The organism is Scytonema sp. HK-05, assembly GCF_963872035.1.
In the GTDB taxonomy this organism is placed as follows: Bacteria; Cyanobacteriota; Cyanobacteriia; order Cyanobacteriales; family Nostocaceae; genus Kalymmatonema.
Map to the genome: position 1 here is coordinate 115343 of NZ_CAWMYC010000002.1, position 57409 is coordinate 172751.

Below are 57409 nucleotides of genomic sequence, written 5' to 3' on the forward strand. Positions count from 1 at the left end.
CAAATCGCGGTCAATAACAAAACCACAATGTCCGCACTCGAACACTCTTTGAGATAGTAAGAGTGCTTGCTTTTTGGTTCCACAATTAGAGCAAGTCTTGGAACTGGGGAACCATCGGTCAACCACAACTAGTTTGGAGCCATACAGTTGGCACTTGTAGGTTAACTGTCTACGGAACTCGAAAAACGACATATCAGTGATTGCTTTGGCTAGCTTATGGTTTGCCATCATTCCGGACACATTGAGGTCTTCAATCACTACTGTGCCGTGGTTCTTAGCAAGCAATGTGGTGAGCTTGTGCAATGTGTCTTTGCGAATGTTGGCAATTTTCCTGTGCAGACGAGCTACAGCCATCTGCGCTTTTTTCCAGTTGTTTGAACCAATAATTTTATTGCGGTTCAACCACTGCATTCTGCTTAACTTGGCTTGATATTTTTTGTAGGATTTAGCACCTAAAACTACCTCCCCAGTAGAGAGTGTGGCAAGATTCTTGACACCGAGGTCAACGCCTACAACGTCTGTATTGTTTGATTCCTGTTGTTCTACATCAAATCGAAAGCTGATAAACCATCTATCAGCTTGACGACTAATTGTTGCAGACTTGGTTAATACTTGAGGTAGTCGTTCATAGGTTCTTAGGACGCCAATCACAGGCACTTGAATTTTGTTGTCCCTCGTGATTTTGACTGTGCCTTCCAATGTGAAAGAGTCACGCTTTCCTTTTTTCTTGAACAATGGTGTACCCGCTGTTTTGTTAAAACAACGTTTCCAAGCTTCTCTCAATGCCATTAACGCTTGCTGTGGTGTGGATTTACTGCACTCGTAGTACCATTGCTGATCTGATTTCACCAATGCTACCAACCACTTATGCAAGTCAATGGCAGTAGGAAATTTGATTTTGGAGTCGGGGTTGACTTTGTTGTGATCCAATATTTGTTTTGTTAAAGCGAGTCCCCAATTCCAAGCATGACGAGCCACACCGCAATGCTTCATCAATGCTGTGCGCTGTTGGTTATTAAGTTTTAATTCTGTTTTGAAACCCAATAACACGGTACTGACTCAATGGTTTATATTATCTAGTATACTAGATATTTACCTCAAATGGGATGCCGACAATAAAGTTTAAACCAGATAATCAAGTGCCATACGATAAAGTCCCGGTACAGATAAAAGTGTTGCCGGGAGTAAGAGAGAAGCTTAAGTCTGTTGCCAATTGGCAGGAACGCTTACGGCAGTACATTAATCAACTTATTGCAGAAAATACTCATCAAAATGATGAGACATGACGAGCTATGAGCAGGAATTAATTCACAGCTTCTAACCCTCCATTGTCCATTTTACTGCTGCCTCATTGCCTGCGACGAAAATATGCTCTGTTGTTGGTTCTAGCTTCTCAAATGCGGCTTGCAATTGCCCAATAAACTCCCGAAACCCCTCATGGACTTTTGTTGGCGGATGTCCAACTGGATCGTAACTCACAGCATCTTCTGCAAAGTTTTCCACCCAGCCTGTTGGGTTCATTGTTGCAATGTTAGCAAAGTAGGAAGCAACAACGGCTTCGATAGCTTTTGAGTTATTCTCCGACATGGCAAAGATATTTACTGTTAACTGAAAATGGCTTCGGTTGGTTACTCATTTTCAATCAGAACTGTAACCGCAGCGACAGCTATTAACATTTCGTCATTTTTATCATTGAGCGCCTCAATTGCTTTACCCTGAACCACCATCCCCCCAGACTCAACGGTGAGAGTTTTGCGACCAAAAGGCAACACAGCCAAAACTTCGTCTTGTCGTACTTGCTCCGGGTAAGGCACTGCAACCTTGACTTCAACAATCATATCATCTGGGTCAGTCAAGCCAGCGACTTCCGAAATACCTGGCAAAGCATTGTGTGCGATCGCATTTCTCACAGCCCTCGCCGCTGCTACCGTTGGTTCCTGTCCATGCTGATCCACTCCCATGCCCATTTCAATAATTAAGCGTTTGCGTGCCACACTGACCTCTCATTGTAAAGTTTTCTTCTTCAAAGCCTACAAGATTTTTGGATTCATATCTTGTAATAAAATTACATACACTTTCATTACAAGATATGGTTATGCCTACGCCGCTGTTGTACCCCTCAGATCCCCGACTTCTCTAAGAAGTCGGGGATCTTATTTCTCACGAATCCTGCGCGGATTCCTATATGTGTCTACGCCCTGTTAACTTCAATCCTTTTTTGTAGTATATGTAATATAAAAAGATCTTTTTCGAGTCTGGAAATTATGAACCAGTATCGCTTCCAGCGGTCATTCTCAAAAGACCCAACCTTAAGCAGTCGCCTGTTTAACCTCCTAGAAGTTGTGTTTCCTGAACTTGAAATCAGCAATGCTGCAGAATGTGCGAGAAAGCTAGGCGCACCGTGGGAAGAGGCTTCGACCCCATTCATGCGCTTCCAGGATGATCTCGCCATCACTCATGTGGGAGTTGTGGAAATTCCCATGCAACTGATGGGCGAAATGGTGACAGTTGGAGGAATTCACGGAGTGTGTACGCGTCCTGAGTTCCGACGACGCGGCTATTACCGAGAAGTCATGCAAGAGGTGCTAGACTACTGCGACAAGCGATACAAAACTCTGGTACTAACCACAGCACAACCTGAATTATACGAACCGTTTGGCTTTCGCGTTGTCCAAGAACACGTTTTCATCTCAAAGTGCAATACTCTAGGCGGTACTCATGGCTTGCGCTTGCTAAATACTAACAATATCGATGATGTCAAATTGTTACAAAGACTTTTGGAGACACGCGAACCTGTCTCTGACATTCTGGGGATAGTAAAGGAGAAAGCCGTATTTTGCGTCAACGAAGGAAGCAACCCTCTGCACTATGCTGAAGACTTGGATGTCATCCTTTGCATAGAAATAGAAAATACGAAACTCAAGTTATTCGACTTGTTAGGAACAAAGATTTGTACTTTAGAGGACATCCTTAAAAGGATACCCCAAGCTCTAACGGAAGTAGAAATCTATTTCACTCCAGAACGCCTGAATGCTGAAGTTCAAGCATTTCCTCACCGACTTAATGGTGATTCGTTGCTAATGGTTCGCGGTGAATTTCCGCTGTTTGGGGAGAAGTTCATGCTACCACGTTCCACACGTTGCTGAACCTCTACAAATCTTGTATAGCTGCGTTTTTAGGTGTTGTTAGGGCTGAATCAATGTAAGGTAACTTGAGCCAAAAATGAGACGGGAGTCTCATCAGCTTTTTCAAGCTGGTTCTACAATAAACGCTAATGCAGATATCAAACCAATCGTACTGCTAAAGATGACCCGTCCAAGTACCGTATGTGTACATACTATCTAGGTTTTCCCAAAGAGGTGAGGCAATTCGTTGCCTAAATTGAGGCATTTTGCTAAAACAATTTTAAATGCAAATATAAACCTCTCATCGCCCACAGTTGAAGTTTCATCAGTTCCGTGGGGAAATTTTAAGTTCTGCGTTCTGTGTTATCCTCAAATTCATAGTTCTGTTGCCACCTCTATCTGGAACCAGTTTCCAATAGATGACGTCAAGAGTATACTCTTTTATACTAAAGCAGTGACGATGCAAAATCTGAACAACAGGGAAGTACAACAAGAAGCTATTGCAGTGGCAAAGGCAAGATGTAGACTGGTAGGTAGTCACTTATCGGTGCTACCTAGAATGCTAGGGTCGCTTGAAGAGCTTCCACAGAACAAGAACACCCTGTTGTCGCAGAAATAGGCGAAGACGTTTATAAGTTGAACCAGATGGTGAATAAGCTAACAACTGCTGGATTGTCAACCGGATAAGTAACACCATATACAGGCAATATCCTAATTGTCACCCTCGCGATAAACCGTCTCTATTTCAATTCCTTATAGAGATTTATAAATAACCTTTCTACCCGATGAGTCAAGCCCGGATAGGCATTCTCGAGATCATACCATGTCCCATGATTCTTTGTACCATATCCGAACGAAAACTGCTATAACCTCTATTTCTGAACGACCCATTCATCTAATACCATTTATTAGCCATTCACCTAGTGGTGTTGGTATAGTTCACAGAGTTTTGCCTGTTTTGTTAGCAAAAGTTGACTCACTACCAGATGGGTTGGAAGCTATCATCGCCACCAGCGATCTACAGGGAATTGACCCGACCAATCACCGCCTTCTCGGTCATCTTGTGAGTGAAGAACTAGAAAACTTGGCAGAGTCGGGAAAAATTCCATCGCCACAAACAACGGGTGTCATTTTAGCAGGAGATTTTTACGCAAAAATAGATAAGCGTGGTGGTGTAGGAGATGTCCGTGAAGTTTGGCAAGCTTTTAGTCGTCGTTTTCGTTGGGTTGCTGGGGTAGGAGGAAATCACGACAGTTTTGGAAAAACATCACAAGAAATGTATACATTTGAAAATGGGCAAGGTATACATTATTTAGATGGCGACGTCACTTGTCTTGATGGAATTCGCATCGCCGGAATTTCAGGAATTATTGGTAAGACAACTAAACCTTTCCGTCGTTCTGAAGAAGATTTTAGAAAACTTGTACAGGAATTACTCAACGAGTCACCAGACATTTTAATTCTGCATGAAGGTCCCAACGATGCAGAAGCTAGATTGATAGGGAATGAGTCAATTCGTGGCGAACTCACAAAAGGGAGTAATTTATTAGTTATTTGCGGTCATTCACACTGGAGAGTACCAATGACAGCTATGTCCAAAGGAGTGCAAGTGCTGAATGTAGATACTCGGGTCGTTGTCATGACAAAGATGAAGTCGTAGAGTTTTAGCAGGTTGAGTACCCTTAAAAAGGATTAAACAACTCTGCCTCCAGTATGTGAAGAAGTCAGTGTAAACAGATAGCCATCTGGTCCTGAAAGGGTAAATGATTTGTGTACTCTCCCCGTTTCAATTTCAGAAGGAGTGAATCCTAACTCACTCAAAGCATCTCGTGTCACAAAAACATCATCCACCATCAAATCAAAGGGCGCATTTGTTCCAGGAGCGATCGCTTCTTTAGTCTTTCTCAACACTAAGTGCGTGCCTCCCCGTAATTCCAAAACTGCGAATTCTTCTGAGTGAGTGACGTGCCGTAGCCCTAACTTGAGGAAGAAATCGGTAGCGATTGAAACATCAGTCACAGTTAATTTCACATGAGCGATCGCCACAGGAGGACGATTATCCGTTTCTTTTGTGATTGTTTCTTTCAGTTGCATAATATTAATTCGATAAAATGAGCGCGAATCTTAATTATTCGTAATCAAAAACTCAATGACGGCTTAATTATTTACTAATATTATCAAACACTTGCTTGTTGTAGCTGTTTGTGATACTGTTTATTCTACAGAATTTATGTACAAAAAACTGATAAACTTACCGTAGATTAACAAATGTTGTTGACCTAGTCAAAGAGGTTCAGAGTCACGAGAGACTAGGGTACGTATTGCACACACCAAACAAAGCGCCACTTATCCAGAAATTCAGACAACATCCAGACTTCAGTTTTGCACTTAAGGCAGGATATTTTATATGGGCAAAATACGTGCTGTCATTGTTGACCCGAATGTGCCAGGGCGTTTAGCACTCCGTGAGGTAGAAGCACCAACGCCTGCTCCAAATCAAGCATTAATCAAGGTTGCAGCGATTTCCCTGAATCGAGGTGAGGTCAGGCGTTCCACCACTGCTGAAGCAGGTTGGCAGCCTGGTTGGGACTTGGCAGGTACAGTTGAAACTCCTGCTGCTGATGGCTCAGGTCCTCCCCAGGGGGCGCGTGTGGTAGGCTTTCGCCGTTCTGGTGCTTGGGGAGAACTGGTAAGCGTTTCCACCGATGCTTTAGCTGAACTGCCAGCTTCGGTATCGTTTGCTCAAGCTGCCACATTGCCTGTAGCTGGATTAACTGCATACCATGCTCTACTAAAAGGTGGTTCGCTTTTGGGTCGCCCTGTGTTAATTACAGGCGCATCGGGTGGAGTAGGGCATTTTGCGATTCAATTGGCGCGGCTTTCAGGAGCGCACGTTGTGGCACACGTTCGTCGCTCAGACCAAGAGGCTTTGGTCAAAGAAGCAGGAGCACACTCAGTCGTTGTTGGCGAAGACCTCTCACCAGCAAGCGAGTATGGTCCCTATCATTTGATTGTGGAGTCGGTGGGCGGAAATATACTTGGAACGGCTCTTGGCTTATTGGCACAGGACGGAGTGTTAGTGCTATTTGGAACGTCAGGTGGATCTGAAGTGACGTTTAATGCTGCCCGCTTCTACGGGACTGGTGGCGCAAGCTTGTACGGTCTGATTTTGTTCGACGAGTTGAAACGAGAATCAGCAGCAGTGGGGCTGAAACGGCTTGCGGATCTAGTAGCAGCAGGTCAGTTGCGTCCTTATATTGAAGTGGAAGCTCCTTGGACGCAAGTCGCAGACTTAGCACAGAAATTACTTGACAGACGCTATGCTGGCAAGGCTGTTTTACACATCTCGGATTAAATAATATCTCGAATTAAGATCTCGAATTAAACAATATAAGGAGGTACGCAGTGAGCCTGGATCTACAACTATCAGGTAAAGCGGCGATCGTTACAGGAGGAAGTGCAGGTATTGGTTTAGCCACAGCCAAAGCTCTGTATAGAGAAGGCGTTCGTGTGGCGATCGCTGCCCGTGACTCAGAACGACTGGAGAAAGCAGTCAGTACTATCCAAGCACAGCCTACTTTGGGTGGTGAAGTGATCCCCATCAGTGCTGATCTGACTCAAGCAAATGATGTTGAAAAGGTCGTCTCTACTACCCTTGAACGCTTCGGTCAGATTGATATCTTAATCAACAACGCTGGTTCAGCCCGTGCAGGAGCGTTTCTTGAATTAAGCGACGAAGCCTTTGTGGATGCTTGGAACTTGAAATTATTGGGCTACATTCGCTTAGTAAGAGCCGTAGTCCCTGACCAGATTAAGCGGCGCGATGGGCGGATTGTCAACATTGTCGGTGGTGCTGGACGCACGCCTCGTCCTAACTTTCTAGCAGGTGGTACAACAAATGCTGCCTTACTGAACTTCACCCGAGGACTTTCTAAAGAGTTAGCCCTCCACAATATTCGCATTAATGCCATCTCGCCCGGTTTCACCGCCACTGAGCGTGCCGAGCGTTTAGCTGAGCAGAATGCCCAAGCTCGTGGTATCAGCGTGGATGAGGCGAAGGCGGAATCAATTAAAGCTATTCCTTTAGGGAAAATTGTTCAGCCAGACGAAATTGCGGCGCTGGCTCTATTTTTGGTTTCAGATCTTGCTTCTTCTATCACAGGAGCGGAAATTCACGTTGATGGCGGGCAGACTCCTGGAGTTTAAGCGACTACCTGCAAACCAACAGGTCTTTTTGTAGCAAGCAACAAGGAGAATTTATGCATAAGCGCGTGCAGTATTCCGCCGAGATAGAACCCTTGGTGCAGTTTGTTGAGGAAACCGATCCCGCTCATCTTGTTGAACAAACCCTTGCCAAACTCAAAACTGGTTTACCGATTAAAACTCTCCTCACAGCCTCTGCTTTGGCTGTTGTGCGCTCATCAGATATACCCCCTGGTCATCATGGCGGTCCATTGCATCCGTTAGCCGGGTTGCATGCCATTCGCCATATCATCGAGCGACTCTCCGGCGAGTTGCGTTTCGTACCAGTTGTGCAACACGTCGCGCTTTCCAACAAACATATTCATCACCCAAATATGGGTCCTTATGTGCTACCGGAATTTGAACCAGTAAGTGCAGGAGGCGTGGAAGAAACTAAACAAGCCTTCTTGAAAGCTGTGCAACTGGGTCTGTACAACGCTGCAGATCACTACTTTCTCTGGCTGTGGCAAAATCTCCCACCTGTGGAAGTCCTTGATTTGCTGCTTACGGTAGCTATTCCAAAAAACCTGCTGGATGACCATTACTTCATTTTTCCTTTGTATACCTGGCGGGCGTTGGAATGGTTAGGTACTGAGTACACTCCTATTTTGATGCGTCCAGTTGTGCGCTACGTCACCCGCTTTCCCGCACCGCCCTCCTTGGATGAATATGAAGCGCTGCTTGATAAATATGAGCTGCTTGAGCGACCTTTGCGTCTCCACACAGATGCTGATGAAACTGTAGCAGTAGGTCAATTAGGTGAGGCGATCGCCCAAATCAATACCTACGCTGAAATTCCTGAAACACTGGCTAAAGCTTTATCTGAAGGACTCTCGCTAGCTGGAGCAGGTGAAGCCCTATCGATAGGTGCAGCAGGCTTGTTTTTACGCTCCCTCACAGGAAACCCGATGGATGTGCATCTGCACACAGGGATCAATGTGCGCCGCTACCTCTTGCAACTTGAGGGGATCAGCCTACGCAACAAGTTATTAGCGCTGTTAACGTGGCATACTGGACCAGAGGTTCGCACGACCGAAAACCGTATGGAACCTAGTCCTCAACCGTCGCCTGAAGCAGTCGCTGCACTTCCCAAACGCAGTCAACCAGAACTGCTAGCGGCGCTTTCTGAGAGTATTTACTCGCAGCCCCCAACAGATTGGTCTCAAGTCAGGAACTTAGGGCTAATGCGTGCGGTACCAGAGGTCAAGAATACCGTTTCTCTAGCTCAGCAATATGCCAATTTGGGTTATGATGCTACTGCCTTAATCGTGCGCCTTGCTGAGATTGCCTGTCAAGATAATTTTACTGAGTTGCACGCCTTGAAACACCATCAGGCGACTGTAGAAGAGTTTTACACAACACGCACTCCGTGGCGATCGCGTCATTTAGTCGCTGCTGCTCAAGCTGCTGCCATTTCTTACGGTAAGCGAAGAGAAGTGTTTGAGAAAGCGGCGCTTTTGCTGGTTTAGCCCCTAATTGGGTGATGAAAGCAAATAACACACAGTTTTCATCACTCTAGAGCGCCGGTACAGTGAATTTTAGTAACAGACATCGTTTAACTAATGCTGAAAATGAGCTAAAAAATGGAGGAATGAAAAAGTGGTTTTGGCACATCTTTCATTGTTGCCAATATGAATTTCACAACTTACAACTATGACTACCATTACCGAAATTGCCCCAGATATCTATCGCATCTCAACCTATGACTCAAAGATAGACCTTCAGTTCAACCAGTTTCTGGTGAAGGACGAAGAACCACTATTGTTTCATACGGGTTTGAAAGGGATGTTTCCACTGGTTCATGATGCAGTCGCGGGGATCATTGATCCATCCCAAATTCGTTGGATTAGCTTCAGCCATTTTGAAGCGGACGAGTGTGGATCGCTCAATGAATGGCTTTCCATTGCACCAAATGCTCAGACAATTTGTAGTCCTGTAGCAGCGTTTGTGAGTGTGGACGACTTTGCGATTCGTCCGGCAAAGAGTATGGAACACGCGCAAGTGTTGAACACTGGTAAATATCACTTTCATTTTCACCATACACCACAAGTCCCCCACGGTTGGGACGCAGGGCTGCTCTTTGAAACGAGCCATAAGACACTGCTGTGCTCAGATCTATTCCACCAATTTGGAGATGTGGAGCCAATAACTGAGTCTGATGTTATCGAGCGATCGCGTAAAACAATCGTCGATTACGAAGCAAGTCCCTTTCCCAATTACATACCGTACACAACACATACCAATCGCATTCTCCAGGAGTTGGCAGCACTCAAGCCGCGTACACTGGCTACAATGCATGGCACAACGTTTGTGGGGGATGGTGAACGTGCATTGCAGGATTTGGCAATTATGCTGCGAGAAGTATTGGTGAAGGAGTAGAGATGACATCCGATGGTAGCACTACCTTTCCCCGATTTTAAATAGACAAGATTGCGGAATGTGAGTTCCATCTGTGTCCATCTGTGTCCATCTGTGGTTCATTCTTCTTTTTTTTGGAATGAATGCAAGAAGTCTAATCATTAGAAATAGTTACTGCGACAAGCAAAAAATAGAGGTTTAAGTATAGTGCATTCATTTGATTGGATTCTATTAAAGTCTAAGTATGTAGTGAAAGACAAATGGATTACAGTACGAGCTGATACTTGCCAAATGCCTAATGGAACAATAGTTGAGCCCTATTATGTTCTTGAATATCCAACATGGGTAAATGTGGTAGCTTTAACAAAAAATCAGGAAGTTATATTAGTAAAGCAATATCGCCACGGTCTTAAAGAAACAGTTTTAGAATTGCCTTGCGGTGCTGTAGAGGCAGAAGATGTTTCACCACTTGAGGCAGCGAAACGCGAGTTATTGGAAGAATCCGGTTACACGAGCAATAATTTTATTGAAACTGGTATACTATCACCAAATCCAGCTAATCATACTAATCTAACGCATTGTTTTTTAGCAACAGATGTAGAACTTGTAGCTGCTTTAAAGTTAGATGCAACAGAACATATTGATGTAGTTTTATTGCCCCTAAATAAATTAATCGAAGTAATTGAGAATGGTGTTTTTCTGCAAGCATTACATATGAGTTCATTATTCTTTGCCCTAAAAAAACTTGGCAAAGTGCAATTTTATTAGTCAGTTGACTGTGTTTGCCTTCAATAACTATCAAGAAAGGATAAAAGATTATGACTTCGACAATTTCTTTTGACCGAGTTTCTGATATCTATGATGCAACACGAGGATTACCGCCAGGAATCTCTGAGCAAGTGACTGATTTTATCCTCAACCTAGTTTCACCAACAGCAGAAACGAAATTTTTTGAAACAGGTATTGGGACTGGCAGAATTGCTGTCCCAATTGCGAAAAGAGGCTATTCTTACACTGGTGTAGATATCTCAGAAAAGATGTTAGCTGAGTTGCACCGCAAGCTAGAAGGTATCTCCTACCGATTAACAGCAATCAAGGCAGATGCAACTTCTTTGCCATTTGCTGACAACTCTTTCGATGTAGCACTGACTGTTCATGTGTTTCATTTAGTTTCAGCTTGGAAGCAAGCGCTGGCAGAAATTCGTCGTGTCTTGAAGCCAGGTAGTATTTACCTATACACTCACGGTACTCTTGATTACACCAAAGGCAGTGAAGATATCAATCAAGGCAAGTTTGATTTTCACCAACGTTGGGAAGCTATCATCGCTGGCTATGGTTATCCTTTACCCCGCTACGGTGCAATAGAAGAAGAAGTTTTAACAGAGTTGCGCGAACAAGGAGCAACTTTGGAAACAGTTGTTGCAGCCAGATGGGCATCTGAACTAACTGTAGGAAAATTGCTCAAATATTATGAAAATAAGGTGACTCGCCATAGCTGGCACCTCCCGGATGACATCTTTGCCCGTGCGATTCAAGATTTGCGGGAGTGGTCTTTGCAACACTACGGCTCTTTAGATTACGATTTGTCTGGTGAAACCAGGTTCAAAATTGTCGTAGTACGCAATTGGGCTTAATTGAAGTATTCTGTAGTCTGCCTGCTGTCGGCGCTCATACTAAATCACCAGTGGTATCCTTGACCTATCGTTTTTTGTCGTCTACATCAAAAATAGGGTGTCGAGATGCAAGATACATGGAATCCAGACGTATATGAAAGATTTCAACAAGAAAGAAGCCGCCCTTTCTACGATTTAGCAGACATGGTACGTGGGCAAGAAGGCTGGCGAGTTCTGGATTTGGGATGTGGGACGGGAAAGTTGACACAGTATCTGCATCAGAAGCTAGCAGCACGGGAAACGGTGGGGTTGGATGCTTCAGAGAAGATGTTGCTGAAAGCACGTCAGTTTGAGGGAGATGGGCTGCGGTTTGAGTTTGGACACATTGAGGATGATCCCGTTCCAGGAAAGTTTGATTTGGTGTTTTCCAACGCGGCTTTGCAGTGGGTTACGGGACACGAGGCGTTGTTTGAAAAGTTAAGTGCCAAACTGCAACCTGGTGGGCAACTTGCTGTACAAATCCCAGCGATGGACTCAGAACCAGTCCATATTGTCGCAGCAGAGACAGCACAGGAGTTTAGCAAGGAACTGGGGGGATATAAGCGGCGCTTAGAGGTTCTGACGCCAGAGGATTACGCAAGGTTACTTTATAAGTTGGGATTTGTAGAGCAAGAGGTGAGGCTACAAATTTACGGACATGTGCTGCCGTCACGAGAAGCAGTCATAGAATGGTATCGTGGGACACTGCTCACAACATATCAGCAGCGGCTAGATGCTGAGACTTACGAGCGATTTGTGGAACGGTACACCCAGAAGTTGATGAAGTATTTAGAAGATGAGCGTCCATTCTTTTTTCCATATAAGCGTATCTTAATGTGGGGACGCTTAGACAATTCAAAATTCAAAATTCAAAATAGGAAAGCAGTATTCATGTAGCAGCCCCTCGACTTGTATTTTAGGAAAGACATGAAATACTCATGATATATAATACGAAAAGTCTACCAATAAACCGTATTATAGTTATGCTGGTGTAGATGCCTGCCAACCAAATTATTTGACTCCAAAGAGTCAACTCAGTTTGCTTCTATATACGGCTGTCATTTGAGTTGCGCTAACCCACATCGGTGCAACAAGAGAATATCAGCCTACGATCGCAATACTTACAAGGAAAGCATTCTATGAGCACCGTACAACTTTACTTCGCCAAAGCCTCTACCTTCTCCCAACGAACCCGTGTTGTTTTGCTGGAAAAAGGAATTGACTTTACCCCGATTGAAATTGATTTACAGAACAAACCGGATGGGTTCACGCAGATTTCGCGCTATGGTAAAGTCCCTGCCATCAAACATGGGGATATCGAGATCTATGAGTCTGCCATCATCAATGAATATCTCGATGAGGTCTTCCCAGAACCACCCCTATTGCCCCGCGATCCTGGAGCGAAAGCGAAAGCCCGGATCTGGATCGACTACGCCAACACTCGCTTTGTACCTGCGTTTAACAAATTTCTGCGCGGTAAAGATGCTCAGGAACAGGAACAGGGACGAACAGAGTTTACAGAATCACTGTTGTACATTGAGCAAGAAGGATTAGGCAAGTTATCTGGTGATGGTTCCTACTGGTTAGGAGAGACGCTGAGTTTAGTCGATATCAGCTTTTATCCCTGGTTTGAACGCTTGCCTGTTCTGGAACACTTCCGCAATTTCACCTTGCCACCAGAAACAGCTCGCTTGCAGAAATGGTGGAATGCTGTGCGATCGCGCGAGTCAGTTGGGGCAGTTGAAAATCCTGTGAGCTTTTATTTGGAACGATTTGCCAAGGTTCTCGGTAAACCCACTGCCGTTGGTGCAGCTCAAAAATAGGGCAATGGTCTGTTAAAGCGTGGTTAGCGACCAAAAAATGAATTCACTAACATAAAAGAGTACCAAAATCTGACACTTTCGCTGCGATCAATGTGACCTGATCACTCCAGGAGGATGCAACCCATGAGCCAAGAGCGCCAAGTTTTCGAGCTAGACAGACCTGTTTTCGAGGACTTCCCGCACGTTGAGGCAGTCCTCAATTACCTTACCCCGATGGCAGAAAAGCCTGTCAACTACACCTACGAACCGCCGGTGGGGGTTCCACGACAGAACGGGACGTACGAGGCGCACACGCTGCCGATCCGCAATGCTCGAGCGATCGCGCTTAACCTATCCCTGGATCGGGAGGGCTTCGCTTACGCCACACACAAGAGCGCCGTCCGCGACTTCTACGACGAGGACGAGGTGCGCCGCGTCTACTACAGAGAAGCTGAGCAGCTTTTGGCGGATGTAACCGGCGCAGCCAAGGTGGTCGTGTTCGATCACAACGTCCGTAACGCTCGGCGGGCGAAGCAGGGCGATAACAGCGCAAAGGAGCCAGTAAAGCGCGTACACAACGACTTCACCGCCAAGTCTGGCTATAGTCGTGCGCGCGCCGTGCTGGCAGCGCTTGGGACGGACAACCCCGAAGTGCTTCTGCAGCATCGGTTCAGTGTGGTCAACGTCTGGCGACCCATCGCCGGACCAGTGCTGGAGTCCCCATTGGCGGTGTGCGACGCGCAAAGCATCGCGCCAACGGATCTGGTGGCTGGCGACCTTGTGTACCGCGATCGCGTTGGCGAGACTTACGCTGTCACCTACAACCCGACTCACCGATGGTTCTACTTTCCGCAAATGCAACCGAACGAGGTGCTGTTCATTAAGTGCTTCGACTCCGCAGAGGATGGTCCGGCGCGGTTCGCCGCCCACACCTCCTTCGAGGACCCGACGAGCCCAAAAGACGCAGAGCCACGTGAGAGCATCGAGCTGCGGACGCTGGTCTTCTATCCTGCTTGACGTACTCCCCGGCATAAATGCACGGGGATTCTTAAAGGATGTTCCAATGTAGGCGGCATCCGTACATTTCCACCCTAATTCCTGTTTCTTAGACTCTTAACTAGACTGAAAATCAGTCCCCGCTACTACCGTCTCCGCAGGCATTTTGATTTTACGTCCACTTTGGGCGTCCACGCATTGTCCAAGGGAAAAGTTGGGCAGCCTTATTACTACGAGTACCCTTCTACGCCGACAGATCAACAAACAAAGGCTGCCCAACTTTTTTACGTGTAAGACCCTCGCCCACCGCAGACTACGGTACAGTCCAAAGACTACGTTTCTACCCAAAGGAGTCCGGTGGTTGCCCTGTATGGATCGCCAAGGGCGTACCTTCAAGAATAATACCAGAGAAACAACGGGTTAAAACCTGTCGTGCTCTCCTTCCTGCCCCGGATTAAAAAGGTAGGGGTTCTCACGCTCCCGTTATGCTTTGATAGGTGGTCTGAGTGAGAAAAAACGTCAAAGAGTATGTGTTTTGTGGGATAATGTTCGATTGGTTCGCGCTCTCGTCATGATTCCAAGGAGCAAAGACGATGGAAACACGGTTTTTAGGCAAGTCTGGTCTCAAAGTTTCCGTTTTAAGCTTTGGCACAATGACTTTTGGCGGCAGTAACTTCTTTGAGCATATGGGGAAAACCCAAGTCGATGAAGCCCAACGTTTGATTGAGATTTGTCTTGAAGCAGGTGTTAATATTTTCGATACCGCAGACGTTTACTCACAAGGACTCTCGGAGGAGATTCTCGGTAAAGCTCTTGGTAGGCGTCGCTCTGAAGCAATTATCGCGACCAAAGCGTACGGACGTATGGGGCAGGGACCGAACGATCTCGGTCTATCACGATATCATCTGATCCGCGCCTGTGAGGATAGTTTACGACGGCTTGGTACTGACTACATCGACCTGTATCAAGTTCATGGGTTCGATGCGCTCACTCCACTTGAAGAAACGCTGCGAGCTTTGGATGATCTCGTCCGCAGTGGAAAGGTTCGCTACATTGGCTGTTCCAACTACTCAGCTTGGCACTTAATGAAAGCACTGAGCGTGTCGGAGCGATTGGGATTAGAGCGCTATGTATCACAGCAGGTCTACTACTCGCTTGTAGCGCGAGAGTTGGAGTATGAGCTTATTCCACTTGGTCTCGACCAAGGTGTTGGTATCCTTGTGTGGAGTCCGCTCGCCTTCGGTTTCCTCACCGGTAAGTACCGTCGCGGTCAACCAGAACCAGAGGGAACACGACGGGCGACGATTGGTGATATTGGAACGGTTAGTGACGTGGAGAAAGCATACGATATTGTAGAAGCTTTGGATGAAATAGCTCGTAATCGTGGAGTCACCGTTGCTCAGGTAGCGCTCAATTGGCTTTTGCGTCAGCCTGGTATTACATCGGTCATTATTGGAGCCCGTAATGAGCAGCAGCTCAAAGATAATCTCTCAGCAGCAAATTGGGAACTGACATCGGACGAATTGAAACAACTCCATTCGGTCAGTGCAGTACCACCGATTTATCCGTATTGGCATCAGCAGAAGTACGGTTCTGACCGCATTCCACAATCTCTACAATAAGCATTGTGAAGCTGAAAGGAATAAATGTTTTTGAATAGGCGATTGGCTTAATGCTGATCGCCTATTCTGTATTCTTGCGCACTCAACAAAAATTAGTACCCCTCTCAGATAAAGGTGGTCTCTTGACGATCGCACATCCAATCAAGAGTCTTCAAGATCACAAAACCAACAAGAGTACTGGCTGCTGCTGCTAACCATAAGTTATTTGCAGTGAACCCAGAGGTCATAGTCTGACTTGCAACTTTCTGATGATCTAAAGCCAAGCCACCAACAAAGGAACCAACAAAAAAGCCAACTCCCCAGCATTGGGCGTTAATAGCAAGATAAATACCCCGTAGTGATTCAGGAGCTATCTCTGCAACAAAAGCAGTCGCAAACGGGCTGTATGTAACGTGGGCGATCGCAATCACAGATAACGCTAAAATCGCCAAGATTTGCTGACCATGCGTTGCCACACCTGCACTCCAAACCAAAAGAAATCCTGCTCCCCAAAATACTATTGAAATCATTAAGGCACGCACGCGGCTTAGAGAATTTAGAGCGCGGACAGCAGGTAACTGACACAGAGCAACTAAGAAAATATACCAAGCAAATAAGCCACTAATCGTTGTTGGTGACAGTCCCTTTAAGGTTTTGCCCAAAACAAAATTAGCAAAATACAGTGGCATTGTGTTGTCTACCTGAGCGATGTAAGTGGTAAACAGGATGTTGACCGAAACGTATACCAGAAGTAGGCGATCGCTTAGGGCAGCATTCCAACCTTGAAGCACTGGTTGAGAATGCTGTTCATCAAAATGACGAGTTTCCCTCAGTCCAGCATACACAATCATAAAAAACACCACATAGGAGATGCCATCAATGACAAACAAAGCACGGTAAAGCTCTGTCGTGCTAATTAAGACTCCTCCTAACAATACCCCTATTCCCAAGCCAGCACTATCTGCTAACCTTGTGACAGCAAATGCTTCGTTACGTTGCTCATTAGTTGTTAAATCTGCTATGGCAGCTTCAACTGTGGGCCAGTATAAACCAGTGCCCAAACCCATAACTAAATGAGCAGCCAAAAACATTGGGAAGTTGTTAGATAATGCCAATACAAACGAAGCCAGCGCACAAAACACAGTAGATAACAATAATGTCCGTCTGCGCCCCCAGCGTTTTGAGTCAGCAAGAGATCCTCCTAAAAATCGACCAAAGATTCCCACTAGCGAGCCAGTACCGTGACCAATTCCTACTGCTGTTGCTGATAACCCGACCTGATTGACGAAAAAAATCGGAGCATAGAATAAAGTAAAACCGCTACCACTCTGAGATAAAAATCGAGCAACCGCAAGAATCCAAACCTGAGAATTGAGTTGCGGTAGCCAAGATAAAAGTATATGGTTAGAAGAAAATTTCATGTATTTTTGGTACAAAGATGGTACAAGTTTCTTTGTGATTCTAAATCAGCTTTGTCCCGATATTTTCCCTGAACCTACAGCGACTTCAATCCCTGCGATTCACCAAAAACTTTGAATTTATAATTTTTGAATTTATAATTTTGAATTTTAAATTCCCCGAATGGGTGGTCTCAGCTTAGCCGCAACATCGCGAGCAGCCTTTTGTCCAGCGCGAATACCACCTTCAATGTAGTTAACCCAAATACTAGAGCGTTCCGTACCGGCCCAATGAATCCGACCTACTGGACTATTGAGAGCAGAACCAAAAGTAGTCAGTAAACCAGGTGGTAATGCAGAAATACATCCACCTGTCCAAGGTTGGCTATTCCAATCAAATTCCACTAACTCTAATGGTTGTCGTGCTGCTTCACCAAAAGTTTCTTCCAGAAAATCAAGGTATTTTTCTTGACGTTCTAACTCTGATAACATTGCGTAATCAGGAGCTAGTAATCCAACAATAACACCTTTGCTTCCATCTTCTGGCGAAATATCAATTACCTCAATTTTGGCATCAATACTGAGAAAGTGACCGCTGATGATTTGACCTTGCCACCAAGGTTTTTCATAAATAGCATGGAATTTAATCCAACTCATCGTCTCCCATTGTGCAATCAGTTGACGGTGAATTGAGGGAAGAGGGGGATGGAATTCGATACGAGCAATAGTCTTGGGCATCATCGCCACAATGACTTCCTGAGCATACACAACCTCACGTTCAGAAACCAGTTGAACAAGCGAACCATCGTAACCTGATATTTCCATGACAGGCGCATTGAGTAAAACCCTCTCCCCGAGGCGTTGTGCGATATTTAAAGAAATCTGTTGTGTTCCACCAACCAAACCAAAATCCTCAGCAGTCTCTAGCAAATCATTGAATCCTGCTGTGTGGACAAAATGAAGCATCCATAAAAGCGAAACTTTGTTTGGATCGCCACTGAGAATTTGCCGCACGCACCCCTCGAACCAAGCCCGTGCTTCATCAGTCTTTGTGTTCTGCTCAATCCAAGCTCCCATTGTCATAGAATCTAACATGATTGCATCAGGAGCTTGCCAAGGGGCTTCTGCTGGAACAGTACGGCACAAAGCCTCAAATGTCGTCATCGCCTCAGCAAAATCTTTTTGAGCAATGTCCGATTCAGATGATGGAGATGGTTCTAGCATCGTCCATTTCTGCCGAAAGCCATACAGCGTTTGTCCTTCAACCTTGCCCTTCTTAATAGAAATTCCCATTTCTTCTGCTAAAGTAAGCAAAGCGGTTTGGGTAGGACCTGCCCAAGTACCGCCTTGTTCAACATAACCACCCGACACGAGTGGATGGTTAAGAGTTCGTCCACCCACTCGTGAATAGGCTTCCAGCACAACTAAAGATTCGATTCCCAACTTATGCAATTCCCAGGCTGCACTTAGACCAGAAATGCCTGCACCCACAATTGCAACTTCTACATGAAAACTCATGTTGATGACCTTTTTTAAGAAATTATGATATTTACCGTTGCTGCTAGGGAAATTGGATAGTCTACTATAGGCAGTAGTCTAAAAGCTCAAAAGTATAAATTTTATACTACACAATTGGGTGTCGCTCAGGCAAAACTATGCCAATTAACCTTATTGCTGCATAAGTCAATCTTGGTTTGATCTATATAGTTCAGTCCAAAAGTTCGCTTGACTGCTGTTGTTATATGCACAAAATGTGCATTTGATCAATTTTTACGTCCTATTTCCCTAGGCGATCGCCAATAAGTCATTTAAAAATAATCAGCAACAAATTAATGGTAAAAATCTACAAAATTCATCCATCTATTGGCATTGCCAGAGTGGGCAACAGCCCTACTCAGTTTTTTATCGGACCAGAAATACCAGGTGTACCACCAATGGAGATTGTCAATGGACAAGAACGACCTCTTCAGAAGTATAAAGATGAACATGGTCTCATAAAACGACAAGCTGCTCGTTTTAGAGTTTTTGAATATGAGCAGAATGAAGAGGGTGTCATAAGCTCAGGACGTGAAATAACTGCTGACGAAGCGACTATCGAATGGCAAGTTCATCTTGTGAATCGTAAAGGAGCAAGTGAAAATCTTAATCAAGGGGTGCCCAGAGACCAACTGATTATCGATCCTGGAGTGAGAAGCATTTGTGGACAACAACAGAGTGTTAAATTCGACACAGGCAAATTTTTGGGAGTCAACGTCTATCTAGGAAAACTGCAGACCGATGCATCAGGACGACTGGTTGTTCTTGGCGGTAGAGGCAAATCGGCTTCTCCAAATGGCAAAGAAATAACTGGTTTATTCAGCGATGGTTGGTATGACGATGTTTCCGATGGTCCTGTCACGGCAAAGATTACCTTTCCCGGACAACGCCCACGGCAAGTAGACAATTCTGCTTGGGTCATTGTAGGACCAACAGACTTTGCACCCGACATTCAGGGTATTGTCACCCTTTATGACGTTGTGAATCAAGCAGCTTTTACCAGTGGATGGTATTTTCCACCCACTCCACCGTCCTTTAAGTCTGATATTTTTCCTATCCTGAATCGTGCTGTTTCATTACGGTGGGTTAATCATTGGGAGACTTGGAATGCGCTGCCGACAGACTGGAAAAAACTCTCCGATTTGCAAGACCCAACTGCACCAGAAATGCGCGAGAAAATCTTTGAATTTATAACATTTCCACCGCTCAATGGTGTACAGCTGACAGAGGTTCAAAAATTAATACTTCAGCAGTGGAAAGAAGGCAACTTTATAGATGATTGGACACCTGACTCCTCTAATGTGACTTTAACACCTGAAAATTTAGACCGAGCAGCACTGGAATCCTGTATTGGGAGTAGTTTTGCCCCAGGCATCGAAGCCGGATTTCTCATAACATCTCCTCAGATATACTCCGGGTATCTTCGGTTATCTCACCAAATCCTTCTTCCTGGCTCGCTAACTCAAGGAATGTCTCTTCCTTGGCAAGCAGACTTCTCAGCGTGTGGTGAAAATTGGTGGCCGTCACAGCGTCCTAACACAGTTCAACTCGCGCCGGATTATGGTCCACCCAAAGAACTTTGGGATGCTGGAGTTGCTGATGGAAACGGTATGGTACAAAATTTTAGCAAGCTTGGGTTTGTCGTACCAAAACAAAATTCAGTGGGTGAAGTTGTCTTTGTAGAACAGGAGCGCGATCCAAATTTCCCTCGTTCTGGTGAGACTCCTAAATCAAAAGCCCCAAAGTACTAATATCAAATCCGTTTGCACCGGAATTATTTTTCCTTCCTCTCCCTCTGCGCTCTCAGCGTCTCTGTGGTTTTTTTATTATTCAAATGCTACCGGATTTGATATGAGTCGTTAAACAGAAATGCCATCTATTGACACTCTCCGCCCTATAAGTGCGGAGATTCTTCGTTCAAAGACCCAACTTGTTCAGACAGGATTGCTCCAATCAGAGTAGAGGTCGAATCTCCCGAAGCGTTCGGATCTAAGATCCAAGTTCCCACATGCCCTGTGGTACTCAAGGCTCGATTTAGAATAACAAGCGCGGCATTATGATCCCGGTCTAAGATAAACCCACACTGACAAACATGGGTTCTCATAGACAAAGACTTTTTGATTATCGTGCCGCATTTAGAGCATTCTTGAGAAGTGTATGCAGGGTTGACGGCAACCGTAACTCTTGCAAACTTAATGCCAAAATACTCTAACCATTTTCTAAATTGATACCAACCAGCATCATTAATAGATTTGGCAAGACAATGATTTTTAACTAAGTTCTTAATCCTCAAGTCTTCGTAGGCGACCAAATCGTTAGATTGGATTACGCAACGCGCCAGTCTCTTGGCATGTTCTTGACGTTGCCTACTTATTTTGAGGTGTACTCGCCCTAAACTGTTAATGGCGCGCTTGCGGTTGGCAGAACCTTTGTTTTTGCGAGAAACCCGACGTTGATGAAATTTCAACCGCTTCTCACCTGTGCGATAAAATTTCGGGTTCGGTTCGGTATGTCCATTACTATCGGTGTAAAACTCTTTGAGTCCTACGTCCAATCCAATAGTTTTACCAGTAGGCTGTGTGTCTATCTTGTTGTCAGTTCTAATTAGAAACTGAACATAGTACCCATCAGCTTTGTTGACTAACCTAACTCGTTTTATCTGGTCTAGCTGGTAGAAGTTTAAGTCCCACGTTCCTTTGAGTTTGAGTTTGCCAATACCTTTTTTGTCAGTAAATGTGATTTGCTTCCTAGTCCTAGAAAGCGACCATCCTGATGTCTTGTATTCTACTGAGCGACAGTTCTTTTTGAAGTTCGGATAGCCTTTTTTACCCGGAATAGACTTTTTACAATTGTCGTAGAACCGAGCAATTGAACTATAAGCTCTTTCCACTGCTGCTTGGCAAGCATGAGAGTTTAAGTCTTTGACAAAGGGATATTCTGCTCTCAGCGCTGTATTATGACGATAAAGGTCTTTCTGTCCCACGCCACGATTGTCCATCCAAAAACGGATACACTTGTTGCGGACGAATTGAGCCGTTCTAATCGCCTCATTTATAGCACTATATTGAGTTGTCCTTCCCTTAGCCTTAAACTCTAAAACTATCATTTGACGTGGACAAACCCTACGTAAACCATCCTATCACAAATACCAAAAGCCGCCCTACAACGGCGGGGCTTGTACCCATTAATTTCGGTCAACGAGTAAATGTATTAATTATCGGTGGAGGTCCCGCAGGTACTGCTGCTGCGATCGCACTAGCAAAGACTGGACAGACTGTGGCAGTTCTAGAGCGCTCACGCTACGAGACAACACGAGTCGGAGAAACCTTAGCACCAGCAGCCCGTGTATTGCTCTCGGAACTGGGAGTGTGGGAGCGTTTTCACATAGATGGTCATCTCCCCTCTCCTGGTATTATTTCCGCTTGGGGTAGTGAAGAACTCTACGAAAACGACTTCATTTTCAATCCTTATGGATGTGGGTGGCATCTTGACCGTCGTCGTTTCGATGCAATGCTTGCTTTAGCGGCAAAAGAGGTAGGAGCAAGTGTTTACCTATCTACACGAGTTGTCACTTGTACTCAGCAGCCATCTGGTTGTTGGTGGATTGAGGCTTTGTGTGATGGTCTACCAATAAGTTTCCAAGCAGACTTTTTGGTGGAAGCAACTGGGCGAACCAGTTCACTTGCAGGTAAGCCTGCAACAAAAAGAATGATTTATGACAAACTCGTGGGAGTCATAAAGTTTTTAACAATTAATTCTCCCATCCTTGCCTGTGACTGTCGCACCTTAGTGGAAGCCAGCAACGAAGGTTGGTGGTATTCTGCTGTTTTGCCCAACAACAATCTTGTTGTTGCCTATATGACAGATACCGATTTACTTCCTAGAAAGAGTATTCCTTTGGCTGATTTTTGGCAGGAATGCCACGGCAAGGTTCCTCACACGCAAGCACGTGTGGAATCTTGCCTTTGGAACTCCAGTTTTCATACTGTTGCAGCTTTTAGCTATCGCAGGAATTGTGTTGCCGATAATCAGTGGCTTGCAATTGGGGATGCTGCATCTGCTTTTGATCCACTCTCATCTCAAGGAATTTATAAGGCGCTGCAATCTGGTATTGCTGCTGCAAGAGTTATCAAGGCAAGCCAAAGCAATTGTCAAGCGTCGCTAAAGGAATATGCTGCTCATGTGGAAAAGAGTTTTGCAGAATATCTGCAAATGTGGGCAGCATATTATAACAGAGAAAGACGTTGGTCCGATTCTGTCTTCTGGCAGCGACGCCAAACTGTACCTGCAAAATGAACAAGCACCTGCAAGCAGAAACGCTCTATTCGCAGGTTCGCCACCTAAACCACAATTCCAGCTATCAAAAAATTCACCAATTCTTCAGCAAATGCATCATCTAAGGGTGCATGCTTTAACAGCAACCGATACCAAACCGGACCATAAATCGCATCAATCACCAATTCCAAATTCAAGTCTGGGCGTAGTTCGCCTCTATTGACACCCCGCTCTAAAATCGTCCGCGTCGCTGCTCTGCGACATTTAATAAACTGCTCACGAAACGCCTCTGCTAAGTTGGCATCCAATTGCGCCTCAGCAATCAGTCCAGTGACAGCAGTACCCGCTGTCGTGGTTGTTAGCACTACAAAGAGTTGTCGTAAAATTTGATACAAGTCTTCTCTCACCGAACCTGTATCAGGTGTGGGAATATTCTGTGCCGTTTGATCTGAATATGCTTCCATAATCACCGCCGCCTTAGAAGACCACCAACGGTAGATGGTTTGTTTGCCGACTCCAGCACGGGCGGCGATCGCCTCAATACAAATCTCTCGATAGCCTTTTTCCTCTAATAACTCAGCAGTCGCCTTGAGAATAGCTTGATGTGAACGATAATTCCGCCTGCGAGTGGTAGGCGCTTTGCACACAGAAATTGTTTTCTCTGTGTTCTCTAGTAGTTGTGACATAGACGCAGACTCCATTTTGCAAGCTTTTCGTTTAGACGGTACGATTTGTCTCGTTATCTATTGACAAGACGATACGGTTCGTTTAAATTAAAGATAACAAGGTTATGGCAATAAATTCAAACCAAATACAGGAGTTGAATTATGAAAAGTTTAATTGTTGGGGGTTTATCTCTGATACTCATATCTACTGCTAATATGCCTACACTGCGAGCCGAGACTACTGCATACAATCCTGCGGCTTCTGGCAAAACTCAGTCCTATCTGAGCACAACACCTGTCAATCTTGTGAACTTGGCTTATCAAGGTTACTTGCAAGACCAAGGTATCCCTAGTTACAACGACTTGATAACGGCTTATCGTGAAAAACAAATCAGTGCAGAGGATATTGTTAGGAGTGGCGTTAAGTCTAAAAGACTGCCAGAGCAAGTTCTTTCCGACAAGGGATACATTAACGCTGTGAAGGCTCAACTGGATAATTTCAGAATTTACTAACTTATGAGGTATCTGCCCTCCAAACCATGACAAAAGTGATTGGTTGATTTACGTAGCGAGCCATATTCGGTTTATGGGCAATCCAATCTTGATCAACAAAGGCTTCGTGCATTTCAAGTAATGTCAAATTGACACGACGACCACTATTCACATGGTCGCTGATGAAATGGACGAAGTTTTCAATTGCGATCGCCTTACCCTTAGCACTATCAAAGTGTGTTGGAATGCCCTGAAGCAAGCAGAATGGGTGGTAGTCGATGAGCACAAAGAACCCACCAGGACGAAGAAGGCGCGCTCCCTCAGTATATAAAGCTTGCAAATCTGGTAGATGACAAGCCGCTAGTCCAATGAAACTCAAATCGTAGCTATGACTAGGGAGAGAAGACTGAATAACATCAGTGGCGTATACTTGCTCATAAACTTGCTTTGCCGCAGCATACTGTAGCATTGCAGGGGAAGAGTCTACGCCGTGAATGTAACGAATCCCTTGACTGTGCAACCATAGACCAATTCGCCCAGTCCCACACGCTAGGTCAACAACGGTTTGTATGGATTTCCAGTTTACAGTCTCCAGTTTTGCCAACAAAGGAATATCTAACTGTTCATCAACAGTATGATCGTACGTGTGCGACCAAAGTTCGTATCCAGCGTTCGCATCCAAAGTCGTGTAATGGCGTGTATCGTACACTGCGAAAGGTTTTGTCATTGTGTACGCTCCTTAAGAAACAAGGGCTTGAGCGAATTTTGTATCAATTGCCTGATTCCAGTTCGGCTCTTGTTTGATCAGTCCCAAACGAGCCAGCAGTTTAGCTTGTCTCACAAGCTCGTTTTAGTCAAACTAGTGCTGTTAATTAACCCTCGAAGTTAACCCAACCTGATACGAAGGCTTGGTGTAAGATGGCGATGATTTCACAAGTGCGGGCAGATTTCTCCTCAAGCGCGACTCCAAAGGGAACAAACTCCTGCGGCTTATTTTTAGCACCTGAACCTACACCCAACCGTACCCGACCTCTTGACAACACATCTAGCAGCGCTGTGTCTTCTGCAAGCCGTAGGGGGTGATAATAGGGAGCCTTTACAATCGCACTACCCAGTCTAATTTGCTGAGTTATTGCGCTAAGGCGAGCTAAAAATAGCAGTGGTGAGGGCAAGCGATCGTAAAGAGCAAAATGATGCTCTGCTAGCCAAATGGCATCGAAACCGAGCTTATCCGCAGCAATAGCCTGAGCTTCTACGTCGCGGTATAACTCAGTCAACTGTTTCGGTGGCAGCACATCAAAGTTATAAAAGAGAGAGAACCGCATCGTTCTAGTTCACATAAATCGCACTATCTAAAACCTTCGTCCGACTACCTATTGAGCTAGTATGAGCTAGCTTGTATAATATACGGTAAATCGGTCGGAATTTGTTATATTAAAATAATATTTGCACACCTACTTGCAAAAAGCAAGACGGGTTCATAGTTAATTTGGGGCAACGAAACTCAATCCTGACCTTACGCCTTTTCAACTCAACATACAATTCTTAATAGGAGCGCTTTAGTAGTGACTTACTCATCATTCTCAAGCCGCTTACCCAGGCTCACAACATCATCAACAGCATATCCCAAATGCTGATAAAACTTGATAACTCCACTATTTGTAGTTCGCACGAGCAAATTAATTTTAGGGCAACCCGCTTCACGAAGCAGACGTTCGGCTTTTAGCATCATTAACCGTCCAATTCCTTGGCGCTGATATTCAGGGGCAACTGCTAGGTAATTAATCCAACCTCGATGCCCTTCATATCCTGCCATGATTGTCGCTACAAGTTCTTGCCCAAATACACCGACCAGAAAAAGATGCGGTTGTACAGACAGCTTTCGGGCAATGTCCTTTTTCGCATCATTCCACGGACGAGTTAAACCACACCGCCTCCATAAGGCGATGACTGCGGACTCATCAGAAAGTTCAAAAGCTCGGATTTCTATATCTAACATACTAATGCCCGACTTTTCATTAAACCTCTAGCAAAAGTCAAATTTGGAGAAAATGAAACCACAGATTACAGCGCTTTTCAACTAAATAAACCACGCTTTAGGGGCAAAGGCTAGCCTTTGCCCCTACAAAAATCTGTGGTTCAATTAGCTGAAAATAGCTGTAACAGTAAATAAAAAACGTAGTCGCCCCAGAGTTGCGCCAAAAATTATAAAGGGTAGGCTGAAAACCCCGCCTGGCTTTACCAACAAATGAGCGTAGCGAAATTTGTTCAGCCAGGGGAGTGTCAAACGGTGATGAGTGGAGTGGGTCTGAACCCGTACAATTAGAACCCATCGTTGCTTACAAGTTAAGCAGTATGCGGTTGATTAAATTAGATAACAATAAATCTTTACCGAGTTGTCAGCTGTATCGCCAGTATTTTCAACCGATGTTCCTGACTGCGGCAAGCTAAGTATTACCTGAAACCTTGGATACGAGTCATTTATAATGATATTTTTCAACTTTTAATTTTGCAGTTATTTAAGGTTGATTGCGGACAGCGATCGCCTCCGACAGGTACTTCGTGCCATTGCGACTATGCCGCAGTGGTCAATATCTTGTACTCTGATATCTAATGGTGAAGCTGTCATGCTTCAAAAATAGAATGTTTTGCGATTGCACCTGCGGAATGTGGGTTGAATAGCAGTTGATTCATGGTTGCGTTGCCAAGGAGGAAGAGATGGTTCAGGAATTCACCAACCAAAGTTTTTCAGTACCAAAATCAATCTTGGATGCCAGTCGAGAAGAACTCATTGACAAAATGCAAATTGACGGAGAATTACCTAATGATTTGCAAGGTCACGTTTTTATCGTTGCACCAGTCGGCACTATTGATTCTAACGGTCTCCCACCCAAAGACGGAAGCACATACCTGAATGGTGACGGAATGATTTTTCGACTGGACTTTGATCAAAAAGGAGAAGTTACTTGGAAGACACAGATTGTTAAGCCACCAGATTACTTCTTTGACATAAAAACACAAAATCAAAAGTTGTTGAAATTCCGCAATTTTGGTATTTTGAGGTTTTCCTTAGTGTTTGGTTTTCGCAATGAGTTAAATACAGCTTTTCTACCCATGAAATTTCCTGGGGACTTAAATGAGCGTCTGTTAATAACTTATGATGCGGGTCGTCCTTACGAAATTGATACAGAAACACTAGAGGTAGTGACTCCAGTTGGGGAAAGGAAAGAATGGCAAGCAGTGACGAAACTGCCGTATCGCTTTCCACCGATTTTAAGTACTGCACATCCTGTTTTTGATACCTACACGCACCAAATGTTTACCGTTAACTACGGTAGATCTTTGAGTAATATTTTAGGAAGAAAAGAGGCGAATGACTATATTAATCTCCTTGAAGAACATCAACAGCAACAGCGACAAAAATATGCTCAACTACATACTAATTTCTTGAAACAGCTAATATCTAAAGCCGATGTAATTACTCATGGTGATTTCGTCCATCTGCTCTGTTGGGATGGTACAGGTAGTTTGCAACGATGGAAGCTAGTCAACCCCGATGGTTCACCTGTCAGTATTAAGCAAAGTATGCATCAAATGGGGATAACTGAAGATTATGTCGTGCTCATGGACACTTCCTTTATTACTGGAATTGAGCAGCTGATTAACAATCGTTTGCCAACTAGTTTAGACGCTCATTCAGAAGAGGCAATTAGAAAATTATTAAAACGTAAGCCTTCACCTGATTCCACTCTCTATATTGTGTCCCGTCATGATCTGCAAGAGGGACAAGATTCAGTTGTCGTGAAGAAGATAACCATTCCTCGTGAAGCTTGCCATTTTCTAGTTGACTACAGAAATCCCGATAATAAAATTACACTTCACATTGCACATATTTGTGCTTGGAATGTTGCCGAATGGATACGTAGATATGATACCTCGCCTTATGACCAGAAGCCTCTACCGCAACATCTACATGGAATGCAACAATGTGAGTTAGATATCAGCGTTATGGGACGCTACGTTATCGACCTTAGTAACCAAGAGCCAACAATTGAATCTAAACTTATCACTCATGACACTTGCACTTGGGGAGCAGGGCTATTCACTTACCTTGATAGATTACCTTCATCGGGTACAACTCCAGAAAAGCTAGACAATATCTACTGGGTTTCTTTAGGACTTTGGAAGGATTTGGTAACTGATTTTATTTGTGATCTGTACAGAGATTATCCATACAGACAAAAGCCATTGGACGAAGTTCTTGAACTTGCCAGGAATTCTGCTAAACCCTCTTGCTTGTTCAGACTACACACTTCATCAAATGAGGCAATGGAAATCCCTGATTATTACGCGTTTCCTAAAGAACACATAGCGGTTTCGCCGCAGTTTGTGCCACGCAGTGAGGGTGAGGAAAGTTCAACAAACGGTTACATTGTATGTGTCGTTTCCACTCCAAAGCGCAATGAAATCTGGATTTTTGATGCGGAGAATCTGCAGCAGGGACCATTATGTAAGTTGTATCATCCTAACCTGAACTTTGGGTTTTCATTACACACAACATGGTTGAAGAATATTAGTTCCCGCCAGGCTAGCTACAAGGCTCAGTTGACGCGTGATCAGCGCTCTTTAATCGACAATACGCTCTCCTTTCTGGAGACAGATTTATCCTCGATTACAAAGGATGAAAAAGACGAGATCGAAAGAGAAATTGATGATATAGATGTTGAGTAATCAACGAACACAGACTTTGAGAAGAGTGTGCGTTGGCAAAGATTTAGTAGACTGGTGAAAGTTGATTTTTAAGTGCTAGCAAAAGAATCTACAGGTTAAGGTTCTTCCAGCCTAGTTTTTTCCAAAGTTATCATTGTCATTGTAATTATAAAAATATTATAAAAAGGAGCCAGGTATCTCCCTCCTTTTTATAGTATTTGTATAGTTATCTAAGATTGCTTCTCTAACCTAAAAAGTCATCATAATTAGACTTCCAGGATACGAAATAAAAGAAAAGGTTTACGAAGAAGTCAAAATAGCCCTTGAGCGGGGCAGGGCTGTTTCATTCGATAAGGAGGGAGGATTTTTAAAAAGTAAAAAGAGAAAAGTAAAAAGTAAAAAGAGAATCCCCATAATTAAAATTAGGGCATTTTTGTTGCGGACGCCTTTTTTTCTCGCACTATGTGTCTCGAAAAAAATCTTTTTTGGTTTTCCATAAATAAATTTAGGGGCTTGAAACCGTTTTTTCTTTTTCTTTCTTTTGCCTTTTAACTTTTAACTTTTGCCTTGTTCGGTCAATATCAAAGCGCGATGATTTTTGAGACAGAAATGATGGAAAACCTACATTTAGACTCAGGAAAATCAGAGCGATACGCCGCTAGAAGTTTGCCCTTTGGGCAATGGCGCTCAAGTAACCCTTGACATTATGAGCCTTTGAGGGAATGAAACAGCCCTGCTCTTGTAGGGGGAAATGAGGGGGGTACACACAGATAAATAACTAGTGTTAATCTGTCTGCATCTGTGGTTCTGTCTATCTTTAAATCATCCTTTTGCAAGAAGTTTATTCAAATAAGTGTGTTACCTGACCAAAACTGCGTTATCTAATTTATTCATTACTTATTTTAAAAACTTAGTCGAACAATTGCTGTAACCTTTGAAAGTTCAAATCCGAGTAGGCACTGACAATTAAATCTGCACTCGATAAATTCTGCTTGTTATGTTTCAATCCAGCAAATCCTACACATTTCATCCCAGCTTTTTTAGCAGCTTTTACACCATTTTCCGAGTCTTCAATAACGACACAGCGACTTGGATTCACATTCAGGCTTTTAGCTGCTAATAAAAAAATATCAGGTTCAGGTTTTCCTCGCTCAACGTCCTCACCTGAAATTTTGGCACGAAATTTGCTTTGCATTCCAAAGATGTCCAAAATTGTCTTTATTTTTATTCTTGAAGATGAAGATGCCAGAGCCAAAGGAATACCAAATCCTAAAAGCTCATCAATCAATTTTTTAACTCCCTCAATAGGTGCAAGATTACCATGATTTTTGACTTCTTCTACAAAATCATATGTTTCCTTTAAAACACACTCTTCTATTGACAGAGTTAAATTAAATTCACTGATAAGGTATTTCCAGAATGTTGGACTATCACAGCCCCTAAATTGTTCTATGATACTTTCTGTTAATTCAATGCCAAGTTCTCGACAAATTTTTATCAAAGAAATATCGATTAGTGGTTCGCTGTCTAATAAAGTGCCATCCATATCAAACAGTACAGCATCCATAGTTCTGATTATTTATGATTTATTTGGGCTTAGGTTAGAATTCATCTAGTTATGAAAAACATTTTAGCATCACAGGCAGATCTGATAAATCATCAACAATTCCGTCTGAAATTTCTGGCTCTTGCCAACCTAAGTCTTTCTTCCAAAAACTTTTCATCTCGACGCGCTTTGCTCCCATTACATCTGTGTCGGGATGATCTCCAATAAAGACACTTTCATCTGGTGTCACTCCAAGATTGCGTAAAGCACGAAGAAATATTTCAGCTTCTGGCTTGCGGACTCCTTCAACTTCTGAAATCAAAATAGTTTTAAAGTACTTCTCAATACCTAACCCTTGAATCGTACGCCTCTGAAAATCACCAAGACCGTTAGTAATGATTCCAAGTAAATATCCTTGTGTTGTTAAAATATCGAGAGTTTCCAGTAAGTTTGGAAATGGAATACAAGAATGTATGAACTGTGTGTAGTAATCATCTAACAACTCTTGCCAAGAAATAGTTTGCAATCCGAATTCAGAAACGATGGTTTGGTAAACTTTATCTTTCCAAACATAACCCCGGCAATCTAACTCGATAAATCTCGAAACATAATCAGACTTGGGAATCTGCTTTAATTTTGGCGTGAGTCTGTCGTATTGCCTAGCAACAAAATGTTTGATGGAAGCATCTCTATCAAGAAGAGTTCCATCTAAATCAAAGAGTACGGCTCTAATCATTTAACAGAATTCCACTCCACTCTAGACAATGTAACTTGCCTTGATTTCTGCAGTTTGTGTAGCCCGTAGTAAAGGACTAGAAAATACTGCAGAAATCTTTTCTGGCGAAAGCCGATTTGCTAAAGCTTTCGCCTGTTCTATCCCGGCTACAGTTAAGGGATGTTTTACACCTGTATTAGAGAACACATGAAGAGCATTGGCTTTACTTTCACCATGCCGAACAAAATAAACTCGAAAAGGCTTCCCTGACATGGTTTAGCGGTCTTGCCCAGTTGGTCGAATGAGGATTTCGTTGACATTAACGTGCTGTGGCTGAGTAACGGCGTATACTATGGCAGCCGCAATGTCCTCGCTTTGCAGTGGAGTGAGTGATTTGCGACGCTCTTCGCTGGTTTGTCTGGCAACTGGGTCAGTAATGTGGTTATTGATTTCTGTGTCCACTAGACCTGGCTCAATGATGGTAACACGGATGTTATGCTTGTAAACTTCTTGCCGTAAAGCTTCTGAAAATGCGTTGACACCCCACTTAGTCAGATTGTAAACACCCACACCTGCTCGTACTGTCCTACCAGCGACCGATGAGATATTAACTATGTGTCCGACGCCTTGCTCTTTCAAAATGGGAAGAACAGCGTGTGTTGTATACAGCAGTCCTAGGACGTTGATGTCAATCATACGTCGCCACTCTGAAGTATTCCCACCATCAATCTCACCGAGGTATGCAACACCTGCATTATTCACAAGGATATCTACCCGACCAAATTCTGCTTTCGTTTTTTGCACCAGGTTGTTAGCTTGAGTTTCGTCAGTGATATCAGCAACAATGGGCAATGCCTTGCCGCCACTGGCTTCAATGCGTTCTGCCACGGCATTGAGACGCTCAGCACGCCTTGCAGCGATCGCAACGGTTGCACCCTCTTGTGCCAAAGCAATAGCCGTAGCTTCACCTATACCCGCTGAAGCACCAGTAACAATGACAACTTTTCCTTCCAATTTACCTGCCATAGATTGCTGTCAAACTCATGTTAAAGTTGGATTTCGTGCAAGTATTATACTATTGTATTTTTATCGATTTACCGTATTTTAGGTGTTGAGTCTAATTTGGGGTCTTGACAGCGTTTGGTATACCGACGCAAGAGATGGAAGTACGCGATTCATTATACCCTGCCAAATCTCAGAGTTGTCATAACTGCTGCTCCACAAAGAATCAGCGCCGCTAGGCGATAACTTCCCTGGAACCCTGCAACAACTGCCTCAGGGGGAGCAACAGCAACATCTGTACCTGGAGCCAAATTTGCAATCAGCGCTCCAAATACAGCTCCTATCACCGAAACTCCGACGTTAACCCCCAAGGTACGGGACAAAGATAATAACCCAGAGGCAATTCCCAAACGCTCCCGGGGCACCGCTCCCATAACAGTGCTATCGTTAGGTGAGCGGAACAAACCCAACCCAGTGCCAAACACAAGGTAGCGCAGCACATAATCTTGTTCAGTGGTTTGAGCGTCCAAGGTACTAATACCCAGACAACCGCCAATCATCACTCCCAGCCCAATTAAGCACATTGTTCGAGAACCAAAGCGATCTGACAGTGTACCCGCTAGTGGAGCAATTAACCCACTGACGACAGGCGACACCGCCAGCAACAGCCCCACTTTTGAGGTTGGATACTGCTTGACTCGCTCTAGAAAGAAGGGGGTAATGAGCAGCCCACCAGTCAGGACAATGAACACTAGCCAGCCGTTGAGCAAACCTATGCTCAGGCGAGGATTACGAAACATTTGCAACTCTAGAAGTGGTTCCTCCAAAAGAGCTTCAACCAAAAGAAAACTTAGGAGGGCGATCGCCGCAAGCAACAGTAACGACAATGCACTACCACTGCCGAAGCCCTCGCTTTGCCCATAAGTCATGCCTAGTGCAAAATTACTGAGTGTCACCAGAGTTAACAAGGCTCCGAGCAAATCAAAGTGCTGTTTTTCCTTTTTCCGTTCAGAAGGAGGCACAACCGATGCTATGAGGAAACTAGCTATTAAACCCAGCGGTACATTAATGAAGAACAGAATACGCCAGTCAGCCCATCCCAAAAGCAGCCCTCCTACCGAAGGACCAAGGGCAATTCCCAGTGAAACAACACTACCGATTATCCCCACGGCTCGTCCACGCTCCGAGGAAGGGAAGACTTCTGTAATGATTGCCAAACCAAGCCCGGAGAGAAACAAAGCACCCAATCCCTGAAGTGCGCGAAACCCAATCAACCAATCAATGCTGGGTGCCATTCCACACAACAGCGAACTCAAGGTAAATAAAACGAGTCCCCCTAAGTAGAGGTATTTCTTACCCCATATATCACCCAAGCGAGTCGCTCCCAAAACTAAACTGGAGCTAATCAGCTGGTAACCCAGGACAGCCCACTGCGCCCGAGGAAAACTAGTTTGAAAATACTGAACCAGTGTAGGCAAAGCCACGTTAATGATGCCCACATCGAGAGTAGACATGAATACCCCAAGACCGATACTGAACATCACCAACCATTTTCGAGAGGCAGCTAAAGTTTGGGGTTTTGCTTGTAAGTCCGGCAATCTTCAGCCTCCTCGATTCCTAAATTTAGGTTGATTAATAATTTCTATACGTAATATTATGCGTGCTTTACTCCGCAGCCAGTTTAGCAATAAACACTTCAGGAACCGACAATCGGCCGTAGAAAGCCTTCGCTCGCACAAAAATGATGTTCTCCAAACGAGCAAGATTCAAAACCGAGAGTTTCAACCAGTTGCACATCAGCTACAGTTTGGGCAAAAAATTCCTTGTCTGCAATTCCAGGAGATGCCCACATTTGATGGAAAAGCCCAATATCCATATATAGTACTCTCTGCTTAATAGGGATGTTAAGAGGTAGAAAAATTCAAAATTGGCAATTCAATATTGAAAAAATAATTTTCAATTGTCACTCATCCACACCATCAATCGACAAAACTTTTGCTTTTATTTTCTGGTATTTGCTTGAATTTAAGCTTAAAAAAAATGATATTAATTCCTCAAAATTACTAAAATTAATCTATATAAATTTTCCTAATTTAAATAAATGAGATGCTACACTTGCTTTTTATTTCTCTTCTAGAGAACATAAAAAGATACTTCGTAATTTTATGACTAATTACGAATCATAGCGCTGCCGTTCAACTTACTCATTTTAAATACGGTAAATTGGTCGGCAATAGGTAATTTGCTTGATAGGTAGAACTTTATCACCGTTAGTTGCGAAAAGCAAGCAGGATGAATCCAAGTCAGTGTTTATTTAAATTGTAGATTGTTGACAATATACAATATTGTAGATAAAGTCTGAGTATGAGTAGTTTGCGTCACTGACCCCACCCTAAAAGGGATGGGGCTTGAAAGAAGAAAACTCACCACTTTCTGAATTCAGGACTAAACCAGTGTCTAGACAACTAGCCCACACGTTGCAAACGTTCTTGTTGGGGCTGAACCAACTAGCATGGTAACTCGTAGGACGGAAGAATGCTTCCCTAGTTTTTCTCCACTCCGTTGGTCAGCGTCGAAGGGAAATACATACCTAGCGATAGGATTTATCGTAAATGTTCGTACCAGTCGTAGATTCAAACAATCGACCCTTGATGCCAACAACACCTAGTCGAGCAAGGCGTTGGATTAAATCAGGTAAGGCTACACCATTCTTTAGAAAAGGAGTGTTTTGTGTTCGACTCAACGTAGAACCATCAGACCGCAATTATCAACCCGTTGCGGTAGGAGTTGATCCAGGTTCTAAGCGTGAAGGTTTTACGGTAAAGTCCAAGTCTCATACCTACCTCAACGTCCAAACTCATGCCGTAGATTGGGTCAAGGACCATGTAGAAGTTCGTCGAAATATGCGACGCGCTAGACGGTTCCGCAAAACACCGTGTCGTCAAAACCGTGCCAACCGACTTGTCAACAAAGAGAAGCTACCACCATCCACGAAAGCTCGTTGGCAGTGGAAATTACGTATTTGCAAGTGGTTAGCCTCAATGTTTCCTGTTACTACTTTTGTAATTGAAGACATCAAGGCAAGAACCAGGTTCGGGGCGCGTAAGTACAACGCGATGTTTTCTCCCTTAGAAGTGGGTAAGCAGTGGTTTTACCAAGAACTACAGCTTATGGCAATCCTAGAAACCAGAGAGGGATTTGAGACGTATTCTATGCGCCAAGAATTAGGACTGAAAAAGTCCAAAAACAAACTTTCAAACAAGTTTGATGCTCACTGTGTTGATTCATGGGTGCTAGCTAACTCGGTTGTCACGGGACAGGTCAAGCCTGATAACACCGCGTTAATTGAAATAGTACCTTTGGAATTCTATCGCCGCCAGTTGCACCGATTGCAACATCAAGCGGGACACGTCCGATCTCGGTACGGCGGGACAATGAGCGCTGGACTGAAACGTGGATCAATCGTCAAACATCCCAAATATGGGTTCTCTTATGTTGGGGGTTGGCAAGAATCTCCGACAAAAAAAGACCCAAAAAGAAAACTCATTAGCTTGCACGATATTACTTCGGGCAAAAGATTGACTCAAAATGCATTACCCACAGATTGTAAGTTTTTGTCTTATAACTCGTGGCGCGTTGCTAATTAATTATAAAGCCGTCCTACAAGGACGGGGCAAGAGACCCAGGAGTTTCGATGAAAGGGAAGCAACCCAAGTCTGTCGTCGTTCCTCGGAGCTTAGATGTTCAGGCGGCTGATGTCATTCGAGAACAAATTCTCGATGGTACACTTGCACCGGGGAGTCGTTTGCTAGAAATTAACCTGGCAGAGCAATTTAATCTCAGTCGAGCGACTATACGCTCGGCATTACAGCAGTTAACCTATGAAGGCTTGGTTGTACAGTTACCCTATAAAGGTTGTACTGTTTCGGGACTGAGTTCGCAGGATGCTTGGGAGCTATACACGCTGCGGAGTGCGCTTGAGAGTCTGGCGGCGGGACTGGCGGCTGTTGCAATAACACCGAGTCAGGCAAAAGAGCTTAATGCTGGCTTGCAACAGTTAGTCAAAGCTGTCCAGAAGGGGAATTGGAGCCAAATCGCTGATGCAGACTTTGCCCTGCATAAGGCAATCATTCAACTTGCTGGTCATCGTCGATTACAGGAGCAGTACAAAATTGTTGAACAGCAAATCCGTCTTTACATTATTTCCTGCAACGCAATACATCCAGATTTGGATGACATTGTAGAGCAGCACCGGAAATTAGTAAACGCAATTTGCTCAGGCGATGATAAGAGTGCGGAGCAAATTGCCCGAGACCACAATATTGACGGTAAAGCACTGGTGGAACATCTACGGGCAATAGAAAAACAAAATTTAGAGCAAACAAAGTAAAGTATTGAATGAGGAAATAGACACCATGATTGACCTAAACCAATATGAAATCTTGACTTTTGACTGCTATGGAACCCTGATTGATTGGGAAAAAGGAGTGCTGGACGCGCTGCAACCAGTTTTCTCAAGCCATCAGATTCAACTGAGTGAGAACGAAATCCTTGAGTGGTTCGCTCGCTTTGAATCCGATCTGGAGCAGGGAGAGTACCGCAAGTATAAAGATGTTCTGAGAGGGGTTGTACAAAAGTTTGGGGAGCAGTTTGGATTTACGCCTTCTGCCACACAATTGAATGCGCTTGCTGATTCTATCAAGGACTGGCAACCATTTCCTGATACAGTTGAAGCCCTGAAGACACTGAAACAGCAATTCAAACTGGCAATCATTTCCAACGTTGATGATGAGCTGTTTGCTTTGACAGGCAAGCACTTGCAAGTTGAGTTTGATGAGATTGTAACCGCCGAGCAGGTGAAAAGCTACAAGCCTTCACTGCAAAATTTTCGAGTGGCGCTTGAAAAAATTGGACTACCCTCTGAAAAAGTTTTGCACGTTGCTTGTAGTGTTTACCACGACATTGTTCCGGCAAATTCCTTAGGGTTATCGACAGTTTGGGTGAACCGCAGACTAGGTCAAGAAGGTTCTGGAGCTTATCTACCTGCTCAAGGTAAAGCAGATTTGGAAGTGCCAGATTTAAAAAGTTTAGCTGCAATTGTTGACAACACTGTTTTCTCACCAAAGTGATGACCTTCTCACAATTCCTCTGGTGGTAGGGCAATGAATCCGGTTTTCACTCCACGCTTGAATCCAGCCCGCTCATAGAATTGCAACGTCTCCTCGCGTTTTGAGCCAGTTAGAAGCATGACTTTGTAACACTGTTGCTGCCATGCAATACTCAAGGCATAACGCAGTACCTGCGTACCAAATCCCTGTCGTCGATGATCCGGGTGGGTGACAACATTTTCGATAATGCCGTACGGACGTGCGCCGCGCGTCAGGTTGGGAACGATGGTTAAGTTACACGTCGCTACTAACTGACTACCAATGTCAGCAACGATGTAGTACAAGCGTGGATCGCATAAGATTGTGTCCCACACCTGTACTACATCGCCAGTGGGTAGAGGTGCATCGACGGGATGGAGGTGGTGATACAACTCCAGAAGTTGTGGAAGTTCGTCGCGTGTAATAAGGCGAATGGTGATTGTTGTGTCTGGCAAATGAGGAAGGCTGCTTGATTGTGGTTTTGCTCTGCACATGGTGTGCTTTGCTTTTAGCGCTGAGTTTGATCAAGGCTCTCATGTGAGAGTGCAGCAATGATATCAGCAAGGTGTTTTTGATGACCGTTACTACTATGATTTTGGGTATTTTCCTCAGGCGTTTGCTTACCTAACGATGTCTCTTTCACAAGTTCGTAAATTTCTGCTGCTCCCTTGAACGTAAGTTCTGTTAGCCCTACACTACCAAAAGTGGCTGCTATCTCTTCCATCTCACCAACCCAACGGTGTGCTTTCGGTGGCATCGTCGGTATGGCACGAATTAGCCAATCAAGCAGATTTTTTTGGCTGAGAGACAGTTCATCCCACAACACGTCTTCCAAGTTAAGTCGATGCGCTGAAATGAGTAATTCTGTCCCAATTGCTATCAGCCCTTTGGTAAGTGCAGCATAGGACATCTTCAGCCCCGAAGCTTGACCAATCTCATCACCAATCACGCGGATATCTAGTCCATAATCCCGCAGTTGTTCTAGCTCATACGCCTGTACTCCCGACACATACATTCGGGTACGATTTGGCACGCGTGGAGGTGGACCAATAATGGATGCATCAACAAATTGTCCGCCTGCTGTCTGGATGATTTGCTCAATTTGTTTGACTTTGTAGGGTGCGATCGCATTACAGTCAGCATACAAGATACTTTTACCAACCTCTTGTATCACCTCAGCGACCTGCGCTGCTGCTTGAGGCGCTGCTGCGGGAACCAAAACTGAGAGTATCAAATCAGATTCGACAACCAAGCGCTTAAGCGAGCCAACATCCTCAATTTTTGCTTCAGATGCTAATTGTCGAGTCCTTTGACTACGCTCATCAAGAGCTGCAACCGTCCTTAACCCGTGTTGATTCAGCACAGAGGCGATCGCCTGTCCCATATCACCAGGGCTTAAAATACCAACAGTTTGAATAGGCATATTTTTACTCAAGTAAACATTAATTTTTATCAAGTGCAAGAAGTGATCTCGCCTCGTCTGCTAACTCTAGAGCAGAAGTAATAAGGGACAGGGGGTGGTTCAATAGTCCATAGTTACCGCCAACAGGAATCCAAATTCCGTAGCGTGGTTCAGACATAGCTGTTTCACCCTGGTTCTAGAATTTTAAGGGAGTCTTTGGGGCTTTTTAAAGAACTAATTTTAAATAAGCGGTAAGCTTACCGGGATACCGTACTATATTAAATACGAAAATCGCACAGATAGCAGGAAAAAGCAAGAGACGCTGTCAAGTTTACAAGACATGAAGGTGGATAATTGCTTTGATAATAAGCTGTTTATCTTAAATTTGTAGTTTCTTTAAGGAACAGATAAATGATTATAGACCCTTATCAGATCGACCCGCGAAACAGCTACCAATTACTTATCGGTTCAATTGTACCCCGACCGATCGCCTGGGTTTCAACGATCGCACCCGATGGAACACCTAACGTTGCGCCTTTCAGTTTCTTTATGGGCGTGACAGGTAATCCACCGACTTTAGCTATTTCTTGCGGTTCGCGGCGCGGTGCTGGCAAAAAGGATACTTTGGCGAATGCAGAGTCGTCAGGAGAACTGGTGGTTAATGTGGTTGTCGAAGAAATAGACGAACAAATGAACACCACCAGTGCAGAATTTCCGCCAGAGGTGAACGAGTTTCAAGAGGCGGGACTGACTCCCGTTCCCTCCGTGAAAGTACGTGCGCCGCGAGTTGCTGAGTCACCAATTAATATTGAGTGCCAAGTGAAACAAGTGATTTATGTAGGAAACGAGAGCAGCCCATCTGGTTTAATTATTGCTGAGGCATTGCTGTGGCACGTACGCGATGATTTACTGACACCGCAAAATACCATAGATGTCTCGAAACTCCATGCGATCGGTCGCCTTTCTGGAAACTGGTATACTCGCACAAGAGATTTGTACGAGATTGCTCGCCCGACTTATCAGCCTCCAAAAACCTGAGAGATAGCGTCTTTTGCAAAAAATTTGACATTGGGCAACAAGAGTTTATCAAGACAATGCATTGCCAGTATAGATCGCTCGCTTTTGCAACCATCTGAGAAACAATAGAGTTTATCTTAGTCTTTATTGAGTAGAGGAGAAAATTGGTCAATGTTGAAGCGTAAATGGCGGTTGTTACTGCTAGCTACTTTACCTCTGGTCTTTTCACTGAATGCTTGCGCTGGACAATCAGGAGGAAGTAGTGGAAGTCGGTTGGATACAATCAAAAGCCGTGGCAAGGTTATCTGCGGTGTCAGCGGACAATTACCAGGATTTAGTTTTGTGAAGCCTAACGGTGAATATGCAGGGTTAGATGTGGATGTTTGCCGTGCGATCGCCGCAGCACTCTTTGATGATCCCAAAAAAGTAGAGTTCCGCAACTTAAACGCCAAAGAACGCTTTACAGCGGTCCAGACTGGCGAAGTAGACATCCTCAGCCGGAATACCACTTGGACAATTAGCCGAGATACCTCTGTGGGTCTGGAGTTTGCTCCTGTGGTTTTTTACGACGGTCAAGGCATAATGGTGAAAAAAAGTAGCAATATTAAAAAGCTGGAAGACCTCAAAGGCAAATCCATTTGCACCCAGACAGGAACCACCAACGAACAAAACCTATCAGACCAAATGCGTTCTCGGGGTATTGAGTACAAGCCTCTCGTCTTTGAAGATGTTAACACTACCTTCACTACCTACGAGCAAGGTCGCTGTGAAGCCGTAACCTCAGACCGTTCTCAATTAGTTTCCCGGCGCACCACCCTCCCCAAACCAGATGAGCATCTTGTTTTCGATGTCGTGTTGTCGAAAGAACCCCTAGCACCAGCTGTTGCCAATGGGGACTCTAAATGGTTTGATGTGGTGAAATGGACTGTATTTGCTCTAATTAATGCCGAAGAACTGGGAGTTAATTCCCAAAATGTTACCCAATTAGCCACCAGTTCTAACCCTGAAGTGAAGCGCTTATTAGGTACAGAAGGCGACCTTGGAAAAGGCATCGGTTTGACAAACGACTTCGCATCTCGCATTATTAAACACGTAGGCAATTATGGTGAAGTTTACGAGCGGAATTTAGGGAAAAATTCTGAATTGAAACTGGATAGAGGTCCAAACAAGCTTTGGAATAAAGGTGGTATTCTTTATGCTCCCCCCTTCCGATAAAGAAGTCATTAGTCAAATACTTTTGACTAATGACTCATAATTAAGGACTAAAGACTTCCATTTCATTCCCTTATAAGCAGCAGTTAGGATGTTCATTAGCAGTCAGTTTCTTAATGCGTGAATTTTGAATTGCCTATGACTCCCATTTGGCGCAACCGACGGTTTTTTCCTGTTGTCGGTCAGTTAATAGCTGTGTTCATAGTTGCTACTTTAGTAGCGATACTATGGCACAACCTGACCTACAATTTACAGCGACTCGGAATCCAACTGGGATTTGATTTTCTACAATCCCAAGCATCGTTCAACATTGGCGAAACTCCAATTTCTTACCAGCCCTCTGACCCCTATAGCCGCGCTTTATTAGTTGGGCTGGTGAACTCCCTAAGAGTCACAGTTTTTGGCATCATTCTGGCAACAATTGTTGGCATAATCGTGGGAGTGGCGCGGCTATCAGATAACTGGTTAGTGCGTCAGCTAGCTCTAGTGTATGTAGAAACCTTACGCAACACACCCTTACTTCTGCAATTGTTCTTTTGGTACTTCGCCGTTTTCCTAAGTCTACCAAAAACAGAAAATCAAATTTCTCTGCTTGGGTTTATAAATATTAACAACCGGGGGGTCACCCTTCCTTTTGGGATACAATTTTCCCCCGAATTATCAACACTTATTCTGGGATTGACGCTGTACTCTGGTGCCTTCATTGCCGAAATTGTTAGAGCTGGCATTTTGTCAGTACCTAAAGGACAATGGGAAGCAGCACGAGCAATAGGTCTAAAGCCTGGGTTAGTATTGCGGCTAGTGATTTTCCCCCAAGCTTTGCGGCTGATTATTCCGCCACTAACAAGTCAATATCTTAATATAGCCAAGAATTCTAGTTTAGCCATTGCGATTGGCTACCCCGATATTTACCTTGTTGCCTCCACCACTTTTAACCAAACAGGGCGAGCCGTAGAAGTTATGCTGTTAATTATGGTTACTTATTTAACCATCAGCCTAACCGTCTCCTTAGTGATGAATTTATTAAACCGTAGCGTGCAACTTAAGGAGAGGTAAACTACCCACCACCAACTGCTAAAAGTAGTATGATGGGGGCTTTAAAAGCCTAGAGTTTACCCGACTAAGTGTTAAATCACTACGATTTTTAGGTCATCTCACCTACAGATACGTTCGCGCAAGCGTGCCGATAGGCATAGCCAGTCTGTAGCTCTGAGGTCAACGATTAAACAAGCATATTGGGGAGGCAGAGTGCGTTGGTGAGCCAGCGCCCTTTGGAGGGTTTCCCGACAGCAGGCGACTGGCGAAAGGGTTTCCCGACTTAAAGCACCTGCCGTTTGAAGCTAGTGTCGTTGGCGCAAAAAGCCTTTAAATCATTGTCCAGGCTAACTTTACCCGCAAGGAGGGACATCTGTCCAAAGTGTTAGTAATTGATTCAGAAAAACGACAGTTAAACCCAATTCATCCAGCACAGGCTAGGCAGTTATTACGAAACAAAAAAGCAGCAGTTTATAGGCGATTTCCTTTTACTTTGATTCTCAAAGAATCACGTTCTGATTCTCCTGTCTCACCACTTAGATTAAAGATTGAACCTGGAGCAAAAACTACGGGATTAGCTTTAGTTAACGATATCACAGGCGTTGTTATTTTTGCTGCTGAGTTAAAGCATAGAGGTTTTACAATTAGGGATGCTTTAACCTCCAGAAGACAATTAAGACGCAGTAGAAGAAATCGCAAAACCCGCTATCGCAAGCCACGTTTCTTAAATAGAACACGTCCTCAAGGTTGGTTAGCCCCAAGTTTGCAAAGTCGAGTTGACAATATCAAGATTTGGGTTGAGAAGTTACGTAAATTTGCACCCATTGAAGCTATTAGTCAAGAACTAGTACGTTTTGATATGCAATTGATGCGTAATCCAGATATTCAAGCTAAGGAATATCAACAAGGTACTCTTGCAGGTTACGAGACAAGAGAGTACCTGTTAGAAAAGTGGGACAGACAGTGTGCTTATTGCGGAGTTAAAGATGTTCCACTTCAAATAGAGCATATTCACCCAAGAGCTAAAGGAGGTTCTAATTCAATCACAAACCTGACCTTGAGTTGCGAGAAATGTAATACAAAGAAAGGTACTAAAGATATTAAAGAGTTTCTCAAAAAAGACCCGTCTAGATTAGAGAAAATCCAAAGCCTTGCAAAAAGACCCTTGGCAGATGCAGCAGCAGTCAACACAACTAGATTTGCGTTACTATCCGTTTTAAAAGCAACTGGTTTACCAGTAGAAACGGATTCTGGTGGGCTAACAAAGTTTAATCGTAACCAGCAAAACTTAAAAAAATCTCATTGGCTTGACGCTGCTTGTGTTGGTAAGTCAACACCACTTTTAAATATCAAAGGTGTTAAACCTTTGCTAATTACAGCTAATGGTCACGGTACACGTCAATCATGTCGTACAGACAAATTTGGCTTTCCAAATCGCCATTGTTCAAGAACTAAGTTTCACTTTGGTTTTCAAACTGGCGATATTGTCAAAGCTGTTGTCACGAGTGGTAAGAAAGTCGGCGAATACGTTGGAAGAATCGCGACTCGTGCAACAGGAAGTTTCAATATCTCGACTAAAAATGGACTGGTTCAAGGAATTTCGTACAAGCATTGCAAACATATTCACAAAAAGGACGGTTACTCGTATGCATTCTAAGAGATTAGAAATGCAAGGGCTGTCCCCACTCGCTTTGTTTGCACTCTCAAGAATTAGTCGGGGAACGTCTCACAATTTCCCCTCCATTCCTCTCACCGCTGAACGGAGTACCGTTATAGCGGGAGTCTCCTGGAGGTAGTAGATGAGTTTTCTTAAAAGTCAAAAACCAACTATTTTACAATGGCTACACAAAAATCTGTTTAACAACTGGTACAACAGCATTCTCACAGTTGTTTGCCTCTGTTTGCTGTTTTTTGGTATCAAAGGTATCTTGACTTGGGTCTTGACTCAAGCAAAATGGCAAGTCATCAAAGCTAACTTCTCTTTATTTTTTGTTGGTCGTTTCCCGCAGGAACTTTATTGGCGACTGTGGCTTGCACTCTTGATTATCCTCGGTCTCGCTGGCTTGTCCTGGGGAACTCTCACGAAACGCTTACCCCGTAGGTTGAACAGTTGGCTACCCCTTGGGTGGGCGCTTTCCTTCCCAATCATCCTGTGGCTTATTGGCGGTGGCTTTGGACTGCAACCCGTAGAAAGCGGTTTGTGGAATGGTTTGCTGCTCACTTTGGTGACGGCGCTGGTTAGTATTGTTCTCTCTTTTCCTTTGGGTGTTTTACTAGCGTTGGGGCGTCAGAGTCAGCTGCCTTTTGTGCGTTGGTTTAGTATCCTTTATATTGAAATTATTCGGGGACTACCACTGATTGGGATTTTGTTCTTTGCTCAAGTGATGATACCCTTGTTCCTGCCAGTAGAATACCGCTTAGACAGAGTCCTACGGGGAATTGCTGGTTTAATTCTATTTAGTGCCGCTTATTTAGCAGAAAATGTACGTGGTGGTCTTCAATCAGTTCCACGCGGACAACTCGAAGCCGCTAAAGCATTGGGATTTAATACTCCCCTAACAATGCTACTGATTGTTCTTCCGCAGGCGCTACGTGCTGTTATCCCACCCCTCGTCGGTCAATTTATCGGTCTATTTAAAGACACTTCCCTGTTAGCAATTGTTGGATTATTGGAATTAACAGGAATTTCTCGGTCTATCTTGGCTCAACCTCAATTTCTTGATCGCTATGCAGAAGTCTATTTATTTATTGGACTGATTTATTGGGTGTTTTGTTATTCTATGTCCCTAGCTTCTCGACGTTTAGAAAAGCAGTTGGGTGTCGGTCAACGGTGATGGAAGATGAGGGGAAACTACTTGCAATCACGACGGCAACTGGTCATCAGCAATTCAGAGAATCGGAATTTCAACGTAGCGCTAGAAAAATTTTATTTAACCTCTGAGAAAAGTCAAGAGTAATGAAAATAAAACCACAGATGGACACAGATGGACACAGATAATTAACTAGTGTTAATCTGTGTCCATCTGTGGTTCTAAATATCCTTAAATCATACTTTTGTAAAATAACTATTAAATCATGACTCAACAGCCTATTATTGTTGCTCAAGATGTTCACAAGTGGTATGGAAAATTCTACGTTTTGCAAGGTGTTAGCCTGACAGTAAATCGGGGAGAAGTGGTGGTGTTGATGGGATCTTCGGGTTCAGGAAAATCAACTTTTATTCGTACCTTTAATGCTTTAGAAGAATATCAACAAGGACGAATTGAAATTGACGGTATCGCTCTTACCGATGATATGCGAAATATTGAGGCAATTCGGCGAGAAGTAGGGATGGTGTTTCAGCAGTTCAATTTGTTTCCTCACTTAAGTGTGGTGCAAAATATCTCTCTAGCACCAACCTGGGTGCGGAAGTGGACGAAAGTCAAAGCAGAAGAAGTCGCGATGCAGTTGCTGGAACGAGTGGGTATTTTGGAACAAGCACACAAATATCCAGGACAATTGTCGGGTGGACAGCAGCAACGGGTGGCGATCGCCAGAGCATTAGCTATGCAGCCCAAAATTATGCTTTTTGATGAACCCACTTCCGCTTTAGATCCAGAGATGGTGCGAGAGGTTTTGGAGGTGATCAAAACCCTCGCCGCTGATGGTATGACAATGGTAGTCGTCACCCATGAAGTCGGATTTGCTCGCGAAGTCGCTGACCGCGTGATTTTGATGGATAGCGGTACGATTGTAGAGGAAGCTACGCCAAGTGCCTTTTTTCAAAACCCCCAGCACGATCGCACTCGCAAGTTCTTATCTCAGATTCTCTAGCAAAACCTAAATAATATTATTGGGACACAATCCGGTGCGAAAAACGCAACCTCAACAGGCGTAGCAAACGCAACCAGCCTTGAGCTGGCTGTTCAAAGAATGTGAAAATATCCCCGTAACCCTGGTTGGTTTTTTGATGGTGCTGCCAATGTCTTTCTGGAGTTGTGATAAATAGAATCCGGCACAAAAGATCCACTGACTTTGGAGTTTGCCAATCCAAGATGCTCGTATGTCTCCACCATACATGAAACTGACCAAACAGTAGCCCGCACAAAACGCCTATGGGGGAAGAGTACCATAGCACTGCTGCTACGAGTAAATAAGGTAAAGCACCCAAAATACCATCTAGAAGAACCTGGAGATTCAGCGTCAGAATAGCGTAATGGCGAAAGTTCTTCTTGTAGGAGTGGTGAGTTTGTAGGTGGAGATGACCAAAAACATGCTCAGGTACGTGATAGCAAAAAGTAGAAAGGAAGTCGCCAACAACAAGTAGTATCCAAGCACACGCGATCGCCTTAAACATTTTTACTCCTCAAGTTCAGTAAAAACCACCACACAAAAAAGAATCCAAATCCGTATGCTGTAGGCGTTTCCATATACGTGGTTTGCAAGGCTTGGCACTGGGTACAAAGCATACAAAACCATAGCGCTGTCAAGCATTTTGCAAGGATTCTCGCTTTCGACTGAGATTTTTAGATCCTGTTGGTTTTGCTTTGAATGACAGTTTTAGAATGATTTATTTTCTACAACCAACGGCATTACCAGTTGTTAGGCAAAGCAAAGTAGCATTTGACTAGCAATTTTAGAGAGTTTTGACTGTTTTCAGCTATTGATACAATTGCATATATCTAAAATACGATGTATTTACCGTAGTTTAACACAATTCTCTCTAGATACCTTAGATAACGTAAGATAGAAACAGCAAAAGTTGAGTTAAAAGTTGTACAAGTTTAGGTTAAGGTTATCCTTAACTGTTTCCAGGACAATCCTCAGCACAATCCTAGGATGGAAATCTTGCAAGTTAGAAATGATGGGTTTTCACAGGTGGTTCCAATCATTGACATCAGTGCGCTGGTGTCTGGAATTGGCAATCGCCACCAGGTAGCCACTGAAATTGGACAAGCGTGTCGCGAGTATGGATTCTTCTACATTGTCGGACACGGGGTGGACGAAGCATTGCAGCAGAGGTTGGAAAAGCTTAGTCGGCAGTTCTTTGCCCAAGATTTGCAAACCAAGCTTCAAATCCGCATGGCTTTGGGAGGTAGAGCATGGCGGGGATACTTCCCAGTTGGGGGTGAACTCACCTCAGGAAAACCTGACTTGAAAGAAGGTATTTACTTTGGCGCTGAGTTAGGAGACGACCACCCGCTTGTAAAAGCAGATACCCCCATGCACGGTTCTAACCTCTTTCCATCAAACATTGGGCTATTTCGCGAGACAGTACTTGACTACATGGCAGCAATGACCCAGCTTGGACATACGCTAATGGGTGGCATTGCCTTGAGCCTCGGACTAGAGGAGTCCTACTTTGCTGAGCGTTACACATCAGATCCGCTTATATTATTCCGCATCTTCAATTACCCCCCTCATCCATCACCCTCTGAGGGTGAAAAGAGGTGGGGTGTAGGCGAACATACAGATTACGGCGTTCTGACGATTTTAAAGCAGGACGACTTAGGCGGATTGCAGATAAAGTCGAAATCGGGCTGGATAGATGCGCCCCCTGTTCCAGATTCTTTTGTATGCAATATCGGCGATATGCTAGACCGCATGACGCAAGGACTATATCGCTCTACACCTCATCGCGTTCAAAATAAGTCGGGAAGAAACCGCCTTTCTTTCCCATTCTTCTTCGATCCCAACTTCAACGTCGAAGTGAAGCCAATTGAACTAGACGGCGTGGGGGTAGTGCCTGATAACAAAGACGAACGCTGGGATCGGGCTAGTGTTCACGAATTTCGTGGAACGTATGGTGATTACGTATTGAGCAAGGTATCTAAAGTTTTCCCACAGTTGCGTCAAGCGGTTTTTTGACGCTTACTCACTCTCAGCTACAGACCTGACCAAAGCCAAATCTGATGGGCGCTCTGTATCGTTTTCACCGAGGTACTCACCATTCTGAATTTCCAGGATAATCAGCGGAATAAATCCTGGATTTTCTACTTTATGCAGCGCTGCGGGAGGAACAAACGTTGACTCGTTTCGATTCAGTACTCTTTCTTCGTTACCACAACTCACCTTTGCAATACCAGAAACTATGATCCAATGTTCACTACGGTGATAATGGATTTGTGGTTTAATGCTGTGCTTGGGCTTGATTTCAAGACGATTAATTCTATAAGTCTCTCCTTCCTCTATGAGTTCGACTTTACCCCAATATCGGATATCTGAATGTAAAGAAGAAGATTGATTGACATTTGACAAAACATTATTTTCATTGTGAGTCATAACTAGATTCTCAACTAGACAACCATCACTACTGTTCACCAATATGTCGGTTAAAGGGGCGGGGATTGTGATAATTTGTAACCAAGTACAAACCTCCGCATGGAAAGTTCCGAATCAAATTAGAAACTCGATACTTCATAGATTGTATACACAGTTTCATAGAGAATTTTAACTCTCATTAAATAAAAAGACAAGATTCTGATGCTGCTCAAAGAGTATTAATTTATAATAAATTTTGTAATCTTAGAAGAGCAGCTAAAAATTAAGAATTTGTTTCCTTGGCGAGTAATTTGTCAAGGGTACTAGTGAACCAAAGTTTATTAATTTGACTCGAAGAAGATGTATTAATGTTAAGAAAAAACCTTATAATATTAGCTACTACAATGCGCGGAAATAGGCGGGGAACGGTTACAGAGCTAAGAAAACGTTGGTTGAGAAAAGTTTCTGATCGTTTCCCCAAAAAAAGTTTTTTCCATAAAAGCCCAGTGCTTTTCCACAAGCACATTTTGAAAACCGTGGGGTAAATATAATCGCTTAGCAGGGTTTGTGTGGAACACTCTTAGTTTGACAACAGATAACTGCAAAAGCTTTGCACGCGCTTCTATATTACCAAAAATCCAGGTACCGATACCAACATTTCGGTGTGCTGCAATTACGTGTATGGCGTTTATATATAGTGAAGAATCTTGCCTAGTAACCCGGAATAAACCAACGGGTACACCGTCTAATAAAACAATTTCGTAACCACTTTTTGCCCATACTTTTTCAAATTGTTCATCTTGCCATTCTCCCCATATCTTGGAGCCATATTCACTCCAATATGTCTGCTCCAATTGATATACGAAGTGTTTCTCTGATTGTGCTGCCTTTCTAACTTGAAAACTTTTGTTCGTATTCATTCTTTTCTCTACAGCCTAGGTTAGCAGCTTGTAGGGTGGGCACTGCCCACCTTTTTGGGTTAGACCAACGTCAAGTCTAATGGGCGCTCTATATCATCCTCTCCCAAGTACTCACCATTTTGAACTTCCAGAATAACTAGCTCAATAAATCCTGGATTTTCTACTTTATGAAGCGTGGCGGGAGGAACATAAGTTGATTCATTTCGATTTAGTAATATTTCCTCGTTACCACAAGTCACCTTTGCAACACCAGAAACTACGACCCAATGTTCACTACGATGGTAATGAATTTGTGCTTTCATGCTGTGCTTAGGCTTGATTTCAAGACGATTAATTTTATAAGTTTCTCCTTCCTCTATAAGCTCAACTTTACCCCAGTATCGAATACCTGAATGTGAAGAAGATTGATTTACATTTGATAAAGTACCATTCTCATTTTGAGTCATAACTAGATTCTCCACTAGACAACTATTGCAGCAGAATTGATATCTGCTTTCATCAGAAAATTTATAGCAGATATTGTAGCAATTTTGACGCCTTACGCAAGTAATTGGATTTCGCTACTGTTCAACCCAATCTACAAATAGAGTACTTTTGGACAGGAAAGAGAGTGACTTGTCCGCAACACCAAATAGCAATTGCCCTCGTGCTTCCCAGTACCCCTAAGCCTATGAACGTTTTAAATCAGTCCTGAGTCAGTCGTCAGTCGTCAGTCAGGCGGGCGCTTTGGGGGATGCGCTCACCGCCCTCCGGGTATGCCTTCGGCACGTCTTCGACGAACGCCACTTGCTCTACTTGGGGAAACCCCAAGACCGCAGTGGCTCACCACCAACGCATAAAGGTGCTCTTGGTGTGGTGTTTCCCCCAAGGATTTAACTGATAACTGCGTAGGTAGCTGTTCACTGTTAAAAAGCCCCCACTAGCGGCGATGCTTCCAAAGGGAGGCTTTTTTGCAAGGGGCGAACGTTCTTTGCGTGCCCAAAGGGCATTGGGCAAAGCCCCGCCTTTCCTGCGGAACGCTACGCGCGTTGGCACAAGCCTCCTTTAGGAATTACGGCGATCGCTTACACTTACAAATGAATATCTACTGAGTTACAGGTTTGACAGAAGCGCAGAAAGCCACCTTGTTTGCTGTTGGTGCAGTGGATGCCACTTAACATTTCTTGAGTGGAAGAATGCACCTTGATTTCAGACAATATCCAAGGTGTCATTGACACTATAAGAACTTTTGTGCAATTATTTTAAGCCTGGTTTTATTGTGTAGCGCTTTCTGTTACTGATACTATTGATACTACTTATTACAGTACAAAATTATATTTGTCAAGATATCTGAACAGTCAGTGTCGTTGGCGTATCAGCTTTCATCTCAGATTAAAAGATACCGATTTTTCAGCCTTGCCGCCATTTTCTATCTGAAAGTAAGTATATGTCCATTGACACGAAACACAAATAGTAGGAATATAAGCGCCGATCAAGTAAACACGCTTGCTACTTGATGCTGAAACGGTGAGAGGTTAAAGACTAATGGGGCGATTCGAGAGGCGACCAGATAACCTGGGAGGAAAAGGCGATCCATACGGGGCAGCAGAAACTGCCTTACGGGCTGTTACTGAGGAATTGCAGATTCTCCAACGGAATTTGCTGAAGTCCTTACAGGAAGATGTCCACAGGCTACAGGCAGAAAAAGACCGCTTAACTAAAGATATTACACGGCTGCAAGAGGAAAAAGAATATCTACAACAGGGACACCAAATCAACGAACAGCAAGCGTTGATTCGTCAGTTGTCACAAGTCCTAGCTAATCACATATCAACGCAGCTGCAATCTTCTCTGGAAACTTTAGCGACTCAAGCTATGGGGCGTGTTTCTCAAACACCCACAACCTCAGAGAGTGAAAATGAATATGCAGAAAAACTCCTTGGCTCTTTGGATGACACCCTCACTATCACCTTTAACTCACTGCAACAGGAGCTAAAAAACTATCAAAGCAGTGTTTCTCAACAGTTATCCCGGATGAGTATCCAACAAAGGGAAGGCGAAGCAATTTTAATAGAGTTAGTGAATCGCCTCCGGTGTGAATTGGAAGGAACAAGAACAGATGAAACTTGTGCGATTGGCTCCACCACTGCCCCTTGGGCGATCGCACAAGTTCCCCCTCCTGAGATTGAACAAACTCAACAGCCACAGCCAACTTCCTCGGAAACTCCAACAAAGTTGCAAACGGATGTTCCGCTAGAAATTACGGTTCTACCCAGTAGTGCGCCACAGGAAGAAACGCCTACTCGGGGTTCTGTTTTCCAAAACATAGCCTCGCCATGGGAAACAACTCAGCCTCCTGGTGCAATTCCAGAACCAACTCCCGTACCATCTGAGTCCACCGCCTCAAAACCAGAGCCACAATTAACACCAAGTCAACCTCTACCGCAGACGAGAATGTCTTCGGTGCAACTGACGGGAATCATCCTGCTTGTCTTGTCAACAGTGGCGTCAGCGCTGTACAACGTAGCCATTAAGGTGATTTTCCTCCCAGGTTCCCAAATTTTCGGTGTGTTTGACGTCCAGCGCCTGATATCGCCGACTTTGGGGAATTGTCTGTTAATTTTGATGCTTAGGATGCTGGTGGTTGTACCGCTGATGTTGCTTTTGGCTCCGATGTTGCATTCACGAGTGTGGCAAGATTTGCAATACCTGAGTGACTCAGTCCGAGGAAATGCCACTCATCCAACCGCAAAGCCGGTGTTGGTGCTGTCGATTGTCAGTGGATGCTTTTTATTTCTATCTCAGGTTCTCATGTACCTTGCCATCGGTCAAGTCGCTACTGGAATGGCGATCGCACTTTTCTTTGTCTATCCGGTGATCACCGCACTCCTGTCGTGGTTTTTATTCCGCGAACGCCTGACTTTGTTCAGTACTGGCGCGATCGCTGTCATTGGCTTAGGTGAGTTGCTCGTTTTAGGAGGTTCCACCAGAACTGTCATGGGCAATATTCCTGTGGGGAGCATTGCAGCACTTGCTTCTGGAACAGCTTTTGCCTTCTACCTAATTTTCTCACGCAAATGTGCTGCGAAACTGCATCCAGTTTCTTTTACCTTGATTAACTTCGCTACGATGTTGCTGTTGTCTATCTTCGGTTTAATACTGCTTTTACCCACAAACTGGAAGGTGCAACTCAATCCTGCTGACTTGCTCGAACTTGTTTTATGTGCTTTCCTACTGGGTGTCCTGACGCTCTTGGGCTATTTGTTAAATAATTTTGGGATTCGTAAAATTGGTGGTTCGCGAGCAGGAATTATCGGTGCAACGATTCCCGCCCTCACGGTCATTTTTGCTGGGTTTATTATTCAGGAAACCTTGCCGCTTGAGCAAGCTTTGGGAGTTTTGCTAGTGACTTTCGGAGCCGTGACTTTCTGTTTTGAAAAAATCCGCAATTCTCCTAAACGCCATAATAAGTCTTCCAATTAATAGCAAGAAATTTCCAAACTATTCAGAATATACGATGACTTTACCAATGAATCCGGAAGATTGACAAAAAAGTTTTTGGTTACATATTTATAGGGCTTTTCATGTATGTGGAGTACACCAAATTGTAGGCGTGTAGAGCGTAGCGCTTCAAATAAGAGTAAGGTTGTACTCTATTCTTTGGGAACGCCTTAACTTCACATGCAGCAGCAGTTCAGTCGTCAGAACTCAGAACTCAGAAGTAAAATTTCCTCTAAGTCTTGCTTTTAGACAACAGCGTTGTACTTGATGCACGAGCAATGTGCTCTATTTATCAGATTAAATCGAAAATCGCTAGAATTCAATACCGTTGACTTAAGAAGAATGTTTTTTGTTAGGTAAGGCGGCTCTACGCAACTTATGGCTTGTACAGTTGGGTTTCGTTTGTCAAACAAGCACTTTCCAAGGGCGTGGGAAACCCCTGCACAGAAGTGTCCTCCCCAACAAAAGCCCTTTTGTGTTTTTCATTCTAACTGAGCCGTATTGCGCTATAATTTGCCAACTGTTAGGGGAAACCCTTGTCAGTATAGAGTTATTTAATTGTAAATTTTGTGTGGCTCAAATTGAGGGGTGAAACCCTACACCCTCTTTTGCATTTCTTTAGATTGGTCAACAATCATAATCTCTTAAAGCCTTATTTTATCAGGCTTTTCACCATAAAAAGTAATTGTTAGCTAGTTGTAAAAATTGAGTTTACTTAACTCTCTTTGGTAACATTTGTGTAAAAATAACTGAAATTTATTTATACAAATATATATATTTCAATTAATAGTATAAATTATTTTTTTAAGATAAATGACTTTAAAAATCCTAGTTTTGTATTCTGTATCTTCTCTAACATTACGGTCTAAAAGAGGTTGATAGAATTAGCAAAAATTGTCGAAATAAAAGGTAGTTTGAACCTTGGATTATCTTTTGAACGTAAGGTCAGCGATTTTCCGGAAAAAAGATTGGTTGTACCGCCAAAACATAACCGCAAGTTTTGAGCAGTACAAAATGGAAAGAGCCGCGCCACCTCTTTTTCTGTTAATGTTGTTACCAGGGCAGGTAAAACACCCAAACCTGCATTCTATCCTGAGAGTCTTTACCTAGGCAGGCTAAAAAAGTAGGCAAGATATAAAATCCTATCTGAATGCGAGAAGGGAGTAACTCGCTCATAATGATCTCGCTCTACTCAGGACTACCTGAATTCGCAAGAAAAGGCACGAAAATTATCTTTCTTTGACAGAGGTATTATCTATAAACCGTACGGACTAGCTAGTTTTTGAACCGAAACAATCGCTTCAAACGAGGCATCCTCCTTGAAATCATGCCTTATTCGTTGGATTTGACTTCCCGTTGTGTCGGTTCTTTGCCTCTTGTCGGAAAGGTGCGCTTGTGGAATTGTTGCTAGTTGGTTTTGCGTGTACGTGTTGATACTTGCGATTCGGTGACAATAGCTTGTACAACTTTTATATAGAGACAACTGTACAAACAGTGCTGGCTCTAGATTTCTGCTTGAAAATACGGATAAATTGCCAACTATGACTACCATGAATACTCATACATAACGCATAATAGATAATCTGAGGTAAAGACATCACCTAATGGTGGGTGTATACTACTTATTTTCCATTGATTGACAATTGTGTAAACGTGCTATTCAAGTTTCTGTAATATGAGTAACGACGTAGATCTGATCAAACGTCTTGGCCCCAGTGCAATGGATCAGATCATGCTATACCTGGCTTTTAGTGCTATGCGGACGAGCGGGCATAGGCATGGGGCGTTTTTAGATGCAGCAGCAACGGCTGCCAAGTGTGCGATTTACATGACCTATCTGGAGCAGGGGCAAAACCTGCGAATGACTGGGCATTTACACCACCTTGAGCCGAAGCGGGTAAAAATCATAGTTGAGGAAGTCAGACAAGCGCTGACTGAGGGTAAATTGCTGAAGATGCTGGGTTCTCAGGAACCGCGCTATCTGATTCAGTTGCCTTATGTTTGGATGGAAAGATATCCTTGGCGACCGGGGCGATCGCGCATTCCGGGTACAAGTCTCACATCAGAAGAGAAAAGACAAATTGAGCAGAAACTGCCGTCTAATCTGCCCGATGCCCAGTTAATCACTTCTTTTGAGTTTCTGGAGTTAATTGAATTCCTGCACAAGCGCTCTCAGGAAGACTTACCCCCCGAAAACCGGATGGAATTGAGTGAAGCATTGGCGGAGCATATCAAGCGCCGTCTGCTCTACTCTGGTACGGTGACACGCATCGATTCACCTTGGGGAATGCCCTTCTACGCTCTGACGCGTCCTTTTTACGCTCCTGTCGATGAGCAAGAGCGTACTTACATCATGGTGGAAGATACTGCTCGGTATTTCCGGATGATGAAAGATTGGGCAGAACGGCGACCAAACACAATGCGCGTTCTGGAAGAACTCGATATTCCACCAGAGCGATTTGAGAAAGCTATGGAAGAATTAGACGAAGTCATCCGCGCTTGGGCAGATAAATATCACGAAGACGGAGGAGTTCCTATGATTCTACAAATGGTGTTTGGGAAAAAAGAAGACTAAAAACCAGTTATCAGTTATCAGTTATCAGTTATCAGTTATCAATCGACTGTTTACTGCTAACTGTTAACTGATGACTGTTAATAGTACTTACCTAGTACTGGGATTTGCTGGAGTTTGACTAGGCTGAGTCGGCGTTTGATTAGGGTCAGATGAACCTGAATCAGTCGCAGGTGGAACTGTGGAAGGCGCAGATGGAGTTGGGGTAGCCTGAGGCGGAAGTGGAGTAGACTCGTAAGTCGGTCTCAATTGACTTGGTTGCGCAGTTGACGGTATAAAAGTAGGCAAAAAGCCGCTAACCCTGTCGCTGGCATCAATACAAGTCTCCAATGCTTGAGGCGGGGCAATATCGATTTCAGCACGCAAACCCACCACACACTCAGCAAACCGCACAGGTAACAAGCTACGACCGCAATAATTTAAAACTGCTGGGTTAGCAGCCTCCCGAGTGTAGCGACTGATCCCAACAACACAAGTCGCTAAATCTTCAGGACGCCGTGATTGCGTACAAGTTGCCAGTGCATCAGGTCCTGCAATTTGTGTTTGCCGCCCAATTCTACTTACGCAAGCAGACAAGTCACCAGGACGTAGTGCTGCAGCACAAGCTTGTGATGCTGCTTCCGCTGCTACCCCCGCCCTCAAAAGTCGTCCAGCACAAACACGGAAATTATTCCTGTATGTGGCGGTGACAGCCATAGTAGATGAAGTCATTGCCAACCATCCAGTCACAGCAAAGACTGGTACGCTAGCCATTGCGGTGACTCGGCAAACAACTGCTCTTAAGCCGTCTGCGCTTTCAAGACGCTTTGTAATGCGCCTAGCTTTTAGCCCAAGCCAATGGGTATCTTCGCTTTTTCTATTCCCTAACATTATTTCCCTTCTCCAAACACCCAAGAGTATGCTATTTCATGATAGAAGCCCGTTTTGATGCGTGCAATACAGAGATAAGCCAGATGAGGGAGTGAGGGAGATGAGGGGGATGAGGGGGATGAGGGAGAACTCCGAATTTTGAATTTTGCGAAAAGTTGCCAGGAGGAGCCAGCGCGAATGACGGCTTTCCCGACAGCAGGCGACTGGCGTTGGTTTCCCGACAGAGCAAACTTTTCAAGACGAATTTTGAATTGATTAGCCCTGCTGTTTAGATCAACATTGGTGTATTGACATCTGAAATTTTGAATTATAATTATATATTTGGGTAAAGTTAAGCAGGATTACATTTAGGAAACTCATGTCCCGATACAGAGGACCACGCCTTAGAGTTGTACGTCGCTTAGGCGACCTACCAGGATTAACTCGCAAAAGCGCTAGACGCGCCTATCCACCAGGTCAGCACGGTCAAAACCGCAAAAAGCGTTCTGAATATGCCATCCGGTTGGAGGAAAAGCAAAAACTCCGCTTTAACTACGGGGTGACTGAAACGCAATTGCTGCGCTACGTGCGTAAAGCCAGACGCGTCACCGGTTCTACCGGACAAGTGCTGCTGCAATTGCTCGAAATGCGCTTGGATAATACCATTTTCCGCATGGGTATGGCTCCCACTATTCCCGCAGCTCGTCAGCTGGTGAATCATGGTCATGTCACCGTCAACGGTCGCATTGTCAATATTGCCAGTTACCAGTGCCGTCCTGGAGAGGAAATTGCTGTCAGAAACCGGGAAGGATCACGTAAGTTGGTGGAAGCTAACTTGCAATATCCTGGCTTGGCAAACCTACCCAGCCATCTGGAATTTGACAAAAATAAGTTGGTTGGTAAAGTCAACGGCGTTATTGAGCGCGAATGGGTGGCGCTACAAATTAACGAACTGCTTGTGGTGGAATACTACTCACGTCAAGCGTAACAGAGACGTTTGTAGAGACGCGCCGACGTTTGTAAAGACGCGCCATGGCGCGTCTCTACACATGGCACTCTACTGTTTATTAATTTATCCACCAATTTGTGACATAGTGCGGGTGTAGGCACCAGTCGTTGTACCCGCATAACGTTGCTTAAAGTTAATTTCTGGCTTCAGGGCAAGCAAGTGTCTCACGTGATCTCGCAGTTCGGCAGTGCTGACACCAGCACGCAAAGCAGTTTTTAAGTCAATTTGACCAGTTTCATTTAATAAACACGGACGCAACCAGCCATCAGCACTCAGGCGCATCCGGTTGCAGCGATCGCAAAAACACTCTGACATCTGACTGATAAATCCCAGTGTCCCCTTCGCTCCTGGAATTTGAAAGACATCAGCGGGACCATTACCACGAATTTGTGATTCAGTCAATCCCCAACGC

At 44.1% G+C, this 57409-nt stretch carries 58 protein-coding genes and 1 pseudogene (2 of these 59 cut by a window edge); 31 read left to right on the plus strand and 28 right to left on the minus strand.

The genetic code is table 11. From position 1 onward, the window contains the following. Window positions 1-1050, minus strand: the 5' portion of a protein-coding gene (locus tag AACT52_RS01580; protein WP_073629139.1) for an RNA-guided endonuclease InsQ/TnpB family protein. The gene continues 39 nt to the left of window position 1, outside the view; the window shows 1050 of its 1089 coding nt (coding positions 1-1050); it begins with the start codon at window positions 1048-1050; its stop codon lies beyond the left edge, outside the window. Window positions 1051-1106: 56 nt separating this feature from the next. On the opposite strand from AACT52_RS01580, the gene AACT52_RS01585 reads away from it, so the two are divergent. Continuing rightward, a complete protein-coding gene (locus AACT52_RS01585) occupies window positions 1107-1286 on the plus strand; it encodes a hypothetical protein (protein ID WP_073629141.1) in 180 nt (59 codons plus the stop codon). 34 nt (window positions 1287-1320) lie between these two features. Here AACT52_RS01585 and AACT52_RS01590 read toward each other — a convergent pair. Both AACT52_RS01590 and AACT52_RS01595 read right to left on the minus strand, forming a co-directional pair. Next, a pseudogene (locus tag AACT52_RS01590) lies at window positions 1321-1587 on the minus strand (nuclear transport factor 2 family protein); the annotation flags it as partial. 41 nt (window positions 1588-1628) lie between these two features. After that, a complete protein-coding gene (locus AACT52_RS01595) occupies window positions 1629-1994 on the minus strand; it encodes a Lin0512 family protein (protein ID WP_073629143.1) in 366 nt (121 codons plus the stop codon). A 270-nt stretch (window positions 1995-2264) separates the two neighbouring features. Between AACT52_RS01595 and AACT52_RS01600 the strand changes: the two genes are divergently transcribed. Together AACT52_RS01600 and AACT52_RS01605 are read left to right on the plus strand one after the other, a co-directional pair. Then, window positions 2265-3146, plus strand: coding sequence for a GNAT family N-acetyltransferase (locus AACT52_RS01600; protein ID WP_083630134.1), 882 nt, complete (start codon window positions 2265-2267; stop codon window positions 3144-3146). A gap of 802 nt (window positions 3147-3948) precedes the next feature. Further along, entirely contained in the window at window positions 3949-4785 is an 837-nt protein-coding gene (locus AACT52_RS01605) for a metallophosphoesterase family protein (RefSeq protein WP_073629147.1), read from the plus strand. A 32-nt stretch (window positions 4786-4817) separates the two neighbouring features. On the opposite strand, the gene AACT52_RS01610 is transcribed toward AACT52_RS01605, so the two are convergent. Further along, complete coding sequence (locus AACT52_RS01610) at window positions 4818-5219, minus strand: VOC family protein (protein WP_073629149.1); 402 nt, start codon at window positions 5217-5219, stop codon at window positions 4818-4820. 313 nt (window positions 5220-5532) lie between these two features. Here AACT52_RS01610 and AACT52_RS01615 point away from each other — a divergent pair, with 313 nt between their 5' ends. From AACT52_RS01615 to AACT52_RS01660, 10 genes are all read left to right on the plus strand, one after another. Next, complete coding sequence (locus AACT52_RS01615) at window positions 5533-6480, plus strand: zinc-binding dehydrogenase (RefSeq protein ID WP_073629151.1); 948 nt, start codon at window positions 5533-5535, stop codon at window positions 6478-6480. 50 nt (window positions 6481-6530) lie between these two features. Next, window positions 6531-7331: an SDR family oxidoreductase gene (locus tag AACT52_RS01620; protein ID WP_073629153.1), complete on the plus strand. Its 801-nt coding sequence runs from the start codon at window positions 6531-6533 to the stop codon at window positions 7329-7331. Between the two features lie 53 nt (window positions 7332-7384). Then, window positions 7385-8836, plus strand: a complete 1452-nt coding sequence (locus AACT52_RS01625; RefSeq protein ID WP_073629155.1) for a hypothetical protein — start codon at window positions 7385-7387, stop codon at window positions 8834-8836. A 184-nt stretch (window positions 8837-9020) separates the two neighbouring features. Continuing rightward, on the plus strand, window positions 9021-9746 hold the full coding sequence (locus AACT52_RS01630) for an MBL fold metallo-hydrolase (RefSeq protein ID WP_073629157.1): 726 nt from the start codon (window positions 9021-9023) through the stop codon (window positions 9744-9746). Window positions 9747-10016: 270 nt separating this feature from the next. Beyond that, entirely contained in the window at window positions 10017-10493 is a 477-nt protein-coding gene (locus AACT52_RS01635) for an NUDIX hydrolase (RefSeq protein WP_096549309.1), read from the plus strand. 50 nt (window positions 10494-10543) lie between these two features. Then, the gene (locus tag AACT52_RS01640; RefSeq protein WP_073629161.1) at window positions 10544-11359 is read left to right on the plus strand and encodes a class I SAM-dependent methyltransferase; all 816 of its coding nucleotides are present in this window, start codon (window positions 10544-10546) and stop codon (window positions 11357-11359) included. Between the two features lie 105 nt (window positions 11360-11464). Next, window positions 11465-12274 carry a methyltransferase domain-containing protein gene (locus tag AACT52_RS01645; protein WP_073629163.1) on the plus strand — a complete coding sequence of 270 codons (810 nt, stop codon included), beginning with the start codon at window positions 11465-11467 and terminating at the stop codon, window positions 12272-12274. 242 nt (window positions 12275-12516) lie between these two features. Then, window positions 12517-13200 (plus strand): glutathione S-transferase family protein, encoded by a 684-nt coding sequence (locus tag AACT52_RS01650; RefSeq protein WP_073629165.1) that lies wholly within the window; start codon window positions 12517-12519, stop codon window positions 13198-13200. A gap of 123 nt (window positions 13201-13323) precedes the next feature. After that, on the plus strand, window positions 13324-14196 hold the full coding sequence (locus AACT52_RS01655; RefSeq protein WP_073629281.1) for a CmcJ/NvfI family oxidoreductase: 873 nt from the start codon (window positions 13324-13326) through the stop codon (window positions 14194-14196). Between the two features lie 572 nt (window positions 14197-14768). After that, window positions 14769-15797, plus strand: coding sequence for an aldo/keto reductase (locus AACT52_RS01660; protein ID WP_073629167.1), 1029 nt, complete (start codon window positions 14769-14771; stop codon window positions 15795-15797). A 104-nt stretch (window positions 15798-15901) separates the two neighbouring features. On the opposite strand, the gene AACT52_RS01665 is transcribed toward AACT52_RS01660, so the two are convergent. Continuing rightward, window positions 15902-17197: an MFS transporter gene (locus AACT52_RS01665; protein WP_073629169.1), complete on the minus strand. Its 1296-nt coding sequence runs from the start codon at window positions 17195-17197 to the stop codon at window positions 15902-15904. Between the two features lie 147 nt (window positions 17198-17344). Continuing rightward, on the minus strand, window positions 17345-18691 hold the full coding sequence (locus AACT52_RS01670) for a flavin monoamine oxidase family protein (protein ID WP_073629171.1): 1347 nt from the start codon (window positions 18689-18691) through the stop codon (window positions 17345-17347). Between the two features lie 314 nt (window positions 18692-19005). Here AACT52_RS01670 and AACT52_RS01675 point away from each other — a divergent pair, with 314 nt between their 5' ends. After that, a complete protein-coding gene (locus AACT52_RS01675) occupies window positions 19006-20460 on the plus strand; it encodes a LodA/GoxA family CTQ-dependent oxidase (protein ID WP_073629173.1) in 1455 nt (484 codons plus the stop codon). 143 nt (window positions 20461-20603) lie between these two features. On the opposite strand, the gene AACT52_RS01680 is transcribed toward AACT52_RS01675, so the two are convergent. Further along, window positions 20604-21815: an RNA-guided endonuclease InsQ/TnpB family protein gene (locus AACT52_RS01680; protein WP_073629175.1), complete on the minus strand. Its 1212-nt coding sequence runs from the start codon at window positions 21813-21815 to the stop codon at window positions 20604-20606. Window positions 21816-21820: 5 nt separating this feature from the next. Here AACT52_RS01680 and AACT52_RS01685 point away from each other — a divergent pair, with 5 nt between their 5' ends. Beyond that, window positions 21821-23005, plus strand: coding sequence for an NAD(P)/FAD-dependent oxidoreductase (locus tag AACT52_RS01685; protein ID WP_083630138.1), 1185 nt, complete (start codon window positions 21821-21823; stop codon window positions 23003-23005). Between the two features lie 44 nt (window positions 23006-23049). On the opposite strand, the gene AACT52_RS01690 is transcribed toward AACT52_RS01685, so the two are convergent. Further along, window positions 23050-23670 (minus strand): TetR/AcrR family transcriptional regulator, encoded by a 621-nt coding sequence (locus AACT52_RS01690; protein WP_073629177.1) that lies wholly within the window; start codon window positions 23668-23670, stop codon window positions 23050-23052. A 141-nt stretch (window positions 23671-23811) separates the two neighbouring features. Between AACT52_RS01690 and AACT52_RS01695 the strand changes: the two genes are divergently transcribed. Next, complete coding sequence (locus AACT52_RS01695; protein ID WP_073629179.1) at window positions 23812-24162, plus strand: hypothetical protein; 351 nt, start codon at window positions 23812-23814, stop codon at window positions 24160-24162. Window position 24163: 1 nt separating this feature from the next. On the opposite strand, the gene AACT52_RS01700 is transcribed toward AACT52_RS01695, so the two are convergent. The 3 genes from AACT52_RS01700 to AACT52_RS01710 form a co-directional block, all read right to left on the minus strand. After that, complete coding sequence (locus AACT52_RS01700; protein WP_073629181.1) at window positions 24164-24868, minus strand: class I SAM-dependent DNA methyltransferase; 705 nt, start codon at window positions 24866-24868, stop codon at window positions 24164-24166. 145 nt (window positions 24869-25013) lie between these two features. Continuing rightward, window positions 25014-25466 carry an LLM class flavin-dependent oxidoreductase gene (locus AACT52_RS01705; RefSeq protein WP_073629183.1) on the minus strand — a complete coding sequence of 151 codons (453 nt, stop codon included), beginning with the start codon at window positions 25464-25466 and terminating at the stop codon, window positions 25014-25016. Between the two features lie 245 nt (window positions 25467-25711). Next, window positions 25712-26140, minus strand: coding sequence for a GNAT family acetyltransferase (locus AACT52_RS01710; protein ID WP_233153843.1), 429 nt, complete (start codon window positions 26138-26140; stop codon window positions 25712-25714). A 281-nt stretch (window positions 26141-26421) separates the two neighbouring features. Here AACT52_RS01710 and AACT52_RS01715 point away from each other — a divergent pair, with 281 nt between their 5' ends. Then, window positions 26422-26592, plus strand: a complete 171-nt coding sequence (locus tag AACT52_RS01715) for an AAA-like domain-containing protein (protein ID WP_233153844.1) — start codon at window positions 26422-26424, stop codon at window positions 26590-26592. Window positions 26593-26859: 267 nt separating this feature from the next. Next, a complete protein-coding gene (locus AACT52_RS01720; RefSeq protein ID WP_073629185.1) occupies window positions 26860-28872 on the plus strand; it encodes a carotenoid oxygenase family protein in 2013 nt (670 codons plus the stop codon). A gap of 889 nt (window positions 28873-29761) precedes the next feature. On the opposite strand, the gene AACT52_RS01725 is transcribed toward AACT52_RS01720, so the two are convergent. The 6 genes from AACT52_RS01725 to AACT52_RS01750 all read right to left on the minus strand — a co-directional run bounded on the left by AACT52_RS01725 (window position 29762) and on the right by AACT52_RS01750 (window position 33990). Continuing rightward, window positions 29762-30418: an HAD family hydrolase gene (locus AACT52_RS01725; protein WP_073629187.1), complete on the minus strand. Its 657-nt coding sequence runs from the start codon at window positions 30416-30418 to the stop codon at window positions 29762-29764. A 49-nt stretch (window positions 30419-30467) separates the two neighbouring features. Further along, entirely contained in the window at window positions 30468-31133 is a 666-nt protein-coding gene (locus AACT52_RS01730; RefSeq protein WP_073629189.1) for an HAD family hydrolase, read from the minus strand. Between the two features lie 21 nt (window positions 31134-31154). Then, window positions 31155-31385: a histidine phosphatase family protein gene (locus AACT52_RS01735; RefSeq protein WP_073629191.1), complete on the minus strand. Its 231-nt coding sequence runs from the start codon at window positions 31383-31385 to the stop codon at window positions 31155-31157. 3 nt (window positions 31386-31388) lie between these two features. Further along, window positions 31389-32138: an SDR family oxidoreductase gene (locus AACT52_RS01740; RefSeq protein WP_073629193.1), complete on the minus strand. Its 750-nt coding sequence runs from the start codon at window positions 32136-32138 to the stop codon at window positions 31389-31391. 152 nt (window positions 32139-32290) lie between these two features. After that, window positions 32291-33712, minus strand: coding sequence for an MFS transporter (locus AACT52_RS01745; protein ID WP_073629195.1), 1422 nt, complete (start codon window positions 33710-33712; stop codon window positions 32291-32293). Between the two features lie 98 nt (window positions 33713-33810). Next, window positions 33811-33990 carry a hypothetical protein gene (locus tag AACT52_RS01750; RefSeq protein WP_073629197.1) on the minus strand — a complete coding sequence of 60 codons (180 nt, stop codon included), beginning with the start codon at window positions 33988-33990 and terminating at the stop codon, window positions 33811-33813. A 736-nt stretch (window positions 33991-34726) separates the two neighbouring features. Here AACT52_RS01750 and AACT52_RS01755 point away from each other — a divergent pair. From AACT52_RS01755 to AACT52_RS01765, 3 genes are read left to right on the plus strand one after another with little or no spacing between them, the layout of a single operon-like run. Then, entirely contained in the window at window positions 34727-35761 is a 1035-nt protein-coding gene (locus tag AACT52_RS01755; RefSeq protein WP_073629199.1) for an RRXRR domain-containing protein, read from the plus strand. Between the two features lie 47 nt (window positions 35762-35808). Then, a complete protein-coding gene (locus AACT52_RS01760; protein ID WP_073629201.1) occupies window positions 35809-36504 on the plus strand; it encodes a GntR family transcriptional regulator in 696 nt (231 codons plus the stop codon). 25 nt (window positions 36505-36529) lie between these two features. Next, window positions 36530-37243 (plus strand): haloacid dehalogenase type II, encoded by a 714-nt coding sequence (locus AACT52_RS01765; RefSeq protein ID WP_073629203.1) that lies wholly within the window; start codon window positions 36530-36532, stop codon window positions 37241-37243. 8 nt (window positions 37244-37251) lie between these two features. Here AACT52_RS01765 and AACT52_RS01770 read toward each other — a convergent pair whose 3' ends face one another. From AACT52_RS01770 to AACT52_RS01780, 3 genes are read right to left on the minus strand one after another with little or no spacing between them, the layout of a single operon-like run. After that, window positions 37252-37755: a GNAT family N-acetyltransferase gene (locus AACT52_RS01770; RefSeq protein WP_073629205.1), complete on the minus strand. Its 504-nt coding sequence runs from the start codon at window positions 37753-37755 to the stop codon at window positions 37252-37254. A 14-nt stretch (window positions 37756-37769) separates the two neighbouring features. Continuing rightward, window positions 37770-38684, minus strand: coding sequence for a DUF1932 domain-containing protein (locus tag AACT52_RS01775; RefSeq protein ID WP_073629207.1), 915 nt, complete (start codon window positions 38682-38684; stop codon window positions 37770-37772). A gap of 19 nt (window positions 38685-38703) precedes the next feature. Beyond that, the gene (locus AACT52_RS01780; protein ID WP_158054547.1) at window positions 38704-38841 is read right to left on the minus strand and encodes a hypothetical protein; all 138 of its coding nucleotides are present in this window, start codon (window positions 38839-38841) and stop codon (window positions 38704-38706) included. Window positions 38842-39074: 233 nt separating this feature from the next. Between AACT52_RS01780 and AACT52_RS01785 the strand changes: the two genes are divergently transcribed. The 6 genes from AACT52_RS01785 (at window position 39075) to AACT52_RS01810 (ending at window position 45740) form a co-directional block, all read left to right on the plus strand. Further along, window positions 39075-39701, plus strand: coding sequence for a flavin reductase family protein (locus AACT52_RS01785; protein ID WP_073629225.1), 627 nt, complete (start codon window positions 39075-39077; stop codon window positions 39699-39701). A gap of 150 nt (window positions 39702-39851) precedes the next feature. Further along, entirely contained in the window at window positions 39852-40895 is a 1044-nt protein-coding gene (locus AACT52_RS01790; protein WP_073629227.1) for an amino acid ABC transporter substrate-binding protein, read from the plus strand. A gap of 135 nt (window positions 40896-41030) precedes the next feature. Next, entirely contained in the window at window positions 41031-41948 is a 918-nt protein-coding gene (locus tag AACT52_RS01795) for an amino acid ABC transporter permease (RefSeq protein WP_073629229.1), read from the plus strand. Between the two features lie 352 nt (window positions 41949-42300). Further along, window positions 42301-43584, plus strand: a complete 1284-nt coding sequence (gene iscB / locus AACT52_RS01800; protein ID WP_073629231.1) for an RNA-guided endonuclease IscB — start codon at window positions 42301-42303, stop codon at window positions 43582-43584. Window positions 43585-43726: 142 nt separating this feature from the next. Beyond that, entirely contained in the window at window positions 43727-44761 is a 1035-nt protein-coding gene (locus tag AACT52_RS01805; RefSeq protein WP_073629233.1) for an amino acid ABC transporter permease, read from the plus strand. 238 nt (window positions 44762-44999) lie between these two features. Beyond that, window positions 45000-45740: an amino acid ABC transporter ATP-binding protein gene (locus AACT52_RS01810; protein WP_096549310.1), complete on the plus strand. Its 741-nt coding sequence runs from the start codon at window positions 45000-45002 to the stop codon at window positions 45738-45740. Window positions 45741-45756: 16 nt separating this feature from the next. Here the strand turns inward: AACT52_RS01810 and AACT52_RS01815 are convergent, their stop codons facing one another. Further along, window positions 45757-46263 carry a sterol desaturase family protein gene (locus tag AACT52_RS01815; RefSeq protein WP_073629237.1) on the minus strand — a complete coding sequence of 169 codons (507 nt, stop codon included), beginning with the start codon at window positions 46261-46263 and terminating at the stop codon, window positions 45757-45759. A gap of 482 nt (window positions 46264-46745) precedes the next feature. Here AACT52_RS01815 and AACT52_RS01820 point away from each other — a divergent pair, with 482 nt between their 5' ends. Beyond that, a complete protein-coding gene (locus AACT52_RS01820; RefSeq protein WP_073629239.1) occupies window positions 46746-47774 on the plus strand; it encodes an isopenicillin N synthase family dioxygenase in 1029 nt (342 codons plus the stop codon). Between the two features lie 3 nt (window positions 47775-47777). On the opposite strand, the gene AACT52_RS01825 is transcribed toward AACT52_RS01820, so the two are convergent. The 4 genes from AACT52_RS01825 to AACT52_RS01840 all read right to left on the minus strand — a co-directional run bounded on the left by AACT52_RS01825 (window position 47778) and on the right by AACT52_RS01840 (window position 50122). Then, window positions 47778-48188, minus strand: coding sequence for a phosphomannose isomerase type II C-terminal cupin domain (locus AACT52_RS01825; protein ID WP_073629241.1), 411 nt, complete (start codon window positions 48186-48188; stop codon window positions 47778-47780). A 416-nt stretch (window positions 48189-48604) separates the two neighbouring features. Beyond that, on the minus strand, window positions 48605-49087 hold the full coding sequence (locus AACT52_RS01830; RefSeq protein ID WP_073629243.1) for a GNAT family N-acetyltransferase: 483 nt from the start codon (window positions 49085-49087) through the stop codon (window positions 48605-48607). A 59-nt stretch (window positions 49088-49146) separates the two neighbouring features. Then, window positions 49147-49533 (minus strand): phosphomannose isomerase type II C-terminal cupin domain, encoded by a 387-nt coding sequence (locus tag AACT52_RS01835; protein WP_073629245.1) that lies wholly within the window; start codon window positions 49531-49533, stop codon window positions 49147-49149. A gap of 376 nt (window positions 49534-49909) precedes the next feature. Next, entirely contained in the window at window positions 49910-50122 is a 213-nt protein-coding gene (locus tag AACT52_RS01840; RefSeq protein ID WP_073629247.1) for a hypothetical protein, read from the minus strand. Between the two features lie 489 nt (window positions 50123-50611). On the opposite strand from AACT52_RS01840, the gene AACT52_RS01845 reads away from it, so the two are divergent. Continuing rightward, window positions 50612-52549, plus strand: coding sequence for an EamA family transporter (locus tag AACT52_RS01845; RefSeq protein WP_073629249.1), 1938 nt, complete (start codon window positions 50612-50614; stop codon window positions 52547-52549). 883 nt (window positions 52550-53432) lie between these two features. Here the strand turns inward: AACT52_RS01845 and AACT52_RS01850 are convergent. Continuing rightward, entirely contained in the window at window positions 53433-53645 is a 213-nt protein-coding gene (locus tag AACT52_RS01850; RefSeq protein ID WP_073629251.1) for a hypothetical protein, read from the minus strand. Between the two features lie 597 nt (window positions 53646-54242). Here AACT52_RS01850 and hetR point away from each other — a divergent pair. Next, window positions 54243-55142: a heterocyst differentiation master regulator HetR gene (gene hetR, locus AACT52_RS01855; protein WP_073629253.1), complete on the plus strand. Its 900-nt coding sequence runs from the start codon at window positions 54243-54245 to the stop codon at window positions 55140-55142. Between the two features lie 87 nt (window positions 55143-55229). Here hetR and AACT52_RS01860 read toward each other — a convergent pair whose 3' ends face one another. Further along, complete coding sequence (locus AACT52_RS01860; RefSeq protein ID WP_073629255.1) at window positions 55230-56009, minus strand: hypothetical protein; 780 nt, start codon at window positions 56007-56009, stop codon at window positions 55230-55232. A gap of 358 nt (window positions 56010-56367) precedes the next feature. On the opposite strand from AACT52_RS01860, the gene rpsD reads away from it, so the two are divergent. Beyond that, window positions 56368-56976 (plus strand): 30S ribosomal protein S4, encoded by a 609-nt coding sequence (gene rpsD, locus AACT52_RS01865; RefSeq protein ID WP_073629257.1) that lies wholly within the window; start codon window positions 56368-56370, stop codon window positions 56974-56976. 84 nt (window positions 56977-57060) lie between these two features. On the opposite strand, the gene moaA is transcribed toward rpsD, so the two are convergent. Then, window positions 57061-57409 carry the 3' portion of a GTP 3',8-cyclase MoaA gene (moaA, locus tag AACT52_RS01870; protein ID WP_073629259.1) on the minus strand. 641 nt of this gene lie beyond the right edge of the window, so only the last 349 of its 990 coding nucleotides appear in the window; its start codon lies beyond the right edge, outside the window; it ends in the stop codon at window positions 57061-57063.

What these genes read in the sequence shown, in the direction of transcription:
- AACT52_RS01735 (WP_073629191.1), bottom strand. Translation starts at nt 31,385, where the DNA reads ATGTCAGGGAAGCCTTTTCGAGTTTATTTTGTTCGGCATGGTGAAAGT.
- AACT52_RS01790 (WP_073629227.1), top strand. Translation starts at nt 39,852, where the DNA reads ATGTTGAAGCGTAAATGGCGGTTGTTACTGCTAGCTACTTTACCTCTG.
- hetR (WP_073629253.1), top strand. Translation starts at nt 54,243, where the DNA reads ATGAGTAACGACGTAGATCTGATCAAACGTCTTGGCCCCAGTGCAATG.
- AACT52_RS01750 (WP_073629197.1), bottom strand. Translation starts at nt 33,990, where the DNA reads ATGGATATTGGGCTTTTCCATCAAATGTGGGCATCTCCTGGAATTGCA.
- AACT52_RS01845 (WP_073629249.1), top strand. Translation starts at nt 50,612, where the DNA reads ATGGGGCGATTCGAGAGGCGACCAGATAACCTGGGAGGAAAAGGCGAT.
- AACT52_RS01860 (WP_073629255.1), bottom strand. Translation starts at nt 56,009, where the DNA reads ATGTTAGGGAATAGAAAAAGCGAAGATACCCATTGGCTTGGGCTAAAA.
- AACT52_RS01820 (WP_073629239.1), top strand. Translation starts at nt 46,746, where the DNA reads ATGGAAATCTTGCAAGTTAGAAATGATGGGTTTTCACAGGTGGTTCCA.
- AACT52_RS01765 (WP_073629203.1), top strand. Translation starts at nt 36,530, where the DNA reads ATGATTGACCTAAACCAATATGAAATCTTGACTTTTGACTGCTATGGA.
- AACT52_RS01670 (WP_073629171.1), bottom strand. Translation starts at nt 18,691, where the DNA reads ATGAGTTTTCATGTAGAAGTTGCAATTGTGGGTGCAGGCATTTCTGGT.
- AACT52_RS01660 (WP_073629167.1), top strand. Translation starts at nt 14,769, where the DNA reads ATGGAAACACGGTTTTTAGGCAAGTCTGGTCTCAAAGTTTCCGTTTTA.
- AACT52_RS01635 (WP_096549309.1), top strand. Translation starts at nt 10,017, where the DNA reads ATGCCTAATGGAACAATAGTTGAGCCCTATTATGTTCTTGAATATCCA.
- AACT52_RS01615 (WP_073629151.1), top strand. Translation starts at nt 5,533, where the DNA reads ATGGGCAAAATACGTGCTGTCATTGTTGACCCGAATGTGCCAGGGCGT.
- AACT52_RS01675 (WP_073629173.1), top strand. Translation starts at nt 19,006, where the DNA reads ATGGTAAAAATCTACAAAATTCATCCATCTATTGGCATTGCCAGAGTG.
- AACT52_RS01770 (WP_073629205.1), bottom strand. Translation starts at nt 37,755, where the DNA reads ATGTGCAGAGCAAAACCACAATCAAGCAGCCTTCCTCATTTGCCAGAC.
- AACT52_RS01725 (WP_073629187.1), bottom strand. Translation starts at nt 30,418, where the DNA reads ATGGATGCTGTACTGTTTGATATGGATGGCACTTTATTAGACAGCGAA.
- AACT52_RS01760 (WP_073629201.1), top strand. Translation starts at nt 35,809, where the DNA reads ATGAAAGGGAAGCAACCCAAGTCTGTCGTCGTTCCTCGGAGCTTAGAT.
- AACT52_RS01795 (WP_073629229.1), top strand. Translation starts at nt 41,031, where the DNA reads ATGACTCCCATTTGGCGCAACCGACGGTTTTTTCCTGTTGTCGGTCAG.
- AACT52_RS01640 (WP_073629161.1), top strand. Translation starts at nt 10,544, where the DNA reads ATGACTTCGACAATTTCTTTTGACCGAGTTTCTGATATCTATGATGCA.
- AACT52_RS01645 (WP_073629163.1), top strand. Translation starts at nt 11,465, where the DNA reads ATGCAAGATACATGGAATCCAGACGTATATGAAAGATTTCAACAAGAA.
- AACT52_RS01680 (WP_073629175.1), bottom strand. Translation starts at nt 21,815, where the DNA reads ATGATAGTTTTAGAGTTTAAGGCTAAGGGAAGGACAACTCAATATAGT.
- AACT52_RS01700 (WP_073629181.1), bottom strand. Translation starts at nt 24,868, where the DNA reads ATGACAAAACCTTTCGCAGTGTACGATACACGCCATTACACGACTTTG.
- AACT52_RS01720 (WP_073629185.1), top strand. Translation starts at nt 26,860, where the DNA reads ATGGTTCAGGAATTCACCAACCAAAGTTTTTCAGTACCAAAATCAATC.
- AACT52_RS01625 (WP_073629155.1), top strand. Translation starts at nt 7,385, where the DNA reads ATGCATAAGCGCGTGCAGTATTCCGCCGAGATAGAACCCTTGGTGCAG.
- AACT52_RS01835 (WP_073629245.1), bottom strand. Translation starts at nt 49,533, where the DNA reads ATGACTCAAAATGAGAATGGTACTTTATCAAATGTAAATCAATCTTCT.
- AACT52_RS01610 (WP_073629149.1), bottom strand. Translation starts at nt 5,219, where the DNA reads ATGCAACTGAAAGAAACAATCACAAAAGAAACGGATAATCGTCCTCCT.
- AACT52_RS01740 (WP_073629193.1), bottom strand. Translation starts at nt 32,138, where the DNA reads ATGGCAGGTAAATTGGAAGGAAAAGTTGTCATTGTTACTGGTGCTTCA.
- AACT52_RS01585 (WP_073629141.1), top strand. Translation starts at nt 1,107, where the DNA reads ATGCCGACAATAAAGTTTAAACCAGATAATCAAGTGCCATACGATAAA.
- rpsD (WP_073629257.1), top strand. Translation starts at nt 56,368, where the DNA reads ATGTCCCGATACAGAGGACCACGCCTTAGAGTTGTACGTCGCTTAGGC.
- AACT52_RS01825 (WP_073629241.1), bottom strand. Translation starts at nt 48,188, where the DNA reads ATGACTCACAATGAAAATAATGTTTTGTCAAATGTCAATCAATCTTCT.
- AACT52_RS01815 (WP_073629237.1), bottom strand. Translation starts at nt 46,263, where the DNA reads ATGTTTAAGGCGATCGCGTGTGCTTGGATACTACTTGTTGTTGGCGAC.
- AACT52_RS01710 (WP_233153843.1), bottom strand. Translation starts at nt 26,140, where the DNA reads ATGTTAGATATAGAAATCCGAGCTTTTGAACTTTCTGATGAGTCCGCA.
- AACT52_RS01690 (WP_073629177.1), bottom strand. Translation starts at nt 23,670, where the DNA reads ATGTCACAACTACTAGAGAACACAGAGAAAACAATTTCTGTGTGCAAA.
- AACT52_RS01755 (WP_073629199.1), top strand. Translation starts at nt 34,727, where the DNA reads ATGTTCGTACCAGTCGTAGATTCAAACAATCGACCCTTGATGCCAACA.
- AACT52_RS01695 (WP_073629179.1), top strand. Translation starts at nt 23,812, where the DNA reads ATGAAAAGTTTAATTGTTGGGGGTTTATCTCTGATACTCATATCTACT.
- AACT52_RS01705 (WP_073629183.1), bottom strand. Translation starts at nt 25,466, where the DNA reads ATGCGGTTCTCTCTCTTTTATAACTTTGATGTGCTGCCACCGAAACAG.
- AACT52_RS01650 (WP_073629165.1), top strand. Translation starts at nt 12,517, where the DNA reads ATGAGCACCGTACAACTTTACTTCGCCAAAGCCTCTACCTTCTCCCAA.
- AACT52_RS01775 (WP_073629207.1), bottom strand. Translation starts at nt 38,684, where the DNA reads ATGCCTATTCAAACTGTTGGTATTTTAAGCCCTGGTGATATGGGACAG.
- AACT52_RS01630 (WP_073629157.1), top strand. Translation starts at nt 9,021, where the DNA reads ATGACTACCATTACCGAAATTGCCCCAGATATCTATCGCATCTCAACC.
- AACT52_RS01665 (WP_073629169.1), bottom strand. Translation starts at nt 17,197, where the DNA reads ATGAAATTTTCTTCTAACCATATACTTTTATCTTGGCTACCGCAACTC.
- AACT52_RS01600 (WP_083630134.1), top strand. Translation starts at nt 2,265, where the DNA reads ATGAACCAGTATCGCTTCCAGCGGTCATTCTCAAAAGACCCAACCTTA.
- AACT52_RS01785 (WP_073629225.1), top strand. Translation starts at nt 39,075, where the DNA reads ATGATTATAGACCCTTATCAGATCGACCCGCGAAACAGCTACCAATTA.
- AACT52_RS01780 (WP_158054547.1), bottom strand. Translation starts at nt 38,841, where the DNA reads ATGTCTGAACCACGCTACGGAATTTGGATTCCTGTTGGCGGTAACTAT.
- AACT52_RS01730 (WP_073629189.1), bottom strand. Translation starts at nt 31,133, where the DNA reads ATGATTAGAGCCGTACTCTTTGATTTAGATGGAACTCTTCTTGATAGA.
- AACT52_RS01805 (WP_073629233.1), top strand. Translation starts at nt 43,727, where the DNA reads ATGAGTTTTCTTAAAAGTCAAAAACCAACTATTTTACAATGGCTACAC.
- AACT52_RS01655 (WP_073629281.1), top strand. Translation starts at nt 13,324, where the DNA reads ATGAGCCAAGAGCGCCAAGTTTTCGAGCTAGACAGACCTGTTTTCGAG.
- AACT52_RS01605 (WP_073629147.1), top strand. Translation starts at nt 3,949, where the DNA reads ATGTCCCATGATTCTTTGTACCATATCCGAACGAAAACTGCTATAACC.
- AACT52_RS01830 (WP_073629243.1), bottom strand. Translation starts at nt 49,087, where the DNA reads ATGAATACGAACAAAAGTTTTCAAGTTAGAAAGGCAGCACAATCAGAG.